This is a genomic window from Priestia flexa, assembly GCF_021441905.1.
Lineage (GTDB): Bacteria > Bacillota > Bacilli > Bacillales > Bacillaceae_H > Priestia > Priestia flexa.
In genome coordinates this window covers 1,787,545-1,842,031 of the sequence record NZ_CP090431.1, presented here as the reverse complement: position 1 = coordinate 1,842,031, position 54,487 = coordinate 1,787,545, and the positions used below count along the sequence as shown (strand labels likewise).

At 38.2% G+C, this 54,487-nt stretch carries 74 protein-coding genes and 2 pseudogenes (1 of these 76 cut by a window edge); 61 read left to right on the top strand and 15 right to left on the bottom strand.

Going from position 1 to position 54,487, the window contains the following annotated elements:
- The 5 genes from LZP85_RS09460 to LZP85_RS09440 all read left to right on the top strand — a co-directional run.
- A protein-coding gene (locus LZP85_RS09460; RefSeq protein ID WP_206782633.1) for an NAD(P)H-dependent oxidoreductase crosses the window boundary here: on the top strand, window positions 1–535 show its 3' portion. Its footprint begins 50 nt before the window's first position; the window shows 535 of its 585 coding nt (coding positions 51–585); its start codon lies beyond the left edge, outside the window; the stop codon is at window positions 533–535.
- A 109-nt stretch (window positions 536–644) separates the two neighbouring features.
- Window positions 645–1,424, top strand: coding sequence for a Cof-type HAD-IIB family hydrolase (locus tag LZP85_RS09455; RefSeq protein WP_119542838.1), 780 nt, complete (start codon window positions 645–647; stop codon window positions 1,422–1,424).
- Between the two features lie 22 nt (window positions 1,425–1,446).
- The gene (locus tag LZP85_RS09450) at window positions 1,447–1,902 is read left to right on the top strand and encodes a GNAT family N-acetyltransferase (RefSeq protein ID WP_206833599.1); all 456 of its coding nucleotides are present in this window, start codon (window positions 1,447–1,449) and stop codon (window positions 1,900–1,902) included.
- 58 nt (window positions 1,903–1,960) lie between these two features.
- Window positions 1,961–2,122: a hypothetical protein gene (locus LZP85_RS09445; RefSeq protein ID WP_206782631.1), complete on the top strand. Its 162-nt coding sequence runs from the start codon at window positions 1,961–1,963 to the stop codon at window positions 2,120–2,122.
- Between the two features lie 125 nt (window positions 2,123–2,247).
- The gene (locus tag LZP85_RS09440) at window positions 2,248–2,625 is read left to right on the top strand and encodes a hypothetical protein (RefSeq protein WP_119543919.1); all 378 of its coding nucleotides are present in this window, start codon (window positions 2,248–2,250) and stop codon (window positions 2,623–2,625) included.
- Window positions 2,626–2,815: 190 nt separating this feature from the next.
- On the opposite strand, the gene LZP85_RS09435 is transcribed toward LZP85_RS09440, so the two are convergent.
- From LZP85_RS09435 to LZP85_RS09425, 3 genes are read right to left on the bottom strand one after another with little or no spacing between them, the layout of a single operon-like run.
- The gene (locus LZP85_RS09435; RefSeq protein ID WP_119543920.1) at window positions 2,816–3,262 is read right to left on the bottom strand and encodes an ASCH domain-containing protein; all 447 of its coding nucleotides are present in this window, start codon (window positions 3,260–3,262) and stop codon (window positions 2,816–2,818) included.
- Window positions 3,263–3,271: 9 nt separating this feature from the next.
- The gene (locus tag LZP85_RS09430) at window positions 3,272–4,033 is read right to left on the bottom strand and encodes a GNAT family N-acetyltransferase (RefSeq protein ID WP_119543921.1); all 762 of its coding nucleotides are present in this window, start codon (window positions 4,031–4,033) and stop codon (window positions 3,272–3,274) included.
- Between the two features lie 48 nt (window positions 4,034–4,081).
- Window positions 4,082–4,822 carry a VOC family protein gene (locus tag LZP85_RS09425; RefSeq protein WP_119543922.1) on the bottom strand — a complete coding sequence of 247 codons (741 nt, stop codon included), beginning with the start codon at window positions 4,820–4,822 and terminating at the stop codon, window positions 4,082–4,084.
- 172 nt (window positions 4,823–4,994) lie between these two features.
- Here LZP85_RS09425 and LZP85_RS09420 point away from each other — a divergent pair, with 172 nt between their 5' ends.
- The 4 genes from LZP85_RS09420 to LZP85_RS09405 are packed head-to-tail and all read left to right on the top strand — an operon-like array spanning window position 4,995 to window position 6,909.
- Window positions 4,995–5,471 carry a GNAT family N-acetyltransferase gene (locus tag LZP85_RS09420; RefSeq protein WP_224840236.1) on the top strand — a complete coding sequence of 159 codons (477 nt, stop codon included), beginning with the start codon at window positions 4,995–4,997 and terminating at the stop codon, window positions 5,469–5,471.
- Between the two features lie 21 nt (window positions 5,472–5,492).
- On the top strand, window positions 5,493–5,912 hold the full coding sequence (locus LZP85_RS09415) for an NUDIX hydrolase (protein WP_025907998.1): 420 nt from the start codon (window positions 5,493–5,495) through the stop codon (window positions 5,910–5,912).
- Between the two features lie 15 nt (window positions 5,913–5,927).
- A complete protein-coding gene (locus LZP85_RS09410; protein WP_182840869.1) occupies window positions 5,928–6,308 on the top strand; it encodes a DUF5412 domain-containing protein in 381 nt (126 codons plus the stop codon).
- 52 nt (window positions 6,309–6,360) lie between these two features.
- Complete coding sequence (locus LZP85_RS09405) at window positions 6,361–6,909, top strand: histidine phosphatase family protein (protein WP_119543923.1); 549 nt, start codon at window positions 6,361–6,363, stop codon at window positions 6,907–6,909.
- Between the two features lie 37 nt (window positions 6,910–6,946).
- Here LZP85_RS09405 and LZP85_RS09400 read toward each other — a convergent pair whose 3' ends face one another.
- Both LZP85_RS09400 and LZP85_RS09395 read right to left on the bottom strand, forming a co-directional pair.
- On the bottom strand, window positions 6,947–7,789 hold the full coding sequence (locus LZP85_RS09400; protein WP_234562183.1) for an aldo/keto reductase: 843 nt from the start codon (window positions 7,787–7,789) through the stop codon (window positions 6,947–6,949).
- 107 nt (window positions 7,790–7,896) lie between these two features.
- Entirely contained in the window at window positions 7,897–8,316 is a 420-nt protein-coding gene (locus LZP85_RS09395) for a hypothetical protein (RefSeq protein ID WP_076513716.1), read from the bottom strand.
- Between the two features lie 224 nt (window positions 8,317–8,540).
- Here LZP85_RS09395 and LZP85_RS09390 point away from each other — a divergent pair, with 224 nt between their 5' ends.
- Complete coding sequence (locus LZP85_RS09390; RefSeq protein ID WP_206833598.1) at window positions 8,541–9,425, top strand: alpha/beta fold hydrolase; 885 nt, start codon at window positions 8,541–8,543, stop codon at window positions 9,423–9,425.
- Here the strand turns inward: LZP85_RS09390 and LZP85_RS09385 are convergent.
- A complete protein-coding gene (locus LZP85_RS09385; protein WP_234562181.1) occupies window positions 9,420–10,121 on the bottom strand; it encodes an aminoglycoside 6-adenylyltransferase in 702 nt (233 codons plus the stop codon). The genes LZP85_RS09390 and LZP85_RS09385 overlap by 6 nt on opposite strands.
- On the opposite strand from LZP85_RS09385, the gene LZP85_RS09380 reads away from it, so the two are divergent.
- Window positions 10,083–10,241, top strand: a complete 159-nt coding sequence (locus tag LZP85_RS09380; protein WP_234562179.1) for a GNAT family N-acetyltransferase — start codon at window positions 10,083–10,085, stop codon at window positions 10,239–10,241. The genes LZP85_RS09385 and LZP85_RS09380 overlap by 39 nt on opposite strands.
- Here LZP85_RS09380 and LZP85_RS09375 read toward each other — a convergent pair.
- Complete coding sequence (locus LZP85_RS09375; RefSeq protein WP_025907988.1) at window positions 10,238–10,678, bottom strand: PH domain-containing protein; 441 nt, start codon at window positions 10,676–10,678, stop codon at window positions 10,238–10,240. The genes LZP85_RS09380 and LZP85_RS09375 overlap by 4 nt on opposite strands.
- A gap of 135 nt (window positions 10,679–10,813) precedes the next feature.
- On the opposite strand from LZP85_RS09375, the gene LZP85_RS09370 reads away from it, so the two are divergent.
- The 13 genes and pseudogenes from LZP85_RS09370 (at window position 10,814) to LZP85_RS09310 (ending at window position 21,130) form a co-directional block, all read left to right on the top strand.
- Window positions 10,814–11,368 carry a GNAT family N-acetyltransferase gene (locus tag LZP85_RS09370; RefSeq protein ID WP_119543928.1) on the top strand — a complete coding sequence of 185 codons (555 nt, stop codon included), beginning with the start codon at window positions 10,814–10,816 and terminating at the stop codon, window positions 11,366–11,368.
- A 160-nt stretch (window positions 11,369–11,528) separates the two neighbouring features.
- Window positions 11,529–11,954, top strand: a complete 426-nt coding sequence (locus LZP85_RS09365) for a YwqH-like family protein (protein ID WP_119543929.1) — start codon at window positions 11,529–11,531, stop codon at window positions 11,952–11,954.
- Complete coding sequence (locus LZP85_RS09360; RefSeq protein WP_094910186.1) at window positions 11,954–12,214, top strand: DUF5344 family protein; 261 nt, start codon at window positions 11,954–11,956, stop codon at window positions 12,212–12,214. Before LZP85_RS09365 ends, LZP85_RS09360 begins: the two co-directional genes overlap by 1 nt.
- Before the next feature lie 18 nt (window positions 12,215–12,232).
- Window positions 12,233–14,440, top strand: a complete 2,208-nt coding sequence (locus tag LZP85_RS09355; protein ID WP_234562178.1) for a T7SS effector LXG polymorphic toxin — start codon at window positions 12,233–12,235, stop codon at window positions 14,438–14,440.
- A 4-nt stretch (window positions 14,441–14,444) separates the two neighbouring features.
- Window positions 14,445–14,924, top strand: a complete 480-nt coding sequence (locus tag LZP85_RS09350; RefSeq protein ID WP_061786735.1) for an immunity protein YezG family protein — start codon at window positions 14,445–14,447, stop codon at window positions 14,922–14,924.
- A 339-nt stretch (window positions 14,925–15,263) separates the two neighbouring features.
- Window positions 15,264–15,794: pseudogene (locus LZP85_RS09345) on the top strand (LXG family T7SS effector ribonuclease toxin YxiD); the annotation flags it as partial.
- Window positions 15,794–16,234 carry an SMI1/KNR4 family protein gene (locus LZP85_RS09340; RefSeq protein WP_234562176.1) on the top strand — a complete coding sequence of 147 codons (441 nt, stop codon included), beginning with the start codon at window positions 15,794–15,796 and terminating at the stop codon, window positions 16,232–16,234. The pseudogene LZP85_RS09345 and the gene LZP85_RS09340, both read left to right, overlap by 1 nt.
- Before the next feature lie 552 nt (window positions 16,235–16,786).
- On the top strand, window positions 16,787–17,452 hold the full coding sequence (locus LZP85_RS09335; protein ID WP_224840240.1) for an HNH endonuclease signature motif containing protein: 666 nt from the start codon (window positions 16,787–16,789) through the stop codon (window positions 17,450–17,452).
- Window positions 17,453–17,475: 23 nt separating this feature from the next.
- Complete coding sequence (locus LZP85_RS09330; protein WP_206782624.1) at window positions 17,476–17,946, top strand: SMI1/KNR4 family protein; 471 nt, start codon at window positions 17,476–17,478, stop codon at window positions 17,944–17,946.
- Window positions 17,947–18,089: 143 nt separating this feature from the next.
- A pseudogene (locus LZP85_RS20885) lies at window positions 18,090–18,198 on the top strand (hypothetical protein); the annotation flags it as partial.
- A 44-nt stretch (window positions 18,199–18,242) separates the two neighbouring features.
- Entirely contained in the window at window positions 18,243–18,836 is a 594-nt protein-coding gene (locus LZP85_RS09320) for an Imm64 family immunity protein (protein WP_206782623.1), read from the top strand.
- Window positions 18,837–18,918: 82 nt separating this feature from the next.
- Window positions 18,919–20,136: an RNA ligase gene (locus tag LZP85_RS09315; RefSeq protein ID WP_206782622.1), complete on the top strand. Its 1,218-nt coding sequence runs from the start codon at window positions 18,919–18,921 to the stop codon at window positions 20,134–20,136.
- Between the two features lies 1 nt (window position 20,137).
- A complete protein-coding gene (locus LZP85_RS09310) occupies window positions 20,138–21,130 on the top strand; it encodes an AAA family ATPase (RefSeq protein WP_119542725.1) in 993 nt (330 codons plus the stop codon).
- Between the two features lie 38 nt (window positions 21,131–21,168).
- On the opposite strand, the gene LZP85_RS09305 is transcribed toward LZP85_RS09310, so the two are convergent.
- Window positions 21,169–21,537, bottom strand: coding sequence for a hypothetical protein (locus tag LZP85_RS09305; protein WP_076513629.1), 369 nt, complete (start codon window positions 21,535–21,537; stop codon window positions 21,169–21,171).
- 73 nt (window positions 21,538–21,610) lie between these two features.
- Entirely contained in the window at window positions 21,611–22,495 is an 885-nt protein-coding gene (locus LZP85_RS09300) for an EamA family transporter (protein WP_119542724.1), read from the bottom strand.
- Window positions 22,496–22,763: 268 nt separating this feature from the next.
- On the opposite strand from LZP85_RS09300, the gene LZP85_RS09295 reads away from it, so the two are divergent.
- The 29 genes from LZP85_RS09295 to LZP85_RS09160 all read left to right on the top strand — a co-directional run bounded on the left by LZP85_RS09295 (window position 22,764) and on the right by LZP85_RS09160 (window position 42,606).
- Window positions 22,764–23,960, top strand: a complete 1,197-nt coding sequence (locus LZP85_RS09295; RefSeq protein ID WP_234562174.1) for a GTP-binding protein — start codon at window positions 22,764–22,766, stop codon at window positions 23,958–23,960.
- A gap of 15 nt (window positions 23,961–23,975) precedes the next feature.
- Window positions 23,976–24,509, top strand: a complete 534-nt coding sequence (gene dcd / locus LZP85_RS09290) for a dCTP deaminase (RefSeq protein ID WP_206833592.1) — start codon at window positions 23,976–23,978, stop codon at window positions 24,507–24,509.
- 64 nt (window positions 24,510–24,573) lie between these two features.
- The gene (locus LZP85_RS20760; protein ID WP_263620949.1) at window positions 24,574–24,696 is read left to right on the top strand and encodes an iron-sulfur cluster assembly scaffold protein; all 123 of its coding nucleotides are present in this window, start codon (window positions 24,574–24,576) and stop codon (window positions 24,694–24,696) included.
- Between the two features lie 73 nt (window positions 24,697–24,769).
- The gene (locus LZP85_RS09285; protein ID WP_234562172.1) at window positions 24,770–25,000 is read left to right on the top strand and encodes an iron-sulfur cluster assembly scaffold protein; all 231 of its coding nucleotides are present in this window, start codon (window positions 24,770–24,772) and stop codon (window positions 24,998–25,000) included.
- Window positions 25,001–25,066: 66 nt separating this feature from the next.
- Window positions 25,067–25,282 carry a hypothetical protein gene (locus LZP85_RS09280; RefSeq protein WP_142925399.1) on the top strand — a complete coding sequence of 72 codons (216 nt, stop codon included), beginning with the start codon at window positions 25,067–25,069 and terminating at the stop codon, window positions 25,280–25,282.
- A 411-nt stretch (window positions 25,283–25,693) separates the two neighbouring features.
- Complete coding sequence (locus LZP85_RS09275) at window positions 25,694–25,954, top strand: metal-sensitive transcriptional regulator (protein WP_025907966.1); 261 nt, start codon at window positions 25,694–25,696, stop codon at window positions 25,952–25,954.
- Window positions 25,955–26,002: 48 nt separating this feature from the next.
- Complete coding sequence (locus LZP85_RS09270) at window positions 26,003–26,230, top strand: sulfurtransferase TusA family protein (protein ID WP_025907965.1); 228 nt, start codon at window positions 26,003–26,005, stop codon at window positions 26,228–26,230.
- A 58-nt stretch (window positions 26,231–26,288) separates the two neighbouring features.
- On the top strand, window positions 26,289–26,765 hold the full coding sequence (locus tag LZP85_RS09265; RefSeq protein WP_119544056.1) for a DsrE/DsrF/DrsH-like family protein: 477 nt from the start codon (window positions 26,289–26,291) through the stop codon (window positions 26,763–26,765).
- 15 nt (window positions 26,766–26,780) lie between these two features.
- Window positions 26,781–27,068 (top strand): rhodanese-like domain-containing protein, encoded by a 288-nt coding sequence (locus LZP85_RS09260; protein WP_025907963.1) that lies wholly within the window; start codon window positions 26,781–26,783, stop codon window positions 27,066–27,068.
- Between the two features lie 39 nt (window positions 27,069–27,107).
- Window positions 27,108–27,671 carry a sulfurtransferase TusA family protein gene (locus LZP85_RS09255; protein WP_025907962.1) on the top strand — a complete coding sequence of 188 codons (564 nt, stop codon included), beginning with the start codon at window positions 27,108–27,110 and terminating at the stop codon, window positions 27,669–27,671.
- Window positions 27,672–27,725: 54 nt separating this feature from the next.
- Entirely contained in the window at window positions 27,726–28,838 is a 1,113-nt protein-coding gene (locus LZP85_RS09250) for an MBL fold metallo-hydrolase (RefSeq protein ID WP_163071166.1), read from the top strand.
- Between the two features lie 15 nt (window positions 28,839–28,853).
- Complete coding sequence (locus LZP85_RS09245; protein ID WP_182840880.1) at window positions 28,854–29,075, top strand: sulfurtransferase TusA family protein; 222 nt, start codon at window positions 28,854–28,856, stop codon at window positions 29,073–29,075.
- A 54-nt stretch (window positions 29,076–29,129) separates the two neighbouring features.
- Window positions 29,130–29,906, top strand: a complete 777-nt coding sequence (locus LZP85_RS09240) for a sulfite exporter TauE/SafE family protein (RefSeq protein WP_119544059.1) — start codon at window positions 29,130–29,132, stop codon at window positions 29,904–29,906.
- Window positions 29,907–30,270: 364 nt separating this feature from the next.
- Window positions 30,271–31,209, top strand: coding sequence for a heme o synthase (gene cyoE, locus LZP85_RS09235; RefSeq protein WP_119544063.1), 939 nt, complete (start codon window positions 30,271–30,273; stop codon window positions 31,207–31,209).
- 163 nt (window positions 31,210–31,372) lie between these two features.
- Entirely contained in the window at window positions 31,373–32,146 is a 774-nt protein-coding gene (locus tag LZP85_RS09230; RefSeq protein WP_025907957.1) for an SDR family oxidoreductase, read from the top strand.
- 31 nt (window positions 32,147–32,177) lie between these two features.
- Window positions 32,178–32,750: a TetR/AcrR family transcriptional regulator gene (locus LZP85_RS09225; RefSeq protein ID WP_025907956.1), complete on the top strand. Its 573-nt coding sequence runs from the start codon at window positions 32,178–32,180 to the stop codon at window positions 32,748–32,750.
- A 4-nt stretch (window positions 32,751–32,754) separates the two neighbouring features.
- Window positions 32,755–33,630, top strand: a complete 876-nt coding sequence (locus LZP85_RS09220; protein ID WP_234562170.1) for a 3-hydroxyacyl-CoA dehydrogenase family protein — start codon at window positions 32,755–32,757, stop codon at window positions 33,628–33,630.
- Between the two features lie 33 nt (window positions 33,631–33,663).
- On the top strand, window positions 33,664–34,065 hold the full coding sequence (locus LZP85_RS09215) for an acyl-CoA thioesterase (RefSeq protein ID WP_025907954.1): 402 nt from the start codon (window positions 33,664–33,666) through the stop codon (window positions 34,063–34,065).
- 17 nt (window positions 34,066–34,082) lie between these two features.
- Complete coding sequence (locus LZP85_RS09210) at window positions 34,083–35,843, top strand: acyl-CoA dehydrogenase family protein (protein ID WP_234562168.1); 1,761 nt, start codon at window positions 34,083–34,085, stop codon at window positions 35,841–35,843.
- A gap of 19 nt (window positions 35,844–35,862) precedes the next feature.
- The gene (locus tag LZP85_RS09205; RefSeq protein ID WP_119544089.1) at window positions 35,863–36,840 is read left to right on the top strand and encodes a quinone oxidoreductase family protein; all 978 of its coding nucleotides are present in this window, start codon (window positions 35,863–35,865) and stop codon (window positions 36,838–36,840) included.
- A 155-nt stretch (window positions 36,841–36,995) separates the two neighbouring features.
- The gene (gene trhO, locus LZP85_RS09200; RefSeq protein WP_119544090.1) at window positions 36,996–37,961 is read left to right on the top strand and encodes an oxygen-dependent tRNA uridine(34) hydroxylase TrhO; all 966 of its coding nucleotides are present in this window, start codon (window positions 36,996–36,998) and stop codon (window positions 37,959–37,961) included.
- Window positions 37,962–38,114: 153 nt separating this feature from the next.
- Window positions 38,115–38,636, top strand: coding sequence for a TcaA NTF2-like domain-containing protein (locus LZP85_RS09195; protein ID WP_142925401.1), 522 nt, complete (start codon window positions 38,115–38,117; stop codon window positions 38,634–38,636).
- 190 nt (window positions 38,637–38,826) lie between these two features.
- Entirely contained in the window at window positions 38,827–39,363 is a 537-nt protein-coding gene (locus tag LZP85_RS09190) for a helix-turn-helix domain-containing protein (RefSeq protein ID WP_182840884.1), read from the top strand.
- 1 nt (window position 39,364) lies between these two features.
- Complete coding sequence (locus LZP85_RS09185; protein ID WP_119544093.1) at window positions 39,365–40,294, top strand: alpha/beta hydrolase; 930 nt, start codon at window positions 39,365–39,367, stop codon at window positions 40,292–40,294.
- Window positions 40,287–40,487 (top strand): hypothetical protein, encoded by a 201-nt coding sequence (locus tag LZP85_RS09180; protein ID WP_119544094.1) that lies wholly within the window; start codon window positions 40,287–40,289, stop codon window positions 40,485–40,487. Before LZP85_RS09185 ends, LZP85_RS09180 begins: the two co-directional genes overlap by 8 nt.
- Window positions 40,468–40,788, top strand: coding sequence for a YbjQ family protein (locus LZP85_RS09175; RefSeq protein WP_025907946.1), 321 nt, complete (start codon window positions 40,468–40,470; stop codon window positions 40,786–40,788). The genes LZP85_RS09180 and LZP85_RS09175 overlap by 20 nt, the downstream gene beginning before the upstream one ends.
- Before the next feature lie 141 nt (window positions 40,789–40,929).
- Window positions 40,930–41,619, top strand: a complete 690-nt coding sequence (locus LZP85_RS09170) for a hypothetical protein (RefSeq protein WP_025907945.1) — start codon at window positions 40,930–40,932, stop codon at window positions 41,617–41,619.
- Window positions 41,620–41,714: 95 nt separating this feature from the next.
- A complete protein-coding gene (locus tag LZP85_RS09165) occupies window positions 41,715–42,173 on the top strand; it encodes a GNAT family N-acetyltransferase (protein ID WP_242529518.1) in 459 nt (152 codons plus the stop codon).
- Between the two features lie 235 nt (window positions 42,174–42,408).
- Window positions 42,409–42,606: a hypothetical protein gene (locus LZP85_RS09160; RefSeq protein WP_119544096.1), complete on the top strand. Its 198-nt coding sequence runs from the start codon at window positions 42,409–42,411 to the stop codon at window positions 42,604–42,606.
- Window positions 42,607–42,822: 216 nt separating this feature from the next.
- Here LZP85_RS09160 and LZP85_RS09155 read toward each other — a convergent pair whose 3' ends face one another.
- The gene (locus LZP85_RS09155; protein ID WP_226638847.1) at window positions 42,823–43,095 is read right to left on the bottom strand and encodes a hypothetical protein; all 273 of its coding nucleotides are present in this window, start codon (window positions 43,093–43,095) and stop codon (window positions 42,823–42,825) included.
- Between the two features lie 46 nt (window positions 43,096–43,141).
- A complete protein-coding gene (locus LZP85_RS09150) occupies window positions 43,142–43,690 on the bottom strand; it encodes a flavodoxin family protein (protein ID WP_206782615.1) in 549 nt (182 codons plus the stop codon).
- 118 nt (window positions 43,691–43,808) lie between these two features.
- Between LZP85_RS09150 and LZP85_RS09145 the strand changes: the two genes are divergently transcribed.
- The 4 genes from LZP85_RS09145 (at window position 43,809) to LZP85_RS09130 (ending at window position 47,232) form a co-directional block, all read left to right on the top strand.
- The gene (locus LZP85_RS09145) at window positions 43,809–44,717 is read left to right on the top strand and encodes a LysR family transcriptional regulator (RefSeq protein WP_226638845.1); all 909 of its coding nucleotides are present in this window, start codon (window positions 43,809–43,811) and stop codon (window positions 44,715–44,717) included.
- Between the two features lie 189 nt (window positions 44,718–44,906).
- Entirely contained in the window at window positions 44,907–45,467 is a 561-nt protein-coding gene (locus LZP85_RS09140) for a 3D domain-containing protein (RefSeq protein WP_025911279.1), read from the top strand.
- A gap of 195 nt (window positions 45,468–45,662) precedes the next feature.
- Entirely contained in the window at window positions 45,663–45,920 is a 258-nt protein-coding gene (locus LZP85_RS09135) for a DUF1292 domain-containing protein (protein WP_025911278.1), read from the top strand.
- A 106-nt stretch (window positions 45,921–46,026) separates the two neighbouring features.
- Window positions 46,027–47,232 (top strand): phospholipase D-like domain-containing protein, encoded by a 1,206-nt coding sequence (locus LZP85_RS09130; protein ID WP_206782613.1) that lies wholly within the window; start codon window positions 46,027–46,029, stop codon window positions 47,230–47,232.
- A gap of 14 nt (window positions 47,233–47,246) precedes the next feature.
- On the opposite strand, the gene LZP85_RS09125 is transcribed toward LZP85_RS09130, so the two are convergent.
- Window positions 47,247–47,981 carry a MurR/RpiR family transcriptional regulator gene (locus tag LZP85_RS09125; RefSeq protein WP_119542765.1) on the bottom strand — a complete coding sequence of 245 codons (735 nt, stop codon included), beginning with the start codon at window positions 47,979–47,981 and terminating at the stop codon, window positions 47,247–47,249.
- Between the two features lie 145 nt (window positions 47,982–48,126).
- Between LZP85_RS09125 and LZP85_RS09120 the strand changes: the two genes are divergently transcribed.
- Window positions 48,127–49,593 (top strand): glycoside hydrolase family 1 protein, encoded by a 1,467-nt coding sequence (locus tag LZP85_RS09120; protein WP_076513648.1) that lies wholly within the window; start codon window positions 48,127–48,129, stop codon window positions 49,591–49,593.
- Between the two features lie 39 nt (window positions 49,594–49,632).
- Here LZP85_RS09120 and LZP85_RS09115 read toward each other — a convergent pair whose 3' ends face one another.
- On the bottom strand, window positions 49,633–50,454 hold the full coding sequence (locus LZP85_RS09115; RefSeq protein WP_206782612.1) for a manganese catalase: 822 nt from the start codon (window positions 50,452–50,454) through the stop codon (window positions 49,633–49,635).
- 196 nt (window positions 50,455–50,650) lie between these two features.
- Between LZP85_RS09115 and LZP85_RS09110 the strand changes: the two genes are divergently transcribed.
- The 3 genes from LZP85_RS09110 to LZP85_RS09100 all read left to right on the top strand — a co-directional run bounded on the left by LZP85_RS09110 (window position 50,651) and on the right by LZP85_RS09100 (window position 52,298).
- Window positions 50,651–51,010: a rhodanese-like domain-containing protein gene (locus LZP85_RS09110; protein ID WP_206833588.1), complete on the top strand. Its 360-nt coding sequence runs from the start codon at window positions 50,651–50,653 to the stop codon at window positions 51,008–51,010.
- A gap of 95 nt (window positions 51,011–51,105) precedes the next feature.
- Window positions 51,106–51,486 carry a YidH family protein gene (locus LZP85_RS09105; RefSeq protein WP_234562166.1) on the top strand — a complete coding sequence of 127 codons (381 nt, stop codon included), beginning with the start codon at window positions 51,106–51,108 and terminating at the stop codon, window positions 51,484–51,486.
- 653 nt (window positions 51,487–52,139) lie between these two features.
- Complete coding sequence (locus LZP85_RS09100; RefSeq protein ID WP_156413509.1) at window positions 52,140–52,298, top strand: hypothetical protein; 159 nt, start codon at window positions 52,140–52,142, stop codon at window positions 52,296–52,298.
- A gap of 122 nt (window positions 52,299–52,420) precedes the next feature.
- On the opposite strand, the gene LZP85_RS09095 is transcribed toward LZP85_RS09100, so the two are convergent.
- Window positions 52,421–53,299 (bottom strand): SMI1/KNR4 family protein, encoded by an 879-nt coding sequence (locus LZP85_RS09095; protein WP_206833587.1) that lies wholly within the window; start codon window positions 53,297–53,299, stop codon window positions 52,421–52,423.
- Window positions 53,300–53,432: 133 nt separating this feature from the next.
- Window positions 53,433–53,987 (bottom strand): GNAT family N-acetyltransferase, encoded by a 555-nt coding sequence (locus tag LZP85_RS09090; RefSeq protein WP_224840254.1) that lies wholly within the window; start codon window positions 53,985–53,987, stop codon window positions 53,433–53,435.
- Between the last annotated feature and the right edge of the window lie 500 nt (window positions 53,988–54,487).

Sequence of the window (54,487 nt, the reverse complement as noted above, 5' to 3'; positions counted from 1 at the left end):
CTCTTTATTGGAAGCGACGGTTAAAGCTTTAGAAAAAAACAATCATGAGGTGGTTGTTCGAGATTTATATGCGCTGAAGTTTCAACCTGTATTTACAGAAGAAGATATGGAAGCAATGAAGGCAGGGAACACTCCTCAAGATATTAAAGTAGAACAAGAGTATATTACACAAGCAGACGTTATTACGTTTATCTATCCAATCTGGTGGGCAGGTCTTCCGGCTATTATTAAAGGGTATGTAGACCGTGTGTTTGCGTACGGCTTTGCATATGCTACTGGTGAAGAAGGTATTACTAAGCTACTAGCTGGAAAGAAAGGTCTTATCATTAATACCCACGGAACACCAAGCGCTGTTTATGATGAGATAGGCATGACGGCTGGATTAAAAATCACGTCAGATGTAGGGGTTTTTGATTTTACAGGAATTGAGCCTGTTGATCATTTATTATTCGGAAGTATCGGCTATTTAGATAAGGAAGGCTACAAAAAAATCTTTACTCAAATTGATGAGACGATTGATCGTCACTTCTCATAATTGTAAGCTAAGCACTAGAATCAACAGGGTTTTGGTGCTTTTTCTATTATTTGCTTTTTTTAAATGTGTATATGGATTAAAATGGAACTAAAAGAAAGGAAATGGAAATATGAGCTGCAAAATCATTTTTTTCGACGTTGATGGTACGCTAACGCATCACAAGAGGGGCGAAATACCTGAGAGTACAAAGCGTGCCATCAGTTTATTAAGAAATCTTGGCATTATTATTGTAGCAGCTACTGGACGCCCACTCTCTATGTGCGAAGAATTAAAAGAACTAGGTATTGATGTGTTTATTACTGCAAATGGTGGTTACGTGACTTATCAGAATGAAGTTATACATAAAGTGAGTATGAGCAAGTCCAACGTAAAAGAGCTAGTAGAATTCTCAGATTCCAAACAACATGCCCTATCTTTTTACACGAAAGGCTTTCACATGAACGGAGTACAGGAAGAGGGTGTTTTAGCTGCTTTATCCGAAACCTTGTCGCTTCAAACCTATCCAGACACTCATCCTTCCATTTACGAAGAAGAAATCTATTTACTTTGTCTGTTTGGAACAGACGAAGTGGTCGATCAATATAAGATGAGGTTTCCTCACTATACGTTTCGCCGCTGGCACCCATATGTGGTAAACGTATTGGAAACAGACGTATCAAAGTCGCAGGCCATTGTAAAAGTGTTAGAGTACTTTAAGATACAACCTTCGGAGGCGATGGCTTTTGGGGATGGTGACAATGATATTGATATGCTTGAAACTGTAGGTGTTGGTGTTGCCATGGAAAATGGTAGTCAACGCTTAAAGGAAATAGCTGATTTTGTGACGAAAAAATCAGATGAAGATGGCGTGGAGTTTGCCCTTAGACATTATAACCTCATTTCACAATAAGAAAGAAGAAAGGACGTGTACAATGAACCAACCAATTCGAAAGCTTACTATAAAAGATTTAAAGCCTGCAGCTAAGCTGTTTGCGCGTGTATTTAACGAGGAACCTTGGAATGAACCATGGACGCTTCAAAGCTCTTATAAGCGATTAATGGATATTAGCTTAACGCCTGGCTATCTAGGGATTGGTTATTTTGAAGAAGAAAATGGTCCGCTTCTTGGTTTTATCGTTGGAAATGAAGAGCAGTGGATAAACAATAAGTATTTTTATCTCAACGAAATTTGTGTGGATACCAATGATCAAATTAGCGGCATTGGGACGAGCTTATTAGAATTTCTAAAAGTACAGCTCAAACAGCAAGCAGTAGCACAAATCTACTTATCTACTGAAAACGGTCACCGAAAGCCAGCAGCTTTCTTTCAGAAAAATGGGTTTGAATTAAACAAAGAACGTGTTGTGATGAGTGTGGAGTTAGAATAAAGTGGTTGGGAGCGACGTGAAAAGTATCTATGCACTCTGACTTATAAGGGGAACCCACATGAAAAAATTGCTCCTCTTAATCAGCTGCTGTCCCGCTATGTTACTATTACGCTGTAATAATAACATAGCGGAGAAAGTAGTTAATAAAGAGGACGTCGAGTTTGAAATTACGCCTATTCAAAAGCAAACGCGCCCTCAAGACATGCCGGAAAACAATTAATCTAGTTACTTTAAAGAAAGTTCAAAGATCTATAGCGTAAAATATTCAAAGGAATTAATTGTAGTTGAAAGCCCTGATGGACAGAAGAATGTTTTAGAAATGGTAAAAGAATAGGACGATTTAAAATGAAGAAAAAAGTAGTTAAGATTTTACTGGTTATGAGTGTAGGAATGAACGCTTACTGGCTGGTTAAGCATTATGCTTTTGATAGGATGTATGATCCCGATGAAAAGGAACAAATCATTCTAAATGAAATGATTCAAAGAACAATTGAAAGTAAAGACTATCAAGAGATTGCTAAAACAAAAGATATTAAAGCTATAGAAAGCAGCATGGATAAAAATAAAGGTGGCAGATATCCATATTATTTTAATGTAAGCGTTCGAACAACTGAAGGTACATATTTGTTTGGCTGTAGTGATGAGCAGTGTACAGATATCGAAAAGTATGGAGAAACTTATTCGATTTATCAAGATGAAAAGCCGAGACTACCTCTAGAATAGTGCTGACAAAACCATAAGAGTATAGAAAATAAGTATTTAAGCCAATGATCTATTCACACAATTTAGAGGTTGGTTTAGAAAGTATGAGCTGTTTTTAGAAAAGATGTTACAGCTCTTTTTCGTGAAGAAATGATAGAAAAAGCTTTTAAGAATTTGGTTCTTAAAAGCTTTTTTATGTACTCTGAACATGTTAATAATTTTTCAAGCTCAGGTTTACAAAACGCTCACAAACGACCATTAAATCAGGAGAAAATGTTTTTCTATACGGCTTTAATTCGTTTGTGAAAAATTCTTCGTGAGCGCGCCACCAGAAGTCATAGTCGCCTTCACCTTCAGCTAATGCAAATTCTTCTGATACCTCGTTCATCGGCAAAACGTCTACCGATTGAATTTGAATAACGGCAACTGGCTGATTGTTTTCGTCTAGCACAATCGAATAATCTCCTTTTTTCGGTAACTCTTCGTTTTCAAGTTCATAGAAAACATAGCCAGATGTAGTAGCTGTTTTTTTACCTTCAACAACTAAGGAAGCAAGCCAGCCAGAAGACGCGCCGAACTGAAATGCTTCTTTGTACGAGACGTTAGTAAGGTTGTTTTTTTTGCAAAAATCCTGCCAAAATTGATCGATTTCATTCATCTTTTTCACCTATTTCTTCAGAATACGATAATGATGAGAGGACATTGCTTTAAATCCAAGCTTTTCATACAAATCAACTGCTGGCTTATTTTCTTTCACAACCTGAAGGTAAACATAGTCAGCTCCTTCTCTTTGAGCACATTGAACGAGCGCGCTCATCAGCTCTTTGGCAATGCCTTTTCGGCGGTGCTTAGCGTCTACAATCACGTTGCTGATGCATCCGTACCCTTGTTCAACTACCACGGATCCTAAACCCACCGTTTCTTTATTGCTTGATAAGCGCAGAAACGTCTTAGGAGCGTGAATGCTGGAAAAGATATGAGTATAGGCGTCAAAGCGATCTTTCGAAAAATCTTCTAATGTCAGAAACTCATCAATCCAAGCAGGAGTTGCTTCGCGTAAATAGTCGGCATCATACTGAATGTCCAGCTTGACATTTTGGAGCGTATCTTCACAGGCTGCCATCATCGTAAAGCATTCATCGCTTTTTTTATAACCTTTTGAACCCAGTGTTTCATCTAACTGTGCTGGTGAAAGCTGAGAGATATGAAAACATGACGCTGTGTTACGGCTTTCGTAAAAATTCTCAACCTTTTGAAGCCAGTTTAAATCAAAAGGAAGTGAGCCAACCGCGTGGACGCTATTGGCGCGCTTTGTATAACCAAACGTATAGCGCATCGTCCAATCACCGAGTTTTTCAGTTGTATGAGCTGGCCAAGCATTGGGAGCCAGTTGTTCAAGTAAGCGTAGTGTATCTGTTGTTGTTTGCATGCTGCGCCTCCTAGTCTATAAATCTTCTATAATTTTACAAGTATACACCTAATAGCAAACAGGTGGCAACCGTAAATCCTGAAGAAAACTGTGCTGAAATTCAGGTGTGTGTACTAAAGAGAATTGATAGCCGCTGTTTATAAAATTTTGCTGATTGGTTAGCGGAAGTGGAGTACCGAGCGTCACCTTTATGTTAGGAGGTAGTGCTTTCATGGCGATAGGAATCCACGGCCGCTTTTCTGAGACGACCACTGCATAAGCTGTTCCACCAATCACAAAGTTAAAGTAGTCATCATCTTCGTCTGTTTTCATGTTGAAAGTTTCTTTTAGCCAGCTTCGAAACTTTCCAACGTCTTTTACTGGAAATCCTACTTCTCTTATATATAATGCATTCAGCTTACCATAGCCCTTTAACTTATTTTCATGAATATAGTCATGTGCAATTAACTCAAGTAAGTTACCGTCACAATCGCGGAAATACACGTTTTTTCGACCGTTATGTTCATCGATAGGATTTCCTTCGTTTTGAGCTAACAAAAACACGCCAGATTTTTTTAAAAGTGTAACAGCATTAGTAAACAACTGATAAGACACCTGAATGGCAAAGTGTGCGGGCTTAATTGGTTCGTAGGATTCCTTGAAACTAAGCGTGCTATATGGAGTCAGTCTGAACTGAATAAACTCAGTTGTTTCGTTTGTCATTTCTAAATGTAGTGCTTTTTCATAAAATTGTTTGACACCTTGAATAGATACCGTAAGCAGTTCGAGATTTGCATAGTGGGTAATCATCATCATTCACTCCTTTACCATTAGTTTATGATGTAGTCCATAAAAACAGCCACGGTACAATGAATGAAAAGGAATACATCTTTAGTCGTAGAAAGGATAGATGTTATTTATTTACTTTTGTTATGTAAAAAAATAGAACAATAGTATAAAATGGGAACAGGGGTGTTGAAAAGTGGAAATTCGCCGCGTTGTTATTGATGACAGAGAAGAAGTCAGTCGATTCTTAGAAAAGCATTGGGGAAGTACAAAAATGGTTACTTCTGTTGGTGCGTATGACTGTTCCTCTCTGTGTGGGTTTATCTTATATGACGAGCACAATAACATCATTGGGTTAGTCACCTATGAAATACGAGAAAAAGAATGTGAAATAATCTCGTTAGATAGCTTGCAGGAAAACAGCGGATTCGGCACGGCCCTCATGAAAGCAGTGGAAGAGAAAGCAAAATCCGTAGGTTGCACGAAGGTAACGCTCATTACAACAAATGATAACGTAAAGGCTCTTCGGTTTTACCAAAGGCGTGGTTATCATTTAGCTTACCTATTTCCAAACGCAGTTCAAGAAGCAAGAAAACAAAAGCCAAGCATTCCTTTGGTTGGTTATGATGAAATTCCAGTTCGAGATGAACTGTTGTTAATGAAGAAGCTATAACTGAATGGAGGAGGATTTTGCATGTCAAACTGGAAAGGCGCAGCAGCGATTTGCATCAATGAAAATAACGAATTATTAATGGTGGCGCAAGAAAAGCCAAATCACCCAGAGCTATGGTCTGTTCCGTCAGGTGGGCTAGAAGGCGGTGAAACGTTTGAAGAATGCTGCGTTCGTGAAGTTTTGGAAGAGACGGGATACGAGGTTGAAATCCTAGGTCAAGTCCATGAATACGATACGGTCACATACGGTGTTGATGTGCATATTAAATATTTTGCTGTTCAGTTAGTAGGTGGAGAAAAGAAGCTCCAAGATCCTGATAACCTCATTGTTGATGTAGCATGGAAGCCTGTAGCAAAAATGGATGATTTATTTATGCTGTTTGAAGAAGAGCGAAAAATTTTACTGAGATACATTGAAGATGGAGTTTTAAAAGTGAACTAAAGCGGAGGATGGAAGTTGTTAAAGGTCATTAAAACAAAAGAGAAGCTTACGAAGTGGTTATTAATCGGGTGCTGTGGTTGTATCAGTCTTTTGGGATACGGCATATATCGGACATTTTTTGATATGAGTCGTCTTCCTGAAGGAAAATATCTTACTGAATCCACATCACCCGATGGTGCCTATACGCTAAAAGCATACCTCTCGGACGGAGGCGCAACTACCGGCTATGCTGTTCGAGGGGAGCTTGTTTTTAATAAAGGAAATAAAGAAAAGAATATTTACTGGAACTATAAAGAAAGCAGTGCGGATATTCATTGGCAAGGTAAAGATACGGTCGAGATTAACGGACACTCGCTGCACGTTCCAAATGACATTTATGATTTTAGGCGCGAATAATAAACGAACACTGTGAATTTATGTGAGATTATTAGTTTTTCAGGAGGAGAAAATGAAAACAATCTATTTACTCCGGCACTGTAAAGCTGAAGGACAAGAACATGATGCCCCTTTAACGAGAGAAGGAAAAAGAGATGCCCTATCGTTAGTAGAGTACTTAAAGCCCTTAGGTATTTCAACTATTATATCAAGTCCGTACATAAGAACGATTCATACGATTGCCCCTTTTGCAGCAGAGGTTGGCGTTTCAATTAGGCAAGATGAGCGATTAGCGGAACGTGTTCTAACAGGAAAACCCGTAGACAATTGGTTAGAGCTATTAAAGCAAACATTTCATGATGAAAATCTCCAATTCAAAGGTGGAGAGTCATCAAAAGAAGCAACTCAGCGTGTGCTAGCTGTTGTATACGAAGAGGTGGGTGATCTAAATGAAATCTCATTATTGGTTACGCACGGTAATTTAATGAGCTTGTTGTTACGACACTTTGATGCTAGTTTTGGATTTCAAGAATGGTCTAATTTATCGAATCCAGACTTATATCGAATAGATTTGTTTCCTACAAAAGGAGTTATGAAGAGGATTTGGAGTCAGAGGGAATGAAAAGAGGATAGACAATTTGTCTATCCTCTTTGTTTACTTAAAAATCAAAGTTGTCTGGATCTGGACCTACTCGGTGATTTTGGTTTAGTGCATCAATTTGTTTCATTTCGTCAGACGTTAGCTTGAAATCAAAAATATCAGCATTTTGGATAATGCGGTGCTCTTTTGTTGATTTTGGAATCGTAATAACACCGTTTTGAACATCCCAGCGCAAGATTACTTGAGCTGTAGATTTATTGTACTTAGCAGCAATCGCAGACAGCACATCGTTATCAAGCAATTCGCCCTGCATAAGCGGAGACCAAGCTTCTAGCTGAATGTTTTGCTGTTCACAATAAGTACGAAGCTCTTTTTGCGTTAAGCGCGGATGATATTCGACTTGGTTGATGACTGGCTTCACCTCAGCATCTTGTAGTAAATCTTCTAAATGATGAATTTGGAAGTTGCTTACGCCAATTGCTTTTACCTTGCCGTCTTTATAAAGCGTTTCTAACGCATGCCATGCGTCCTTATATTTTCTTTCAACTGGCCAATGAATAAGGTAAAGATCTAAATAGTCTAATCCAAGCTTTTGAAGACTAGTTTCGTAGGCTTTAAGCGTTTCTTCATACCCTAAATCACTATTCCATACTTTTGACGTTACGAATAGCTCTTCACGTGAAAGACCCGTCTCTTGTAGACCTTGTCGAATTCCTTCACCAACGCCTTCTTCGTTTTCGTAGATGGCTGCTGTGTCAATACTGAGGTAGCCGTTTTTAATCGCAACTTTTACAGCTTCAACTAACTCAGGTCCTTCTTCCACTTTAAATACGCCTAAACCAAACCCGGGCATCTTTACGCCGTTATTTAATGTTACTGTATCTTGTAAATGCGTAATCATGTTATCAACCTCCAATAGTAAGTACATGACTTATAATAAGAGAGAGTTAATAAAATGAAAAGTAAGCACTTTAAAGTGATATAGGTACTTCAAAGTGCCTATAGAGCTTATGAATAGACATGTACGTGCTCTTTAATAAAGTCTCTTAAGCTGTCAATCTCAAGCAATTCTTCTTTACAAAGCCGACCAAGATTCGTTAACTCTTCAATTTGCTTACTAGACACACGTTCGTAGTAAGCGTGCTGATGTGGCTTTTCTTGTGCAATTAGGTCATGCGACACGTAGCCTCTTGCATCCAAATATTGATGATTTGGTAACACGCAGTATGCATGAATAAGCACCACTCTTGGTGCGCTTTCATCTTTAAACTTAAAGTCTGAATTCCACATAAACTCTATAGGATAGCCAAGCTCTTGGTGTAAGGCAATCGCAAATAGGTGAGGGCGAGTAGTTATGTAGTCGAAAAGTTGAAAAGATGTATTTAGAATAGTTGTTTTTAACTGAAGTGTTGTTTCAAAGTGAGACACGCTGCATTACCTACCTTTTCTAGCAATATACCAGTATATTGTAATTTTTTCTTCCTTTTTTCTAGTTTAACTTATTTGACCAATTTAGTGTAAAATGATAACTGGAAGTATAGGGGTATTTTAACAATTTTCTCCTGATCAGAAAAGGAGAAACAGAAGAATAAACGAATATTGAATAGTATTCTTGGCTATCTTGTAAAGAACAGAAAATGGAGGTGAAGCGGTTGGAGCGAATCATTTATCATATGGAAGTAGATGGGCACCTGCTTGAGTATTCAGTTGTTGGAACAGGAACTCCGATCTTACTATTTCACGGGGGGCACTCGAACTGCCGAGAAGAGTTAGGGTATGAACGTCTTGTAAAAAGCGGGTTTTCAATCATAACACCGTCAAGACCAGGATACGGAGCTACTTCAAAAGAACTTGGCGAAACATTCGAACTAGCTTCTCGTTGCTATGCGAAGATGTTAGATCAGTTAGACATTAAAAAAGTACATATCATTGCAGTCTCAGCGGGAGGTCCGAGCGGAATTAGCTTTGCGTCAATGTATCCAAACCGTACAAATAGCTTAATTCTACAAAGTGCCGTCACAAAAGAATGGCTGTCTAAAAAAAGTCTCAATTATAAGGTAGCGAAATTTGCATTTCATCCGCTTACTGAAAAGTGGACGTGGAAGCTCGTGGCTCGTCTGTCAAACCGCAACGTACAGTTTATGTTTAAGCAGTTTGTTCCATCTTTTAGTAAACTTCCGGCAGAAGAAGTCATGAAACAAATGAAAGATTCAGACCTGGAAGCATTTCAGCGTATGAATAATCGCTATCGTTCAGGAAAAGGGTTCTTGTTGGATTTAGAGCATACGTCCAAGCAATTTCATCATTTGCTGACAGCGATTCAAAGTCCAACCCTTATTCTTCACAGCCTTAACGATCAAGCCGTCTCACTTGAGCATGCACATCATGCAAAAAAATCAATTCCAACATCAACTCTTTGTCTCCTTGATAATTGGGGACACTTGCTGTGGGTTGGAAAAGATGCAGGTGATATTCATAATCAAGTTGAAGCATTTATTAAAAAGCACGACCTTGTGAATGGGCACGTTACTTTATAATATGGGGGAGAAAATGCATGACCAAAACAATTGATTTACAAATAGTAGATAACGTAGATAACTATATACAAAATTTGTCACAGCTTTTAATGACTTGCGTGGACGGAGGGTCATCAATTGGCTTTTTGCCACCTTGGTTGACTCGCGAATAAACATTACTTGACTGGCTTGGAGCGCATGCCAAACCTTTTTATTGGTCGATACGTCATAGGTGCTTTGAAGCTCAAGAAACTCGTGTTTTTCCAGGTAGTTTGGAAGGTACTTATTGTTTTTTCCTAAACTAAACGTAAATCCACGCTCAGTACCAATTCGCCAGGACATCATGCGCAGAAGTTCTGTTCTCGCTTGAATAGTCAGATGATCTACTGCATATAAAAATTCATTGCGGCAAAGGCCTTTGACAACGTACGTACAAACCCACCAAAATTCGTTGCAACAGTCTAGAAAGTTAGCTTCGGTTGGCATTTGAAGATGATACTGTTTATCGCTTAGAAGTTGTGGTGCCCTAAATAAATCATCTTTATCTAGCAATATGGTTGAAATACCTTCATCACCACGGTTCCAGTCTTCTTTAAGTGAAAGCGGACAAAGAGTTAAATCAATTCGCGTATAGCCTTGAAACAGCATGAGAAATTTAGAAGAAAAGCCGTTGGAAAAATGTTGATCAAAGAAGCAGAAAGGTGGGCGAAGAGTCAAGGCTGCATGGCAATTGGATTAAACAGCGGCAACCGAGATGAGCGGCTGGCTGCGCATCTTTTTTATCAAAAAATGGGCTACCAGCCGAAAAGCACTGGGTTTATAAAAGAGATACGTTAAAACTTAAAGGAGCTACTGTGGCAGCGTGCTTTCAACTCTGAAAGAAAAAGATCACGCTTAGCCGGTGAGATTTTTACGCTTCCTAAAAGAGAAGATGTATAAAAGATTTCAATAGCATCCTTTGAAGCGAGAACTTTATATCCCGTAAAAACATTACGAGTTGGGGCTACCTTTGTGATTTCTTCATATGGAATACGAATCTTCAATACGCCCCCTTTAACAATAAGATAATCAGAGTGAAGTTCATACGTCGCAAAAAAACTAGACCATACCATGACGCCTCCACAAGCTAAAAATAATGCAATAGAAATAATAATATCAAGCAGAGTTGTTTCACTGTCTAAAAAAAGAGGAAGAAAAAATACTACGCCAAGGGTTGCTAAAGAAGTGGTTATTACCATACCAAAAAAGCGGTCGATATGAGATCGGAATTTCAAGAAAGCACCTCCGTTCATTTTTTGAAAACGAGTTAGTACTAGTTTATACGCTTAATGTAAGGAATTGGTTTCGCTTTTTACTAATGCGAAGTGAAAAAATAGATTTAGTATATTAGCTAAGAAAGGAAGAAACACATGAACATACCTACATTGGATACGAAGCGGCTCATTCTCCGTGAGTCAAAAGAAAGTGATGCCGTTCATATGCTAAGGTATTTATCTGACCCTGTAGTAATGAAGCATATGGGGTTAGAGCCTTTTCAAACGATTGATGATGTGAAAAGCGAGCTCAGCTGGTACAGAAATATAGTAAATGAAGGTACCGGGATGAGATGGGGTATTACATTAAAAGAAGAAGGCGTCATAATTGGAAGCTGTGGTTTTTTAGATTATGAATCTAGTCATGAAAGAGCGTCAGTTGGATACGAGCTTCATCAGGAATACTGGAGGCAAGGCATTGCAGCTGAAGCTATGAAAGCAGTCATCGAGTATGGATTTTTAAACTGGAAGCTACATCGCATCCAAGCCCTAATTGAACTAGAAAACATATCATCGCAGAAGCTTGTTGAAAAGCTTGGATTTCATCAAGAAGGATTGCTGAGAGAATATGAGCGCACGTGCGGGAAATTTGATGATTTGTATATGTACAGCTTACTAAAAAGGGAATGGAAAGAAAGAAGAGCCGACTAATGAGCGGCTTTTTTATTTATGATTCTTTATACCTATTATTTTGGCGGATTTAAGGGAACGTTGTCTTACTGTGGAAAAAAGAGAAAAATTTCCTATTTCTCTAATCAAAAGCAACTTTTAAACTATAAATATTGGAAAAAGTGGTAAAGAGGTGAACCTCATGGGATTTGAACAAATGCTTCAAAGTTTTTCAAGCACAATCTCAGGAAACGTTGCGGATGCTGAAGAGAAAATTCAGCGTTTAAAAACCGCAAAAACAGAGATTGAAAGCGAAAAGAAACGGTCATTAGTAGAAATAAAAGAAGTAAAGGAACCAGACTTAGGAGATCATTGGAAAGGTGATATATCCACAAACTTTGATGACAACAGAAAGCAAGCATACAACGAAATCAACGATATTATCACAAACGATTATGACGACTATATAAATGCGATTAACCATAAAATCACGTGGTACGAGGCTCAAAAAGGCTTTTATAGCGGTGTTAGCTACCTTGTAAACGAAGCGGAATCTCTTTTAAATAAAGGGGAAGATGCAGTCGCAGATTTAGAGAATAAAATTAGTGAGATTAGGAGAAAGCTATAATGACATCAATCAAGCTCAACTATGAAGACGTCATGCAAAAGCTTGAAGACGTCGAAACAGCCATTCAAAAATTATCGCTCCCAGGAAACTCCGATGTCGGGGATAACAATCTTTCAACCACAAATGAGTGGAAGTCACAGGAAGAAGAGCTGGGAAAGCTTTTAAAAACGTACATCACAGCCTTAGAAAAAAGCGTACAGGACACCAAAGCTAACGTGAAATTATTAAAAGAACAAGACGAAGCCATTGTGCGTTCATAATGAAAAAGGGTGAATCAAATGGGGAAAATATACGATGCAAAGGGCATTTCAACCTTTTCCAAAGAACGAGAAAAAGCGTATAAAAATCTTGAAGACCAGCTGAAGACCCTCCACAAAGCGCTAGCTGCCGTGTCTAAGCTGGATGATAGCCTTCAAGGAAAAGGTGCCGACAACATTAAGAAGTTCTATGAATACCAAGTTGATAACGCAAAGTGTTGGATTGATTTAGTCCAAATGACCAAGTCATATTTCTCAGCGCTGTACGTAAAAGCAGAAGACGCGAACCTAGCAGGAAACACGGTAGTTGACCTATCGTTTTTAGAGCATGATCTTAAACAGTCCGTAAGCCAAGCGAAAGAACTCGTTGCTCAGCAGCGAGAAGATCTTCAAACGATTTTGCATAAAGTGGACGACTTAGTCTCACTGTCTGCGTTTTCTGCCGAAGATTTTAACGATTCAATCGATAAAGCAGAAAAAAAGCGGGACGAAACGGTTGAAACAGTTGAAAAATTGGATGCAGAGTGGTTAGAAGGTTATAGGCAAATGGAATCAAATTATTTGCTGACACAAGCTGCAACCAACAGCTTACACGGAGCTACGACGCAAGGCGGGCAGGCGTATCCAGTTTTATTTGATCAAAAAGCGTATCATGCAAGCGAGTTGTATAAAGTTCAAAAAGAAGCAAGCGAGTACGCAACGAACTACGTGACGTATCATGAAGAAATGAAAAATGTTCACGAGCTGAAAAAAGAAGCGGAGCGCCAAGCGGTTGAAGAAGCTAATAAAAAGTGGTATGAAAAAACGTGGGATACGGTTTCAACCTTTACAGGAGAGGTAACAGGATATTATGATTATAAACGAGCAGCCGAAGGCGTAGATCCCGTTACGGGACGTGAGCTTTCAACATCGGAACGCGTAGCGGCAGGTGCAATGGCAGCAGCTGGATTCATTCCCGTTGTCGGCTGGGCAGGTCGCGCAGCTAAAGGCGGAAAAGCTATCTATGTTACCGCCAAAGGTGTCAACGCTGCTGATCATGCGCTTGATGCGTACAAAACGTCCAAATCGTTTAAAGCGCTCGAACAAGCAGAAAAAGGTCTCTACGGCCTAGTCGCCGCAAACGGCATGTACGAATTCACAACGGGAAAAGACATGTTCGGCAATGCGATCTCCGAAGAACAGCGCCAAAACAGCCTGTTCCAATCGCTCGGCATTGCAGGCGCAGGTGCCCTATCGACGCGCTACGCAGCCAATATGGGTCAAGCCGTGGTGACAAAAGGAACCGAAAAGCTCACGCAAATGCGCAATACGCTTCGCACAAGTGCGGTTGCCAACGTCACCAAACAAGCGTACCAAAGCGTCAAAACCGCGCCCGCATCGTGGACACAGTCATTACATAAAACGTATACGAGTATTTTAGACAGCACCATGCCAAGGCTCATGCCTGAACTAGCGTCAGCCGGTCCAGCGCTTGCGCAGCAGACGGTAAGGGAAACCTTGCAGAACGTGAAGCAGCAAGCGATGCAGATGATTACGCCCATTTACAATCCAAAAGTCAAGCGGTACCAAGACCCAGAGACAGGGAGATTTGTGGCGAATCCGAACGTGGAGCGTGTGGAGAAACCCGTTGGAGTGGAGAAGAAGGGTAAAGAGGTTGAGCGCGTTCGGAATGTTGAGAGTGTTCAGGGTGTTTCTAGGGGGACAGTTAAAGATAGTATTATAAAGGAAATAAAAGAAATTGATTTCGGAAAACATATAATAAGAGGTAAAAACGGAAAAAAACAGTTACTTCCAAATGCAAAGTATGTAACTAATGATGATTATAAATATACTACCGATGAACTTGGGCGTATAGTCCATGTTGAGGCTCCTGAACTTATATTAAAAAAGGCTGATAGAAATAAATATGCACAAGCGAATGTAGGAGATAAAGATAGATTATCAGATGATGATGGTGGTCATTTAATAGGAGCTCAATTTAATGGCCCTGCGGATATAGATAATCTTGTACCACAAAATAGTCAGATTAATAGGAGAGGTGGAGTTTGGTATAATATGGAGACAGAATGGGCAAATGCATTAAAAGAGGTGCCTCCTAAGAATGTCTCCGTTAATATTACACCAATTTATTCAAGTAACTCAATGCGACCAGATTCATTTACTATAAGATATCAAATTGAAGGAAAACGACAAGTAAGGTTAGTGATACAAAATAAATCAGGAGGTTGAGAATATGAGTTTTGAAAATGAACTAAATGAATTATATAAACAGATAGCTCAGCAAGTTAACGATTTAATTCCAATTGAATGGAGCGACTTTTATTTCAATGGAGAAGTGAAGGATAAAGAAGGGGGGGTATTCTTCTTTTTTACCCCTATTGACAGTAATGAACCAGTTTATTCTCATGATATCCCAGATATTTATCCTATAGATGAGAGTGTCCATGATGAAGAGATGCATAAATTGTTTGAACTAACAGTTAAACTGCAACAGGTTTTTATTGATAATGACCAAGAACCTTGGTTTTCAGTGACATTATTACTTAATTCATTGGGAAAACTAAATGTACATTTTGATTACTCAAATTGGCATGATAGCGAATTTGGTCCGGCAGCTAGAATTGAGTATTTTGAATATAAATATGTAAGTCAAAATAAAGAACAGCTAGATTTAGATTTAATAGAGAGAATGAAGAAATTTGAAGAAAAGTAAACAATTAAGCACTTGGTTACCTTTTAGGCAACAGGTGCTTTTGTTTTTGGTGAAGTAAGAACAACATGAATGAGACCAGTTTGAAATTCATAGCTCATGAAGGTAGTACCATCATGGAGTATTGATTTTATATTTGGATTTTGTGAGAAGTACGATAAATAGGCGAGATGACATTTTATATGGTAGGGGTAGTTATGAAATGGATTGGCTAACAAACTAACGATAATGACAAAGCTCGTGACGATAACCAATGGGTAACATAAATAGGTGCTGTTTTATTGTATGCGCTACTATGATCCGGAGACAGGGAGATTTGTCGCGAATCCGAATGTGGAGCGTGTGGAGAAACCTGTTGGAGTGGAGAAGAAGGGTAAAGAGGTTGAGCGCGTTCGGAATGTTGAGAGTGTTCAGGATGTTTCTAAGGGTACGGGTAATAAGATAGATTCTGATACAATAAAAAAATATATTAGAGATATAGAAGGACGAACCGGCAGAGAGTTACCTAAAAACCAAATAGAGAAGTTAAAGGAAGCCTTAAGAAATAAAGAATATAAAAAAATGTCACCAATAGATACAGCTAAGCATAGGGCAGAATTTGATAAAGTAAAAAATAAAGTAATTAAAGAGTGGGAAGAAAATACTGGGCAAAAGTGGCCTGTGTATAATGAAAATGTTATTTCGGAAAGAACAGGTAAAATAATTAGGAAACAAGGAGATAAGTATGATGCTCATCATATAATTGAAAATACTTTTGGTGGAGAACATGAATGGTGGAATATGCATCCTGCAAAATTCCCAAATGAGCATCAAGCTGGTATTCATGGAGCTGGTTCACCAGCAAATACACTATTTAAAGGAGGTAAAAAATAATGAGCTATGAATTTATTAAGGAAAACCAAGAAAATAGTTTTTATCAAGTGAATGAAAACGAAATAAAAGAGGTTGAGAAGGAACTCGATTTAAAATTTCCTAAAGAGTTAGTTAATTTTTATATAGAGGTTGGCTACGGATTTATTAAAGGTTCAGAGTTTAATATTAATCGTATTATGGACCCATATTCAGTAAGGGATTTTCGATTAAGAGTTAATGATTTTAAGTTTTATCCCGACATAGAAATCTATGATGAATTTGAGAATAACAAACTAATATTTTTTGAAGGCAGTGAATCAGCTTTAATGTCAATAGAATTGAATGAAAATAATAGAAGTGCAGTTTACTATTATGATATTCAAATTGCGACTTCTCTAGAAGAATTTTTAAGAAAGATAGAAGAAAATGATAAATATTATTTGGAGTTACTAGTTGATTAAAGAACGATAATAAAACATACCTTGAATGGTTTTACGCCTTTCAAGGTTTTTTTCTTTAATTTAAAATAAATTAACTGATATTTGAGTGAGACAATAAGAAAATAATTTGTTTGAGAATTGAGAGCTCATGATGGTAGTACCATCATGGAGTATCGTTTTAATACTTGGATAGTAAAAAAAGTACGATAATTGGGCGAGATGACATTTTAAACATACGCTGTATTTATTACCGGGAACAAACCAAAATCTTACGAAATTAAAGAGCCTCGTGGGTTTATAGATAGAATTAGTAATGAATTACTTTATGAAGATTTACAAATTAAAATATATATAATCACTTAGGTTCAAATCAACATTTTGCGGACAACCACCGTTTCCAACATAACCAAATAAGCGTACCATAGCATCAAAACCGCGCCCGCATCGTGGACACAGTCATTACATAAAACGTATACGAGTATTTTAGACAGCACCATGCCAAGGCTCATGCCCAAACTAGCCCCAGCCGGTCCAGCGCTTGCGCAGCAGATGGTAAGGGAAACCTTGCAGAACGTGAAGCAGCAAGCGATTACGCCCATTTACAATCCAAAAGTCAAGCGATACCAAGATCCAGAGACAGGGAGATTTATGGGGAATCTGAATGTGGAGCGTGTGGAGAAACCCGTTGGAGTGGAGAAGAAGGGTAAAGAGGTTGAGCCGGTTCAGGGTGTTGTTAAGGGTACGGGTAATGTAAACTTAAAAAACATTGATGAGTTTATTGATGGTACAAAAACTTTTGATGATGTTGTTGATGATTTTGCTCGACTATACAGTGAAAAAATTCAAACAAACAAAACTTGGTCATGGAATAAGTCATTTCATGGTGGAGAATATCTAACTGCCCGCCAGCGAAAATTGATTAAGGAAAAAGCAATTGAAGATGGCCTGATTCCCAATGTAAATGTAATTAAAGCAGATGGAATGAGGTATGGTTTTGCAGATTTCAAGAGTGCGGGACTTGTGGTAGAGACTAAAGATTTACCAGAAAGTCTCTGGTTAAAGTCTGACGAGGCACAATTTGAATGGCTAGATAACGTAATTGGAGGAAGACCAGAAGGTATGACATGGCACCATACTGAAGTACCAGGTAAAATGGAGCTAGTACCTTTTGGAATACACAATATAACTATCCATAATGATGGCAGATCTACTGGAATGTGGGCAGATGCTCCGAGATAACTAGTAAAGAAAGGAGAACAAATATGAAAATCAAACAGGACACTATAGTTAGGCCATTGCCTTCAGATGAATTAATAAAAAATCACGAAAAGTTTTGGAGACTTTTATTACCAGAGTCTTTCTTAGAATTTATAAAAGAAAATAATGGTGTAGAGGTTGAGGAAGGAACATTTGAGTGTAACAACCGTGGTTATGCGCTAGAAAGGTTTTTGTGTATATTAGATGATATTGAGAATCATCCAAAAGGAATTTATGACATAGATGTTGTCTTTTCACAAATAGGTGAAAGGTTAACTGATAACGAAGACTTATTAGGGGCAGAGGTATTGCCAATAGCTAGTGTATTTGCGGGTGACTTTGTATGCTTAGATTTTAGAACAGATAAAAATAATCCATCTGTTTGTATATGGTCTCATGAAGAATCTGGTGAGTTTGAGCCTGTTACATATAATTTAGCAGATAACTTTACTGAATTTTTAAAGATACTTGAATAGAGAGTACAAGTTGAAAATATAGGAAGTTGAATGTGATATTAATAATGGATAAATTTTAGAGTATGGAAGAAAGCACCTGATTGCCTTTTGAGCAACAGGTGCTTTTATTAAAGTTTTAGATTTTGGTCAACATAGATGAATGCAATTCGGTTTATTATTATGATATCCAAATTGCAACTTCTCCTGAAGAATTTTTAAGAAAGAATAGAAGAAAATGATAAATATTATTTGGAGTTACTGGGATGGAATTAGCCGCTTTTGGGTTACAGATTTTTAATTGTTAAGAGGTGAAGGTTTTGGGCGCAGGAGGGTATGTCAATATAGGGATTGTTTTCAGCGATAAGCACAAGCTGCTTCAAGTGTTTGATTCACTTAAAAATTATATAGTTCAAAAAGGCAGTAAATTTATCGCTGTAAAATACAGTAAAGATGTTGAGGGGAACGCTTGGATAGAAAGTGAAATTGATAATAATTTAATTGAAAGTACTTGGTTAAAAGGATACTATACTGAATTTAGAGTATCTGGTTTGTTTCTACATTCTAATCTGAAAGAAATAGATCTACTTGTTATAAAAGAAAATCATTTCTTTGGATTTTTGCTAGGAATTAGTTGGGATGAAATTCACCTTAATAAACAGGATGATATTCAACAACATATAATTGACGTCTTGGTAAATCTTTATAAAAGTACTAACTACGACTATGCGTTTGTTGGTCATGAGCTTGAGATTGAAATCGGACCTGAGAATTTTGAAAAAGGATTAAAACAGAATGATTATTATCCAGTAGGAATCGTTCCAAAGGGTACTGATGTAGAGATTTATTACGGTGTAATTGGAATAGATGGATTGTCTACACAAGAGAAGAAAAAAGAAATAACGAAAATATAACATATATTATATTAAATAGAAAAACATGTTATTATTTTCATAACGAAACAACGGAATGATTTAGGCTAAGGGAGAGAAGAACATGGCTTCTTGGAATCCAGTTTTACAGCTAGTCACAGAGATTAAAAGAAAGTACGTAGCTTCGTTTGGCTTGGATACATATGATTTTAAAACGTGGATTGCAAAGCTTGGCAAGCAGGAGTATCACGATATATTTGACTGTTTGCATATAAATCAAAAAAATGAGTTTATGCTCATTCGCTACGACTTAACGGAAGTTCAACAGCAAATGTGGGAAGATCCCAATTCAATTTACCGAGAGTGTCGCAGCGTTGTGATTGATGTAAAAAGAGAAGAGTTGGTGTTAACGCCTTTTCGCAAGTTTTTTAACTTAAATGAGGTGGAGGAAAATCAGCTAGAGAGGATTGCTGAGAAATTTCGTTCAGCACAGACTGTTGAAGTAGCCAATAAGCTGGACGGTTCAATGCAAAATGCGCGTTGGTATGACGGTCAACTTTTTGTAGCGGGAAGTATGGCGCTTGATGCGAGAGATTCATGGCGATTGGTTGAAGGCTACTCAATGCTGACGGAAAGCTATATTCGTCTGATTCAGTCTCGTCCGGATTTAACGTTCATCTTTGAGTACATTTCCAAAAAAGATGCTCATGTTGTGGTGTATGAAGAAAAAAATGAAGGCATGCATTTAATTGGAGCAAGAAGCGTAGAAACGGGTGAGCACCTCCCTTATTACAAGCTGATTGATCTAGCCAGCGCTTATGAGATTAAAGTGGTGGACCTTGAACGAAAAACGCTAGAACAACTACTTGTAGACATGAAGCAGATGAAATCAAATGAAAAAGAAGGCTGGGTTATAAACGTAGACGGTCACTATGTAAAGGTCAAATGCGATGACTATGTGAACATTCACCGATTGTTAGACCGAGTTTCGTCTGTGAACGTCATTATTGAAGCAATTGCGGACGAAACGTTTGATGATTTAGTGTCAAAGATTCCAGATAGCTACAAAGAGCGAGTAAATAACGTCGCAAACCTTATTTTTACCTATTTAAAAAAGACAAAACAACAAATTAATGAGTGCTACGCAAAAGCTCCCAAGAAGACGCAGAAAGAGTTTATGATTTGGGTAGAACAAAATGTTCCTCAGCACATTAAGCCGTACGTGCGAAGCGAGTATTTAGATGTGAAATATAACTTGCTGAAAAAAGGCAAGCTTGGCTACAAGAAAATGTCAGAGTTAGGGTACCGTGAATTCGTTTCAGAAACAAAAGAAGGTGAGTAAGATGGAAAATAAGCTCGGGGAATTAATTATGCTGGTGGGTCTTCCTGGAAGTGGGAAATCCACATTAGCTGAAGAACTAAGGGCCACTAAAAAATATGTTCACTTATCTTCTGATAACATCAGACAAGAGCTGACGGGCGATGTGAATAATCAAGACGAAAATAGAAGGATATTTGAAGTGATGAATGAGCGAGCCATGGAGCTCTTAAAAAGCGGTCAGCATGTGATATATGATGCGACAAACGTTCATCGCAAACGGAGAAAGCATTTGATTACTCAAGTGTTCAAAGCAAGTAAAAAAAAAGCGTACTATTTAAATGAACATATTGACGAAGTGAAATCACGCAATCAACAACGTTCGAGAGTGGTGAAAGAGGAATCTATTAACAGGATGTATAAAAGTGTTCATATTCCTGTTGAAAACGAAGGTTGGGACGAAGTGGTCTATGTTTCAGCTAAGGAGCGTCAACTTAATGAACATAAAGAAGCTTGTGAAAAGCTTTTTATCCAGTACTTGCCCCATGATGAGTTATTTTCAGAACTAGCGCGCTATATACCAGACTTTAACGCGATTATTGATTTACCGCAAGACTCAAAGTATCACAGTTTTTCTGTTAGTCGACATACGTATTATGTTTATCAGTATATACAAGAGCACTATTCAGGCCCTAACAAGCTGGTTCTCTTGTGGGCAGCCCTGTTTCATGATCTCGGAAAAGGGACGTGTAAGTCGTTTGTGAACTACAAAGGGGAAGAAACAAAATATGCGAGCTTTATCGGTCATGACTATGTTTCTTCCCAGCTGGCAGCTTATTGGCTGACGGTGCTTGGGTACGAAGACGAGCTCGTTAAACATGTGTCTGCACTCACTCAGTTTCATATGTATCCGATGGATATAGGCGATAAGAAGCTAAAGGAATTGAATGAGCTCCTTGGAGCGGAGCTTTTTCATCAGCTCATGATTTTGCATGAGGCAGATATACAGGCTAAATAAAAACAAGCAGCGAGGCAGAAGCCAGCTGCTTATTTCTATTAACCTTTAATCCTATCAAACGGCGTTTCTTTACCATTTATAAAGACTTTAAGCGTATGATTAGGCGAATCTAAGCTAAGTTTATAGATAAACGGCTTTTTTGTTTTGCTTTCTGATTCTGACTCATCCAGCTCAATGGTGATTACGTCATCTTTCTGTTTAAGGTCTGCTGATACTCGTTTAGATGTTTGATAAACAAGATACGTTTGATTGTCACCGTCTTGAATGAGCTGAAGATCATATGCAGCCTTTGCTTCTTTTTCAATAGACTTTGGAGCGCCTTTCACTTCACTTATGCTTACTGTAGAGCTGTTGCAAGCTGAGAGTATAATGGCAGTAAGCAACCCGAGCATCATGTTTTTTCTCAATAACGCACCTTCTTTTTACCTTTGTTTTCCAATTATTATAAGGGAAGGGTGAGTAGTTGTAAATATTTTCTGTTTATAGACGAACTTCATAGCGCTCTTTGCGCTTTAAACTTGGAAAAGCAATGCCAGCTAAAATAAGAATAACGCCCATCCATTGAATAGAAGCAACCGATTCATGTAACACAAAAGTGGACATAAACACAGCGGTTGGCAGTTCTGAAGCACTTAAAATAGCACCAAGATTTCCGCCAACTTTTGGCATGCCGATATTAAACAGAATCGGAGGAAGCAATGACCCGAATAATCCCATTAATAGCCCATACATCCATAAATGTGTAGATACGAGTTCTTCCACCATAAACGTCGGTGGCATAACAATAAAGATAAGAAGCGCAGCACCGGTTGTCATGATGGCACTTTTGCGGATCGGGTGAATCGAAATAGACGTGCGTCCGCTAAAAAAGATAAAAAATGAAAACGATACGGCAGCAAGCAGACCAAAGAGTATTCCTAGACCTGAAAAAGCAATCGTACTTTCAGCAACGCCGGATGCTAAGAGTGAGCCTACCATAATAATAGCCGCTGCCACTAGCTGCTTAGAAGTAGGTGCTTTCTTGTCAAACACGTATTGTAAAATCATGCTGATCCATGTGAACTGTAGTAAAAGAATAATGGCAAACGACGCGTTGATGTAGCTAAGCGCGTAGTTATAAAAAATCCCTGTTAGTCCCATTGGCGTCCCGCTGAGCAGTAAAACAGCCCAATTTTTTTTCCGAAGAGGACTTTTGGGCACAAAGCTAGCTAGTATCCAAAGCAGAAGTGCACCTAGTAGATACTGACTTCCTGTTAAGGCATTCACACCAAACCCCGCAGCGTATCCAAGCTTCACAAAAGTTGAGACAACACCATACGAGCACCCACCTAAAAAGACAAGGAGAGCATAAAACCATAAATTCATAAAAATCCTCCTTTAAACAATACAAAAGCCACCCATCTCCGAGGAGATGGGTGGCGAAAAATAGCAGTAAAAAATCCACCTGCTGCAGGAATTGCAGCTTTTAAGGTATGTAACTAGCTTTATTATAAAATGATATCATGCAGCTATCAATAGAAATTCGATTAAGAGGTTTATATAAATATATCTCTTGCATTCCACAAAAAAACCATAGTATAGTATAATTTAAATCGTAATTGTTACGATTTAAATTAATGAGGAGGTATTTGATATGAAAAAAATACCGGTAACAGTACTAAGTGGTTATTTAGGATCGGGGAAAACCACGTTATTAAATCACGTGCTCCAGAATCGTGATGGCCTTCGCGTAGCGGTGATAGTAAATGATATGAGTGAAGTAAATACAGACGCAGAGTTGGTGAAGCAAGGTGGAGATTTATCGAGGACAGAGGAAAAGCTCGTTGAAATGTCAAACGGATGCATTTGCTGCACGCTTCGAGAAGATCTGTTAGTTGAGGTTGAAAAGCTTGCTCAAAGAGGAAACATTGACTACATATTAATTGAATCAACAGGAATTAGTGAGCCGGTTCCAGTTGCTCAAACATTTTCGTATATAGATGAAGAGCTAGGCATTGATTTAACACAATTTTGTACATTAGACACGATGGTAACGGTTGTAGATGCCAATCGCTTTTGGCATGACTTTCAATCTGGAGATTCATTGTTAGACCGTAAAGAAGCGCTCGGTGAAGAGGATGCGCGTGAGATTGCAGATTTATTAATTGATCAAATTGAGTTTTGTGATGTATTGCTTTTAAATAAGTGTGACCTTGTTGGTGAAAAAGAGCTTGAAAAGCTCGAAGGAGTGCTTCGTACACTTCAGCCAACTGCCAAAATCATTCGCACAACTCATTCAAAAGTTGACCCTACCGAGATTTTAAATACGGGCTTATTTGATTTTGATACGGCAAGTGCATCAGCAGGATGGCTTCGTGAATTAGAAGGAGGACATCATGAGCATACGCCTGAAACAGAAGAGTACGGAATTGGTTCATTTGTATATGATATCAAGCGTCCGTTTCACTCTGAGCGCTTTGTGACATGGGTTAATAATCTGCCAAAAGAAATTGTCAGAGCAAAAGGAATCGCTTGGTGTGATACGCAAAATAACGTTGCGCTTCTAGTGTCACAAGCGGGTCCATCTGTTAGTATTGAACCCGTTTCATATTGGGTAGCGTCGCTTCCACCCCTTGAACAAGAGCAGATTATTCGCGCCAATCCGCATTTGCTAGACACGTGGGATGAAACATATGGTGATCGCCATACAAAGCTTGTTTTTATTGGAATTGATTTAAACCCTGAACAAATTATGAAGCAAATCGATGCATGTTTATTGACAGAAGAAGAAATGAAAGGGAACTGGAAGGATTTAAAGGATCCCTTTACATGGGAGCTACAGAAAGCATAAAAAGGAGAATAATGCGTGATTTTATCAGATAAAACGATTAGTGAAAAGCTGCATAGTAAGAAGCTATCCATTGAACCTCTTACAAGTGAGCAGATCCAGCCTGCATCTGTTGACTTACGCCTGGGATTTAGCTACTTAAAGGTGAAAGAGCATCAAGTTGGACTTATGTCTTTAGATGAAGAAATACAGTATGAGCATTTTGAAAATGAAGAGGTTATCATTCCACCCCATTCCTTCTTGCTGGCAACAACGCTTGAATACATTCGCCTTCCTGAGAACGTTACTGCTTTTGTAGAAGGAAGAAGTTCCATTGGACGAATGGGCTTGTTCATTCAAAATGCAGGATGGGTGGACCCAGGGTTTGAGGGTCAAATTACGCTTGAATTATACAATGCGAATCGCTTACCAATTAAGCTTGTGAGCGGTCGGCGTATTTGCCAACTTGTGCTTGCAGAGATGGATCAAACAGCTCAGCAGCCTTATAAAGGAAAGTATCAAAAACAGCGCAATGCAACCGGAAGTCGTATTTTTTTAGATGAGGAAGTTTAACATACAAGCACTTATATCAATTGATATAAGTGCTTTGTTTTATGGATGAAGGGAGAGAAACAGTATGAAGCTGGATCATCTGTACAAGCAAGTGATTATGGACCATGCCAAGAATCGGAGAAATGAACGCTTTATGGAGAACTTTACTCATAAAGTCCATTATAAAATCCAACTTGTGACGACGTGATGACAATGTATGCGATTATCGTCGAAAACCAGATTAAAGCCGTATCCTTTTTGGAGAAGGGTGCTTTATCAGTATGGCTTCGTGTTCCATGTTTACAGAAATTGCATCAGGACGAAATCTTAATGAGATGAATGAGTTAGATAAGGAAATGAAAGAACTAATTGTAGTAGGAAAAACAGTGGAAGATGAGCGTTTAGGAGAAGCTGTTAGCTTAAAAAACGTGCACCAGCTTCCTGCACGCTATAACTGTGCGCTGATGCCATGGCAAGCCTTTAAAAAGCTTATTCAAAATGAAAATAGATAGGCTTTAAATTGGTTTTTTATGTTAAAATTAACAATAACAGAAAATCCCAAAAAAGAGGGTGACACGATGAAGGATAAAAAGAAACAAAAAATAATAATGAGCTTAATCATTGCCGTTGTTGCGCTATTAGTTACATCATTCATCTTGTTTTTTAAAGGGTATTATGGGGCATCGCTAGGAGTCGGCGGCGTGTTTTTTGTGTTAGCAACAGCTTTGGGTCAGTGGTCTTCAACTAAAAACGAAGACTATGTGTATAGAAAATCAGGAGGTCCATACTTGTGATAAGGCTGTCGATGCTTATTAGATTAACTAGCGTTATAGATCTACTAGTCAAAGCCAAAAAAACAAACCAATCAAGAGGTTTGTTTTTTTATTTGAGCTCCTTAAGAACAACTTATCCTTTTTTCTTTAGCAAAAACATGATAGGGTATTAAATACTTAGAACTTTTTTAGAGAATGGTTTATTCATTTGATTAGTAACTACTCAAATATAACCTCTTTCTCATGAGGTGAATTCCTGTATCTACTTCAATACTTATATTAGAAATCCTTGATTTTCAGGCTTTGACAGAGGTTTAAATGGTAGGCACATTCATCATTTTAAAAAAATTACTAAATGTGTTGACATTTATACCTATAGGGGTATATTATATGAGTAACGAAACACAGCACTTCAAAAAAGGAGGAACGCTGATGGAATATACGACTCAAATTCAAAATCGTGTTAAGCGTATAGAAGGTCAGCTTCGCGGCGTTTTACGCATGATGGAAGAAGGAAAAGACTGCAAGGAAGTTATAACGCAGCTTTCCGCAGCACGATCAGCAATCGATCGCACAATGGGTCTTGTGGTGAGCACAAACTTAGTAGAATGTGCGCTGGAAGCAGAAAGAAACGGCGAATCTGTGGATGAAATGATTCAAGAAGCCGTTGGATTATTAGTAAAAAGCCGCTAATTTTTTTAATATAAAATATACCCCTATAGGTAAATGGAGGAATGGAAAATGAACGTAACAAAACAATTAGACGCAAAAGGTTTAGCATGTCCAATGCCAATTGTACGAACAAAGAAAGCAATGAACGAATTACAAACGGGTGAAGTACTAGAAGTTATTGCGACTGATAAAGGAGCAAAAAGTGACTTAACAGCATGGGCGAAGTCAATGGGACACACAATCGTTAAAGCAGAAGAAACAGATGACGTACTATCATTTTGGATTCAAAAAGGATAATTTTTTTAGCTAACATTATACCCATACGTGTATAAGTAAAAACAAGGAGGAATTTAACATGGAAAAGAAAAGAACAACAATTGTATTATTCAGCGGTGATTACGATAAAGCCATGGCTGCTTATATTATTGCAAACGGAGCAGCAGCTTACGATCATGAAGTAACCATCTTCCATACGTTCTGGGGATTAAACGCTCTTCGTAAGGAAGCAATGGTGCCAACTAAAAAAGGGTTTATGGAAAAAATGTTCGGTAAAATGATGCCTCGCGGCGCAGATAAAATGGGCCTTTCAAAAATGAATTTTGCAGGAATGGGACCTAAAATGATTAAAAGCGTCATGAAAAAGCACAATGCGGTGCCATTACCAGATTTAATTGACATGGCAAAAGAGCAAGATGTAAAGCTTGTAGCATGCACAATGACGATGGATTTATTAGGATTACAAAAAGAAGAGTTAGTAGATGGAATCGATTATGCTGGTGTAGCTGCTTATTTAGCAGACGCTGAAGAAGGTAACGTAAACTTATTCATTTAATGAGGAGGACTATTCATGAAAGAGATTCTAGCAAAAGATGTTGAAAAGAAATTAAATCAGTTAACGGTACTGGATGTGCGTGAAGTAGCTGAGGTAGCGGAAGGCAAAATTCCTAACGCTCTTCACATTCCGTTAGGGTTAATCGAATTTCGTATGAATGAGCTGGATAAAAACGTTGAGTACACGGTTGTGTGTCGCTCAGGTGGGCGCAGCTCTCAGGCAGTTCGCTTTTTAGAAAATCAAGGATTTAAGGTTCAGAACATGACGGGCGGTATGCTTGCATGGGAAGGGCCAACAGAATAAAAAAATTTGCAAGTTAATATACCCTAGGAGGTAATAAGGATGAAAGCCAACGTAATTTTAGATGCAAAGGGCCTAGCGTGCCCAATGCCGATTGTAAAAACAAAAAAAGCAATGAATGATGTAGAAGCAGGACAGGTGCTAGAAGTGCAGGCAACGGATAAAGGTTCAAAAGCGGACTTACAGGCGTGGGCAGAGCGTACAGGTCACCAGTATTTAGGCGTCATTGAAGAAGGCGACGTGTTAAAGCACTTTTTGCGCAAATCATCTAATGAAGAAGGAATTGAAAAGAAACATCCATACCTTGTTAGCAACGATGAACTAGAAGCAAAATTAGCAGCTAACGAATCGATTCTTGTAGTAGATGTGCGAGAAGAAGCAGAATATGGATTCCGTCATATTCCGAATGCAGTTAATATTCCACTAGGAGACCTAGAGGCGCGTATGAATGAGCTTGATAAAGGTAAAGAGGTATTTGTTGTTTGCCGTACAGGAAGCAGAAGTGATTTAGCAGCTCAAAAGCTGAGTGAAAGCGGATTTACAAGCGTAAAAAATGTTGTACCTGGTATGAGTGAATGGTCAGGAGAAACGAAATCATTAGCATAAATTTTTTTATCAAAATAAATACCCTGGGAGGTAATTTAGGTGACAGTAAATCAAATGAGTGCTGCTGAGGTAGCAAAAAAAGCAATTAACAAAGAGGCTTTATTTATCTTAGATGTTCGTAACGAAGATGCATTCCAAGATTGGAAAATTGAAAGTGAAAACTTTACGTATTTAAATATTCCGTATTTTGACTTATTGGACGGTGTAGAAGGTATTCTAAATCAACTTCCACAAGATAAAGACATATTAGTTGTCTGTGCAAAAGAAGGCTCATCGATTATGGTAGCAGAAATGCTTTCAGATGAAGGAAAAGACGTATTTTATTTAGCTGGTGGTATGCGCGCTTGGAGTGAGCATTTAGAGCCAGTTAAGTTAGGCGAATTAAAAGACGGCGGAGAGCTATATCAGTTTGTTCGTATCGGTAAAGGTTGTTTATCATACATGGTTGTGTCAAACGGTGAAGCAGCAATTATTGATTCAACACGCATGACGGATACGTATTTACAGTTTGCCGATGAGATAGGAGTGAAAATTACTCACGTATTTGATACGCACCTACACGCAGATCACATTTCAGGTGGACGCATGATTGCGGAAAAAACAGGAGCTGCTTATTGGTTGCCGCCAAAAGACGCAACAGAAGTAACTTTTGCATATGAAGCGCTTGAAGACGGTAACGACGTGACAATCGGAAATACAACGATTCACATTCACGCGCTTTATTCACCAGGTCACACAATTGGATCTACATCTTTCATCGTTGATAATCGCTACTTATTATCAGGAGATATTTTATTTATTGATTCAATTGGTCGTCCTGACTTAGCTGGTATGGCTGAAGATTGGGTAGCTGATCTTCGTGAAAGTCTATACACTCGCTATCGTAACCTATCAGATCAATTAATCGTTCTGCCGGCTCATTTTATGATTATGGATGAGCTAAATGAAGATGGAAGCATAGCAAAACCGCTTCATGAGCTATATGCAAACAATCACGGCTTAAACATTGAGGATGAAGAAGAATTCCGTAAGTTAGTAACGGAGAACCTACCTCCTCAGCCCAATGCATATCAAGAAATTCGTCAAACAAATATGGGGAAAATGACGCCAGATGAAGATAAGCAGCGTGAAATGGAAATTGGACCAAACCGCTGTGCAGTTCGATAAAGAGGAGGAGAAATAATGGGAACTTTTGTAGATGCGACAGGATTAGCATGTCCAATGCCAATCGTAAAAACAAAAAAAGCAATGAATGAGCTAAATTCAGGTGAAATTCTAGAAATTCATACAACAGATAAAGGAGCAAAAAGTGACTTAGCTGCTTGGGCAAAATCAATGGACCATGTGCTTGTTAAACACGAGGAAGAAGGATCTGTCTTCAAATTTTGGATTCAAAAAGCGTAACAAATAGAGGGGAACCACGCACGGTTCCCTTTTCTAATGAAAGGAGTCTATCACATGGATCTTTGGTTTATAACGGTTATCTTTTTAATTGGGTTTATTGGTTCGTACTTATCTGGAATGCTTGGAATTGGTGGTTCAATTATTAAGTATCCAATGCTTTTATATATTCCTCCGATACTTGGTCTTACAGCTTTTTCAGCACATGAAGTCTCAGGAATTAGCGCTGTCCAAGTGTTCTTTGCGACAATTGGGGGCGTATGGGCGTATCGAAAAGGAGGTTATTTAAACAAAAACCTTATTCTTTATATGGGAGCTAGCATTTTAATTGGAAGCTTTATTGGTGGGTTTGGTTCTCAAATGATGTCAGAAGAAGGTATTAACTTCGTATATGGAATTTTAGCGTTAGTCGCTGCTATTATGATGTTTGTTCCGAAAAAAGGCATTGATGACCTGCCACTTGATCAAGTAACGTTTAATAAATGGTTAGCTGCTGGCTTAGCTTTCATTGTGGGAGTAGGATCTGGTATTGTCGGAGCAGCGGGAGCCTTTTTATTGGTACCGATTATGCTTGTTGTTCTTAAAATTCCAACACGTATGACAATCGCCTCTTCTCTAGCCATTACGTTTATCTCATCAATTGGCGCAACGGTAGGAAAAGTAACGACTGGGCAAGTTGATTACGGTCCAGCTCTTATTATGGTTATTGCAAGCTTAATCGCCTCTCCTCTTGGAGCAAAGGCAGGGCAAAAAATCAATACAAAGGTTTTACAAATCGCTCTTGCACTATTAATTTTAGCAACGGCAATTAAAATATGGATTGATATTTTGTGAGCGTAGAAATTATTCTGCGCTTTTTTCTGTTGTGAAAATGTGAACAAAAGTCGAATTTTGTCATTAAATGCTATGAATACCTATCCGAAATGAATATTTTTATGATAAAATAAAAACATTATGTTCGTCTTGCTTCATTAGAACTGCTTTGTGACTAAGGGTTTGTTAACGATTAAAAGAATGGAAAGACCAAAATAGGTTAACACTTGTACAAAAATGTATTTTTTGTGAACTTCTTCTTAGAAGTTAGTCAAATAAATAGTGAGTTGTTATTATTTAAGAAGAGCATGGAGTAGGAGACTACTTAAAACTACTTTTTTACTGCAAAGGCGGTAAAATTGACAAAGGAATGAAACAAACAATCATGCAAAGTACTACAAAAACAAATCATCATGCTGAACAAGCATCGTTACCAAAGCAAACGTTTGTGGCGATTTTATCCCAAACCATTAAAACAGGCATTATTAAATCTAATTTAATACCTATGTTTGCCGGGTTAACCTTAGCTTTGTACACATATGACATGAGTCTGTTTGATAATATTCCTGAAATTATTTTAGCTTTTATCGGCTCTTTCCTTGTGATCGGTGCAGCTGGGGCTTTTAATAACCTCTACGATCGCGACATCGATGCCATTATGGAAAGAACAAAAAGCAGACCGACTGTAACCGGTGAAGTGAAACCAACATTTGTATTAGTACTTGCAAGCAGCATGGCCATTCTCGGAATTGGAGCTCTTGCATTAACGACACCACTCGCTGCCTTGTTAGGATTTCTAGGGCTGTTTTTTTATGTGGTTCCGTATACAATGTGGACAAAGCGCCGCACAATTTATAATACAGAAGTCGGAAGTATTTCAGGGGCAATGCCTCCGTTAATCGGATGGGCAGCTATTTATCCAGACGTGACTCATCCAGCTATTATAGGATTATTCGTTGTAACTGTTATTTGGCAAATGCCACACTTTTATGCCATTGCGATCCGTAAACATGACGAGTACAAAGCAGCTAATGTACCAATGCTTCCGGTAGTTAAAGGGTTTGAGCGTACGTACATTCAAACAAATATTTACCTCGCAATTTTAGTTGTCATTAGCTTTTTATTCGGAACGTTAAGCATAGGTTTAATGCTCGTTGCCTTGCTATTAAGCGTTGCTTGGTTTGTGCTTAGCATTACGGGGTACCGAAAAATGGATAAAGAAAAATGGGCAAAATCAATGTTTATTTTTTCACTAATTCATATGACGGTGTTATTTTCAACAATTATTATCTATTCATTAATAGGTATTTTCTTTAATATTTAAATCGAAAAGCGACTCCTTATCAAAAAGGAGTCGCTTTTTTTAAATAATAAATGTTTAAAATTTCTAAAAAATACTTGCTGTTATAAAATGATTCGGTATATGATAAATATGAAACATACCAACCGGTTAGTAAGTATAGCCAATTCTGCGAGGAGGGAAAAAGATGCATGTGAAAGAGCTCTTTGACCTAACAGGTCAGGTCGCAATCGTAACGGGAGGAGGCCGAGGCCTTGGTGAACAGTTTGCAACCGGATTAGCTGAAGCGGGCGCTCACGTTATCGTTTGCTCTCGAAAGTTGGAATCTTGTGAAAGCGTATCCGAAAAAATAAAAGAACTAGGCGTTGAATCGCTAGCAATACAGTGTGACATCACGAATCAAGAAGATGTTAAAAACGTGGTGGATACGGTCATTGCTCAGTTTGGAAAAATTGACATTGTGGTTAATAACAGCGGAGCAACATGGGGATCAAAGGTGGAAGAGATGCCTTTAGAAGCTTGGCAGAAAGTGCTTCAAACAAACGTAACAGGCACATTTTTAATGGCTCAAGAAGCTGGAAAACATATGATACATGCTAAAAAAGGAAAGATTATCAATATCGCATCGGTCGCTGGATTTGGAGGTTCACATCCAGAATATATGAATTCTATTGGCTATAACACAAGTAAGGGAGCCGTTATTACGTTTACGAAGGATTTAGCCGTAAAGTGGGGACAGCATAACATTCAAGTAAATGCAATCGCTCCAGGATTCTTCCCGACGAAAATGGCGGCTATGACGATGAGAGAAGGAAGAGATTACTTTTTAGAACAAACGCCGCTCAAGCGTTTTGGTACAGACGTTGATTTAAAGGGAGCAGCTGTTTTTCTAGCATCAAGAGCTTCCGATTACGTCACAGGTGATGTTCTAGTTGTAGACGGGGGGTTGCTCGCAACATAACTTTATTAAATTTCAAAAGGCGGCGGAGAAAATGAAAGAACGCATCATGGAAACAAGCATTTTACTATTTGCAAAGAAAGGCTTTAAAGAAACGTCCATTCAAGATATTGCAGATGAATTGAACGTGACCAAAGGAACCTTTTATTATTATTTTAAAAGCAAAGAAGAAGTGCTGCTTGATATTCACCGCTCATATATTGAGCACTTAGTTGAAAATCAAGAAACCATTTTGCGTGCCGATGAGTTGTCTTGCGGAGAAAAACTCTATGAGATGATTTTTAAATTAATTTACGATATTGAAAAAGAGGGACTGCGAGCTAAAGTGTTTTTTCGCGAAATGCGCCATTTGAGTGATAACCACCTTTTAAGCATTGTGCCAAAGCGTGATCAGTTTAAAATGAATCTTCAAGATCTAATTGAAGCTGGAATAAAAGCTGGTGAATTTAGAAGGGACTTGCCAGCAGATATCGTAACGCTTGGAATTTTAGGCATCACAAACTGGAGCTATTTTTGGTTTCAGCCAAGCGGAGAACGTTCAGCACAAGAAGTAGCAGCGATTTTTTATAACATGCTAGTAGATGGACTACAGTTGAAAGGGGAATAAAAAAATGATCATTAAGCATATAACAGTTGTAGGTGCAGGGCAAATGGGTCATCAAATTGCCATCTTAGCAGCTTTAGGAGGATATGAAACGACGATTCATGATATGAATGAACATTCACTCAATAATGCAAGAAACCAGCTTCATATGCTGTTAGATCGCTGGATTGCTAAAGGTAAATTAACCGTAAAGCAAAAGGATGAAGCGCTTGTTAAGCTATCGTATACGACCGATTTAAAAGAAGCTGTTGCTGCTACTGACTTTGTAATTGAAGCGGTTGTTGAAAAGCTTGAAGTAAAGAGAAGCGTATTTGCCGAACTTGATGAGTATGCGCCAAAGCACGCTATTTTAGCTTCCAATAGCTCAACAATCGTTAATTCATTACTAGCTTCCGCAACGACTCGACCTGATAAAGTCGTAAATATGCACTTTTTCTTCCCGCCAGTTGTCATGGACTGCGTAGAAGTTGTCATGAGTGAAGAAACAAGTCAAGAAACAGCAGCGATTACCATGAATGTATGTAAGCAAATGAATCGTACAGCAGTCTTGCTTCAAAAAGAAATCTCTGGTTTTATTGCTAATCGTATTTTAGGCGCTCTTCATAAAGAAGCGATGTTTCTTTACGAAAACGGTTATGCGGACTTCAAAGATATTGATTTAATTTGTAAAAAAGCGCTTAATCATCCGATTGGACCATTTGAATTAATGGATTTATCCGGTATTGATGTTGGCTACTACGTAATGAATCAGCGCTATGCAGAAACGGGAGATCCAAGCGATTTACCTCCCGAATTCCTAAAAGAAAAAGTAGAAAAAGGAGAGCTTGGGCGCAAGACGGGAAAAGGGTTTTATACGTATGAAAAAGAGCATATCAAAAAATAACGAGCAATCACCAAAGAAGAGGAGAGGTTAAACATGAGCGATACGAAAATTAAAGTGAGATTTTGCGAGACAGATGCACTGGGTCATATTAACAATACAAGCTATTTTATTTATTTAGAAGAAGCGCGAATTGATTTCTTTGAAAAAATGGGTGTGAAAATGGATTCAAGCAAGTGGGCTTATTTAATTGCTTCCACCAAATGTGATTTTATTGCCCAAGGGTATTTTAATCAAACACTTGTTGTTTCCACGTACGTAACGCGCATCGGTCATAAAAGCTTTACGATCGGTCACGAAATTACGGACAGTAAAACGAATAGGTTAATTGCTAGAGGAGAAGCGGTTCTTGTTCACTTCGATTTTGACTTGCAAAAGAGCGTACCGCTTCCAGATGACGTGTGTGCGTTTTTACAGAATTATTTACAAACTGTTTAAGAGAGGGAGTGGAAACAATGTTTCAAGACGTAAAACCATCGTCGTTTGGCGGTACGTTCATAGTGAAGGCTGCGTCTGATGCATGCACCCCAGAAGACTTAACAAGTGAGCAAAAGCTAATCGCGCAAACTGCTAGTCAGTTTGCCGAAAAAGACGTATATCCCTATAAACAAAAAATCGATGAACAAAACTTTGAGCTAGTGGTAAGGCTGATGAAAAAAGCAGGAGAGCTTGGCTTATTGGCTCATAGCGTGCCCGAAGCATACGGAGGACTTGGTCTTGATAAAGTAACGAAAGGAATCGTGGGCGAAGCGCTTGGGAAAACGGGTTCTTATGGCGTTGCTCACGCAAATCATACGTGCATTGCAACGCTTCCGATTACGTATTTTGGAACAAAAGCGCAAAAGAAACGCTACCTGCCAAAGCTTGCAAGCGGTGAATATATCGGTGCTTACTGCTTAACGGAGCCAGAAGCTGGGTCAGATGCGCTTTCCGCTCGAACCACAGCAGTGTTAAATAATGAAAAAACGCACTACATTCTAAATGGAACCAAGCAATACATTACAAGCGCTGCGTTTGCAGACACGTTCATTACGTATGCAAAAGTAGACGGCAAGCATTTTACAGCTTTCATTGTCGAAAAAAACTTTCAAGGTTTATCTATTGGACCCGAAGAAAAAAAGATGGGCATTAAAGGGTCGTCCACTTGCCCTGTTGTTTATGAAGATTGCTTAGTTCCTGTTGACAACGTACTAGGTGAAGTTGGCAAAGGGCACGTCATTGCATTAAACGTGTTAAATCTCGGTCGCTATAACCTCGGGTTTGCGTGTGTAGGAGGTGCAAAACATGCGCTAGAGCTTACGCTTTCTTATACGAAAGAACGAAAACAATTTCAAACGGCTATCGCTCATTTTCCTGCAACGAAAGAAAAGCTAGCTTTGATGAATGCCCGCATTTATGCTGCTGAATCATTACAATATCGAACGGGCGGCTTATTAGAAAGCGTGCTGGCAGGTGCTTACGAAAACAATGATCCGAAAGAGGCCGCAAAAAGCTTAGCACAGTTTGCGATGGAGTGCTCAGTGTGTAAAGTATATAGCTCTGAAGCATTCGACACGGTGGTGGACGAAGCGCTTCAGCTACACGGCGGTGCTGGGTTTATTCAAGATTACGAAATTGAATCAGTTTATCGCGATTCGCGTATTAATCGGATTTTTGAAGGAACAAACGAGATTAATAGACTGGTCTTACCGACGCACTTTCTGCGAAAAGTAAAAAGTGGAGAGCTTGTTTTAAATCAGGAAACACTTGAACAAGCATATGGCGCTATAAAAGAAGAAAATGACCTTCTCCCTCTTGAAAAGAAAGCTGTTCACACAGTGCGCTATCTTCTTCTATTACTTTTAAGTGAAGCATTAAAAGTAGCAAAAGAGCATATAGTCCACGAGCAGGAAGCCTTAATGAAGCTTTCAAACCTTGCTATTGGTTTATATGCAATGGAATCAGCCGTCATCCGAACGGAAAAAGCAGTCAGGAAAAATGGGAAAGAAAACGAACAGCTGAAAGTTGATCTGACAGAGCTAGTAGTGGATTTAACGATGCGCAAGGTAAGAGATGAAGCGACGCAGCTTATTAACGGTATTGCTACTGGTAAAAAGCATCAAGCCCTTCACTGTGAACTTCAGACTGTAATGAGCGATTTTCAATACGAAGGCACGTTTACTAAAACGCGAAGAGTGGCAGATTCATTGATTGAAAGCGATCGTTATACGTGTTAACTAAAAAGGAGGAGTAAAAATGAAAGCGATTCAATTCAAACAATACGGTAGTCCAGATGTACTAAGAGTGATTAATTTGGCAAGACCCGTCCCGAAAAAGAAAGACGTTTTGATTAAAGTAGAAGCGATTGGTGTTAATTACGCTGATACGGCTAGAAGAGAAGGAGCGTACGTTGTTGATACGCCGCTTCCGTTTATTCCTGGTTCTGAAGTGGCAGGAGAGGTTGTTGAGCTTGGTGAAGAAGTAGAAGGAATAAAAGTTGGAATGAAAGTCGTTACGCTGCTTGGGTCACACCGAGCAACAGGGTATGCGGAGTATACGCTTGCCGATTCTAGAGGTCTTATTCCGCTGCCGGACGGAGTTGATCTTAAGCAAGCAGCTGCCTTGCCGCTTCAAGGCTTAACAGCGTATCACATTTTAAAAACGATGGGGCGAATTGAAAAAGGAGAAACTGTTGTGGTACACGCTGCTGCAGGAGGCGTTGGTACGCTTGCTGTGCAGCTTGCGAAAAAGTTTGGTGCTAACGTAATTGCCACAGCGAGCTCAGATGAAAAGCTTGCTATTGCCAAGCGTCTAGGAGCCGATGTTCTCATTAATTATACGGAAGCAGGATGGCAAAACAAAGTGATGGAAGAAACAAAGCACGGAGCGGACGTAATTTTAGAAATGGTTGGAGGGTCCATTTTTTACGATTCTCTGCAGTGTCTTGCGCCGTTTGGCCGTCTTGTATTCTACGGAATGGCAAGCGGTCAGCCTGTAAAATTTAATCCAGGAAGGCTGATGGAGAAAAACCAGTCCGTAATGGGGTTCTTTTTACCACAAATGATGGCAAAGCCTAGTTTGTATCAGCAAAGTTTACAAGAGCTGTTAACCTATATGAAAAACGGCGAGCTTGAACTGCTGATTGGTGGAACGTATCCACTTGAAGATGCAGCGCATGTTCATCGTTTATTACAAGGAAGAAAAACGACAGGAAAACTTATTTTAGTACCATAAATTTTCGAACTAAGAACATTTGATTTTACAGATGTTCTTTTTTTTAGTATTATATATAAGGTTACAGATCGTAACGTAAATGTAAGATTTTCAATGTAAAACAACCTATATGCATTATATCTTGCAAATATGAACAGATAGGTGGAAACAAAAAAATGAGTACTAACAAACCTTATAGAGTTCTTCTCTATTACATGTATGTTCCAATTGAAAACGCAGAGGAATTTCGTGATGAGCAGTTTGCGCTATGCGAAGAGCTTGAACTAAAAGGAAGAATTTTAGTAGCTTCTGAAGGAATTAATGGAACAGTTTCAGGAACAGTAGAACAAACAAATCGCTACATGGAAGTAATGAAGCAAGACCCTCGCTTTAGCGAAATGGTCTTCAAAATAGATGAAGCCGATGAGCATGCGTTTAAAAAATTACGCGTTCGCCATCGCTCAGAGCTCGTAACATTACGTCTTGAAAACGACATAAACCCACTTGAAACAACAGGTAACTATTTAAGTCCAAAAGAGTTTTTCGAAGCAATGCAGCAGGAAGATACGGTTGTAATTGATGCGCGAAACGACTATGAGTTTGACTTAGGTCACTTCAGAGGTGCAGTACGCCCAGATATCCGTAATTTCCGCGAGCTGCCAGACTGGATTCGTGAAAACAAAGAAATGTTTGAAGATAAAAAAGTCTTAACATACTGCACGGGCGGTATCCGCTGCGAGAAGTTCTCAGGCTGGTTAAAAGAAGAAGGCTTTGAGGATGTAAGTCAGCTTCACGGCGGAATTGTAACATACGGTAAAGACCCAGAAGTGCAAGGTGAATTATGGGACGGGCAGTGCTACGTGTTTGATGAGCGTATCAGCGTTCCTGTAAACCAAAAAGAACACGTAATTGTTGGTAAAGACCACTTTGACGGACAGCCTTGTGAGCGCTACGTAAACTGCGCAAATCCAGCGTGTAACCGTAAGATTTTAGCTTCTGAAGAAAACGAGCACAAATATTTACGCAGCTGCTCTCACGAGTGTCGCGTAAATCCTCGTAACCGCTATGTAAAAGAGCACGGTTTAACGGACGAGGAATTTGCACAGAGAGTAAAAGAAGTACAAGAACTAGCAACAACATAAAAAAACAGCATTCATTTAAGGCCCAAATCTCACACGATTTGGGCTTTTTTGGTTTGAGTGAGTTACATACAAACCATTTATTTTTTTACAGGTAAAGCAGGAATGAAAGAGATATGAATGGAAAATAATGAAAAAGAAAGGAGTGTGGAAAGAATGAAGCACTTTATAGGTATCTTCACTCTAGCAGCTGTATTGACCGGATGCCAAGATCAGGCAGACGAGAAAAAGCAAGTTCCACCCACAAATCCTAAGGAAGAAGTTGAAGAAACGGTGACTACGCCGAAACCATCACAACCGATTAAGCAGCCTCCAGTTCAAGCAGTGGATGAAAATATCCACTCGTATATTAAGAAATATGCAGAGGCTTATGCAAAAGCCGTTACAGCAGGGTCAATTAAAGAAATCAGTCCGTTTTTGAAAAAAGGTAGTGTTCTATACAATACAGAGCTTGCAAAAATCAATGAGCTAAACTCAAAGAAGATCTCGTATAAACTTTTGAACGTGAAGCTAATGGGCCTTCAAAAAACGGATGATGGGTACGTCATTAAAGTAGAAGAGTCCTTTGAACAAGCGGAACCTGGGAAAGGTTCACAAACAGTGATGTTTAACAAATCGTATACTACAAGCTACAAAGATGGTAAATTGATGATTGTAGATATAAAAGAGGAAGCGTAAACCAGTTAGCACGATTAGCTAACTGGTTTCTTTTTAGAGTATATTTATAAATAAAACTATGTTCTAAATAATCATTATAAAAACAGCGGATTAACGAATTGAAATATTATCAAAAATGATAATAATGATTGATTTCTATCGTAGATGTGCTATTATTATCATATATGATAATAATGAAAGGAAGGTCTTGATGAGTTCATCAAAAGCAGACGCAATCTTACATCCAATCCGAATGCGGATTATACAGGAGCTAGCAAGCAAACCTTGTACAGTACAAGAGCTACTTCAGTGCCTTCAAGATGTTCCTCAAGCAACGTTGTATCGCCACTTAAATACGCTAAAAAAAGCGGAAGTTATTGAGGTAATTAAAGCACAAAAGATTAGGGGAACGGTTGAAAAAACGTACGCGTTAGCACAGGCTAGTGCTATTTTATCAGGAGAAGAAGTTCAACATTTATCTAAAGCAGAACACTTGCAGCATTTTATGAACTTTTACACGATGCTCGCCAAAGAGTTTGAAGCATATCTAGAGGGAGACGTTAATTTTGAGAAAGATGGATTTGGGTACCACCAGCTTCCCCTTCATTTAAGTGAGAGTGAGCAGCAGGCGTTTTTAGAAGACTATAAAAAGCTGATAGATAAATATCAGCTTAAGCCACGAGAAGATCGCCGTATGCGTACGATGGCCGTCTCATTTATTCCAGAACGTCAAAGAGGAGAGAACTAAGATGCGGGAAAAAGAACTTCAGCTTACAGCTGTTAAGGCCATGCTAACAATTCCTGATGAGAAATCAGGTAAGAAGCCGGCTGTATTAATAATTAGCGGGAGTGGTCCAGTAGATTATAACGGAAACACCAAAAAGTTTGCGAGCAACGTTTATCGTGATTTAGCAGCTGTCTTTACAGAAATGGGATATGTCACACTTCGTTATGACAAGCGAAATCTCGACGCGTTTTACAAAACGACGTTAACGGACCTCATTCAAGATGCAAAAGAAGCTTTTCACGCTTTGCAAAATCAGCCTGAAGTAGATGATAAGCAACTATTTATTGCGGGACATAGCGAAGGAGCAATGATTGCTACAATTATTGCGGAAGAACTTCATGCTACAGGCTTAATTTTGCTAGCTGGTGCAGGACAAAACCTCATCGAAGCAACTGAGTATCAGCGAGAACGAGCTTATAAAGAAATCTCGGCTCAAGGTGGGTTTAAAGGTTGGTTATTCCAAAAGCTAAAGGTTATTGAAAAAGATCGACAAAAAGCTGATAATCTTTTCAAGCGTTTTAAAGAAGCAAAAGAAGATGTTGTGCGCGTACAGCTTGTTCGCATGAATGCAGCATGGTGGAGAGAGCATATGATGGTAAATATGCATCACTATTATGAAAAATTATCGATACCCATTTTAGCTATAACGGGATCAAAGGATGTGCAGGCAGATCCTAACGCACTTCAAGTTCTAAAACCGTATCCTACAATTGAAACAGTAATCATTAAAGATATGAATCACGTATTAAAAATACAAACAGAAGAGCCTTCCATGATGAAGCTGATGAAGCAATATAAGCAGACGTTTTCACAGCCGATTGCACCAGAGCTATGTGACGTAATGGGAAGCTGGCTTACGAAACAAATACAAGGAAGGAAATCTCATGAATAAACTTATTTTAATTATATTTACTATTGCTGTTGTTGCACAGCTGACGGGGATTGTTCTTTTATTTATAAATGCCAAGCTCGCCCTTCAGGTTTTTCTCTACTATGTGGCAGCAATTATTCTATTAGTTCCTTTATTGATCATAAAAAAACGGAAAACAAAAGAGGAGGATCCAAATGATTATCGTGACTACTGATAATGTATCAAACTATCAAGTAACAGAAACAATTGGGTATGTAAAAGGAAGCACGGTGCAGTCTAAAAACATCGGTCGTGATATTTTAGCAGGCTTAAAGAATATTGTAGGAGGAGAAATTAAAGAATATACGGAAATGATGGATGATGCTCGAAAAATCGCAGTTGCGCGCATGGTTAGAGATGCTGAAGAAAAGGGAGCAAACGCCATTGTCGGCTTCCGTTTAGTCAGTTCAGCTATTGCCAGTAACGCTTCTGAAATTGTGGCGTACGGAACGGGTGTGAAGGTAGTTAACAGTTAAGAATAGCCCCCTCTTAACACGCTTATGAAAATATATCTATGCTAAAAGTTTTAATTCTATTGTAAAAATATATTTACATAGAAATATTTACAAAGTATAATGGTTCACTGTAAAAAGTTTATGTAGGGGGCAATATACGTAATGAGTAAGTTTTTTAAAGTACTAACATCAAGTTTAGTTGTAGGAGTGTTACTGGCTGGTTGTGGTAGCAACTCTGATAGTTCTAATGGTGCAGAAGAAACAAAAGAAGAGCCAAAAGCAGCGGAACAAAAACCATTAAAGAATGATGTTCCAAAACCAGAGAAAGATGAAAGTGGAAATTACATACTGAACGTTCCTGGTCAAAAGGTAAAAGATGATGGTGCTACGGCAGAACTCTTAAAAATAAAAGAAGTAAATGAAACAGTCGATATTTCACCATTAAAAGTGACAATTGAAGATATTAAAGTAATTAAATTAACAGATCTAGACGAAGAGTTTGCTGAAGGTCTAGAGTGGATGGCTGACACAAAAATTAACCCAGAGGAAACTTCTTATGTTCAGGTTAATTACACTGCAGAAAACACATCTGACAGCAATATTGAATGGTACGATATTATGAATGTTGTTACCGATAAGGGTGAACAAATCGACGGACAACTTAAAGATTTTATTTCTGATGACGGAGATTCAGATTCACAATTCATTGGTAAAGTTAAAAAAGAATATACAGATGGTTTTGTTGTGAAAAATGAAGATATCAACTCTGTTAAGCTAGTTTTTGGTTATACTGAAGACGAAGACTATAACGAAATTACACCTGAACAAACGGTTGAATACACGTTTGAATAAGAAAAACTGCCGAAGGGAATTCCTATCGGCAGTTTTTTATACTTTTATCTTAAAATGAAAGGGAGAAACAAGAAGTGAAATATGTAATTGAAAAAATGACAGTGAACGATATTCACTCTGTGCAACAAGTAGCCACAGAAAGTTGGCACCATACATATAAAGGTATTATCCCTTTGGACGTACAAAACAATTTCTTGCGAGCTGCATATAGTACAGACATGTTGAAAAAGCGGATGGAAGAGTCGGAGCTGTGGGTAGCGCTCGTAGAAACTAAAGTAGTGGGCTTTGCAAACTTTACACCAGTTAATGAAAAATGGGAAAGTGAGCTGCTAGCGATTTACTTACTGCCAGAGTATCAAAGAAAAGGAATTGGTACAGCACTTTTTGAAAAAGGAAGCCGTCATGTCAAAAAAGTGATTGTCCATGTTGAGCGGGAAAACCAAAACGGCATGTCCTTTTATCGTACACAAGGGTTTTCAGTTACAGATGAGTTTGATGAGGATTTTGATGGGCATCTCCTACAAACCGTTCAAATGACTCTTCAAATAAAGTAAAAGAATCAGTGAGTTAATACTGATTCTTTTTACGAACTCATTTTTATTAAACTATGTTCTAAATAAACAACAATATTAAAAACCTCAGTACTTAAAACCTTTTCACGATATCATAATTTATTCATAATAACTACCCTTTTCATAAAAATAAAAATGCCTTTCTTTCTTAAAACGAGGTTGCTTTTCTTTTATAGAAAGCTTACACTAGTAAAGCATATTAAAAGGATGGTGTTTTATGAAAAATAGAGATAATGTGATTCCTTTTACTCCTAAGAAAAACCCTTCGCATTATTCCCCAGCTTCCGTTAAGTTAGATAAGAAGTTAGTGGAGTTTCTCGAAATCATGGACTTTGATGATCGTAATGATTTTTTAAACGAAATGATTGATTCATTCTTTCAATATGTAAAGAATGAAGAAGACGAAGTGCAATAAACGATAGGAAAACATCTTAACCAAACAGATGTTTTTTTGTTTGGTTTTATTTGTCTCCCCGACAAATGAGTTTTACTAGTATCTTCTTAGTAAAAGGCACAGGATATACGAATATATAGATGAATACATTCATTTTCACACATAATCTTCTCAACATATTTTCTTATTCCTAAAGTAAAAAAAGTGAGCTCAATGCTCACTTTTTTTGTTTGGACATTATAATAGAAAGAACTGAACAAACCAAAGCTTATACGCAATCATCAGAGTGCTCAGCATAATAACTGAAAACGCAGCAACTTTGTTTACTTTTCCTAATAATCCTACAAGTCCTAAAATGAAGGATAAGAGTAACACGGGAACTGCCAACCAGCCGATAACGGGAATAATGCCTAGTAAAAAGCCAAGCACGCCAAAGAATAGTGACAGCGTTGCAACGCGGTTTCTCTGAGGCTGCTGAATAATGAGCTTTGTGACGTTTTCTGAAGCCATATCTTCACACCTTTTTTATCCACAGCATGGGCAGATTATAAAGCGTTTATACGTGACTTTTTAGCTTCTTATTTATTTCACTAGCAGCAAATAATGCTCTTTTATCGCTTAATATGTCCCCTGGCTTATTTCCTTCTCCAATGATATAACCTTGAAAGTTCATATTCATAAAATCAAAGATATACTGAAACTGTTGAATAAGAGGAAGTCCCTTTAGGTATGGATTGTCGCCTCCAACCGTCACAACATAAGCATGCTTGCCAGCCATTTGTTGTTTAAATTCTGGATAGTTCACATCTCTCATTGAATGTGACCAGCGATCAATAAAGTTCTTCATTACGCCAGTCATCGTATACCAATAAATCGGCGTCGAAAAAATAAGGGTATCGTGACGTAAAACCTCATCTATGATTTTATTGTAATCATCGTTTATTTCTGGGAAACCTGCTTCATCATGACGTTTATCTTCAATTGGTTGAATGATGTAATCTTTTAAATGAATTTCGGTGACTTCTATTCCTTCAATTACTTTTTTAGTCAATGTTTCAGTGTTACCACCTGGGCGATTTCCTCCATATAAAACAGCAATACTCATGGTTCATTCCTCCATAGTTGTGATTTCTATACTTCCATTTTATAATGAGTTAACTAATCACAAAAACGAATTATTACGATGATATCAATCGGTAAAAACGATTTAAGGAGAGTGAAAGATGGATAGTAAACAACTTCAAACATTTATTCTTGCAGCGGATACGCTCAACTTTACTAAAACAGCTCAGTTGTTAAACTTTGCGCAATCAAGCGTAACGGCACAAATTAAAGCATTAGAAACAGAGCTTGAAACGCCTTTATTTGATCGACTAGGAAAACGATTAGTTTTAACAGAAGCCGGGCGTAAGTTTCAGCAATATGCCAATCAGATGGTGACTCTGCAAGAGGAAGCGAAAAAGGCTATAAAAGGTGAGGAGACGTTTTTTGGCAAGCTCACTATTGGTGCACAGGAAAGTCAGTGTACGTATCGACTTCCAACCGTCTTATTAGAATTTAAAAAGCAGTATCCTCATATGGAGATTGTTTTTAAACCTGCCCATTCTGATGAGCGAGCTAGAAGGCACCTGGCTGAAGGTGTACTTGATTTTGCGTTTATTATGGATGAAGAAAAACCACATGATATGATCACCATCGAACCGTTAATTCAAGAACAGATTAAAATTGTGACAGATCCCAATCATCCAATTCAAAAACAAGAGAAATTTAGCGTGCAGGACCTTGAAAAGGAGACGTTCTTACTTACTGAAGAAGGTTGTTCCTACCGGACGCTTTTAGAAGAAGCATTCGTAAAGGCAAAAATTCACCCGATGAATAAGTTTGAGTTTGGCAGTATTGAAGCGATTAAACAATGTGTGATGATTGGAATTGGGATTGCTGTCTTGCCTGAAATGGCGGTGCGCAAGGAGCTTGAAGCAGGTAAGATGAAAGAGGTTCCTTGGCGTCCAGCTTTAGCACCTATATTTACTCGTATAGCGTGGCATAAAGATAAAGTAATGACGCCTCCTTTACAAGCCTTTATTGATCTTACACGCAATGCGTTCAAAGAAAATAAAACGGGGACTATTTGATTAAAAACGATATCATAATGTAATAAAAAAACTTTAAAATAAATTCTTAAGAGTCAATTTGACTAAGTTATATGACATAAAAGACACCATTTAGACAAGTTGTAACAAAACTAATAACCCTTTGAAATAATTCTGTAATAAAACTATAGTATTCTTTATTTACTGAATTGGAAAAAGGGGAAAATTTTGATGAAAAAACTAATTATTACGTCAAGCTTAGTTCTATTATCATTGTTTGGAACAGCGACTGCAACATCTGCGGCGTCAACTACATATAAAGTAAAAAGTGGAGATACATTATATAAAATTGCTTCTGTACATAAAGTGTCGGTAAAAGACATCCAGTCATGGAATAACTTAAAATCAGCAACAATTCGTCCGAATCAAGTGTTAAAAGTAGCCAAGCCACAAGCGGCTAAAACGTCAGCTAAGCCAGCAGCAAAAGCGCCTGCTCCTGCTGCAAAAAAAGAATTTACGGTGACAGCTACGGCTTATACAGGAAGCTGCAAAGGATGCAGTGGCATTACCGCAACGGGCATCAATTTAAAGAAAAACCCTAACTTAAAAGTCATTTCTGTTGACCCAAAAGTAATCAAACTAGGTTCTAAAGTGTGGGTAGAAGGCTACGGTACTGCAATTGCGGGTGATAAAGGTAGCGCAATTCGTGGCAACAAAATCGATGTATTTATTCCAAATCAAAAAGAAGCATTAAAATGGGGACGTAAAACGGTCAAAGTTCGCATTCTATAGTCTTTAAATCATTAGCTAAATGGTGTTCTGCTATGGTATACTAAAGTCACCATTTGCTTTATTGATTAATCTTTGTTTCTCATGGCCTACTTATTCCAAATAAGTAGGCTTTTTTGTGTTTTCTCTTTGAATGAAACAATGGATACAGGGTATACAAACAGTAAGGTCAAAATATTTTTAAAGGAGAGAATACGAATGGAAACAGTGAATACAGGTGAGATTTTTACCATTGTGGATGAAAATGAACAAGAACAGGATGTTGAAGTTTTAGGAAAGTTAACCGTAGACGGAGAAGAGTATGTTGCTGTTGCGTTTGTTGAAGAGCTATTGATTGAATCAGAAGAAGATATTGACGTCTTTTTCTTTCACATTGAACCAAACGGCGAATGGGCTAGCATTGAAGACGATGAAGAATTTGAACGCATTTCTACTTTATTTGAAAATACGCATTAAATCAACCACGGCAGTCGCCGTGGTTTTTGCTCCCTTATATTCCCGCTTATAAAACCACACTCACTTTCAAATTCTATACGTATCTACACGATATAAGAGGTAGGGCATGTTTAAGAAATTAATGGTTATTTTACTTTTGATTACCTGTTTTTTTCTGCTTTTTCAATGGGATGTAAAACAAGGATATAAAAAGTACACGAAGGCTCACCCATACACGGAAACTACAGCGTATACCGGAAAGCTAACGATGTTTCCAGAAGGAAGCAAGCTATATACATCATTATTAACAGACATGAAACAAGCGGAAAGCTATATTTACCTTCAGTTTTTTATCTTTCGAGATGATCCAATTAGCATGAAGTTCATTGAATTACTAAAAGAAAAAGCCAAACATGGCGTGGACGTCAAATTTTCGGTGGATCGCTTCGGTGGGAAAGACATTTCATCATCATTAATTAAAGAGATGGAAGAGAGTGGAATTGAGTTTGCATTTAGTCGACCTTTGCAATTTCCTCACCTTTTTTATAGTTTAAATCACCGAAATCATCGAAAGCTCGTTGCAATTGACGGCCATACGTCTTATATTGGCGGATTTAATATTGGAGAAGAGTATTTAGGCAACAACGAAAAGTTAGGATATTGGCGTGATTATCACCTTCGAATTCAAGGGAACGGTACGTATGAAATCGAAAAGCAGTTTTTAAAAGATTGGGGAGAAGATACGGGCGCTACTAAAAACCCCCATTCTTTAAACAAAACGGCGTCTTCGAACAATCAATCAGCCTATCAGCTTGTTTTCGCAACGGGAGAAACGCTCGAAAATCAAGTGTTAGAGCTTATAAAACAAGCGAAGAAAGAGCTTATCATTGCAACCCCGTATTTTATTCCAAACGATACAATAATGGATGCATTTGAAGATGCAAAAGAGCGTGGGGTGACAATTACACTAATTGTACCCGACACTACAGACGCTTGGTTTACTAAGCCACCTAGCTACCCTAAAACAGAAGAACTGTTCAATGAAGGAGCCACTGTTTATTTGTATACGAAAGGGTTTTTTCATGGGAAAGTAATGATTATAGATGACAAAGTGGCGAATGTTAGTACAGCTAACTGGGACCCGCGTAGTTTTTACTTAAATGATGAAGCGAGCTGCCTCGTCTATGATCAACGTTTTATTGAACAGGTGAAAAAAGAGCTGAAGCAGGATATGAAAGATAGCAGAAAGCTCACAAGAGAAATTATTGATGACATTCCTATCTGGGAAAAGTCATTAGTAAATACGCCTGAATGGATTTACTATTATTTTTAACAAGCTGACGCATATTACGTCAGCTTGTATACTTCTCTGGCCGTTGCTTCAAGTATGTACATGACAGGAAGCTGAGTAGTGATGTTAAGTGGAAGATTCGCGATTTCTCTACGCTCTTCCGTTGCGTAGTATGGAATGACAATATGCGATAGGTGCGCTAAGGTAGAGGATTTTGTGTTGGTAATGCTGATAATCTTGCTTCCTTCTTCCTTTAACCGCGTGACTTGATCCACCGTTTGCGGGGATTCTCCTGACACGGAGAGCGCAATGGTAATACTATTATCAAGTTGCTGAGCGTTAATGGGAAAGTAGGGGTCATTAATCGCAATTGAAAACTTTCCTAAGCTTGAAAAATAACGTGCTCCGTACTGCGCTAATATACCTGAACTTCCAAAGCCAACGAAGAGAACATGATTAGCTCTTACGACCTCATGGGCTGCTTCGGTAATAACTTCATCAAGATTTCCCTTTAATGTACGCTCCATAAATTCATACGCGAACTCTTTCATTCCTTTTACACTTTCTTCGCTTTCGCTTTCTAAATACAGCTTTAGCTTTACTTTAAATTCACTAAATCCGTCACAGCCTACTTTTCTACAAAAACGTAAAATTGTTGAGGTAGATACGTGAGTGGCAGTTGCCAAGTCTCGAATACGCATATAGATGACCTGTTCACCGTTGTTTAAAATATAATTGTAGACGTTATAATCTAAGTCATTAAACGTTGAAATAACTTCACTTGAAAACATAATTAATCTCCCTGTGTAACAGTATGTTTTTATTGTGTAACAAGTTTCATTATGAGAGACACGTGTCTAAATTGCAAAGAAACCTATTCTTTCACAGCAAAAATATATACAATTACACTACATTATAAAAGGATGGTGCTTAGATATGGCAAACGTAACATTAAAGTTCCCAGACAATTTCTTATGGGGAGGAGCAACGGCAGCGAATCAAATTGAAGGTGCATTTGATGAAGGTGGAAAAGGGTTATCTGTTGACGATGTGATTGAACGAATTAAGCCTGAAGACCGCAAGAAACTCCACCTGCCGTTCCCAACATCAAAAGAAGTTAAAGACGCATTAGCAGACGAAGAAAATCGCCATTTCCCTAAGCGATATGGCATTGACTTTTACCATCGATACAAAGAGGATATTGCGTTATTTAAAGAATTAGGTTTCAAAACGTTTCGCATTTCCATTGCGTGGACGCGTATTTTTCCAAACGGTGTGGAAGAAGAGCCTAACGAAGCTGGACTAGCTTATTACGATGACTTATTAGATGAATTAAGAAAAAATGATATTGAACCGATTGTAACGCTGTCTCATTATGAAATGCCTCTACACTTATCTCTTGAATACGGAGGCTGGAAAAATCGCGTGGTAGTTGACCATTTTACACGCTATGCTAGAACTGTATTAGAACGATATAAAGGTAAGGTGAAGTATTGGATTACGTTTAATGAAATTAACTCCATTTTAATGAGCCCTTTCATTAGCGGAGGCATGCTGCGAGACAAGGTTGAAGAAGGAAAGCTGTTAGAAGCAACGTTCCAAGCAGCACACCACCAGCTTGTAGCAAGCGCAAAAGCGGTAGAAGCATGCCATGAAATAAATCCAGAGGCTCAAATTGGCTGCATGGTACTCGGGATGATTAATTACCCAGACAGTCCGCACCCAGAAGACGTACACGCAGCGCTAACTGATCAGCGCAAGACGTTTTTCTTCACTGATGTTCAAGCGCGCGGTCATTATCCAGCATACATGAACCGTTTCTTCAAAGAACATGATATCGAGCTTGATATCCATCCGGAAGACGAACATACTTTAAAGAACAATCTTGTAGACTTTGTTTCGCTTAGTTACTATATGTCAACGGTGTCAGCAAGACCAGAAACAGCTGGTGAACAAGCGGTAGGTAATATTTTAACTAATTTAAAAAATCCGTACCTAGAAGCATCAGATTGGGGATGGCAGATTGATCCTGTTGGCTTGCGCACCCTACTCAATATGTTTTATGAGCGCTATGAAAAGCCGTTGTTTATTGTGGAGAACGGACTTGGTGCATTTGATAAAGTCGAAGAAGACGGCAGTATTCATGATGACTATCGCATCGATTACTTGAAAAAACATATTGAACAAATGAAAGAAGCTATTGCTGATGGGGTAGAGCTCATTGGCTACACGGCTTGGGGGCCAATTGACTTAGTCAGCTTTTCCACATCCGAAATGTCAAAGCGCTACGGATTCATTTATGTGGACCTTGACGACGAAGGAAACGGTACGCTAAATCGTTCGAAAAAAGATAGCTTTTATTGGTATCAGCGCGTGATTGGAAGTAATGGAGAAGAGCTTTAAGTAGGAAAGAGGCTGGGTCTTGTCCCAGCCTCTTTTAATTTAATTCGTTTTTGGCGTTCCGTGAATATAACCTGGAGCTGGCTTAAGAATAGGAGCTTGTCCAGTTGCTTTTGGTTCTTCAATATATGAAAACTCTCCTTGTCCATCAATGGAAGGACCACTTGCCCATCTACCTTCTTTACTTTCTGTTCCTTTAGAAAAATCCAAGAATTGGTGAGATACTTCTTGCTTTTCATATTCTTTATTAAAGGTAGAAGGAACAACAAATCCTTCTTTTTCTTGCAACTCTTCAATAGCTGCTGCCCATTGATTTTGGTGCATTGTGTCTCGAGCAATTAAGAAAGAAAGCATGTCTCTAACTCCTGGGTCGTCCGTCATTTCATAAAGGCGAACGACTTGAAGTCTTCCTTGTGTTTCTGCGTTAAGGTTCGCTCTAAAATCAGCCAATAAGTTTCCGCTAGAAATGGTATAGCGAGCAGTCCAAGGATACCCAGTACTATCATTAGGACTAGCTCCTAAACCATTAACAATTGCATGCTGTGGATTCATTCCACCCATAATACTTTTAATAACAGGGTCTTGAGCTGCTTGTTCTTGTTCTTCTACTGGTGCTTTATCCAATAACTGTGCAATCATCGTTGCGAGCATTTCAACGTGACCGATTTCTTCTGTGCCGATATCTAGAAGCATATCTCTATACTTTTGCTCTCCTCGACAATTCCAACCTTGAAATAAATACTGCATCATAACAGAAATTTCTCCGTATTGTCCGCCTAATACTTCTTGAAGCTTCTTTGCATAAACGGGATCTGGTTGAGTAGGTTTTGCTTTATATTGAAGTTCTTTTACGTGGAAAAACATCATATCACTCCTTAGCTGATAGGTACACTACGTTAGGGTGTTCAAACAAGTAAGGAATATACATCTTTTATAGGAAAGGAAATACCTCAAACTTAAACGTATAATGAAACATAATGAAAAATTTATTTGTTGACTATTATACCTATAGGGGTATAATGAAAAATAGATTATCTACTTACGTAAAGGAGACTGAAAAATGGATTATGTATTTTATATAGTCGTAGCACTGTTTACTTTTTTCATGGCGAAGCAATTCTTTCCCACAAAAGGAATTAGAGAAATTTCAACAGCAACCTTAAAACAAGAACTAAACGATCGCAATAAACAATATATTGATGTTCGTACACCGGGAGAGTTTCGAGGGAATAAAATTCGAGGATTTACGAATATTCCTCTTCAACAGCTTGACCAAAATACAAGCAGCTTATTAAAAGACAAAGAAGTTATTGTTATTTGTCAAAGCGGGATGAGAAGTAAAGCAGCATGCAAGCTTCTTAAAAAGAAAGGCTTCAATCACATTACAAATGTTAAAGGCGGAATGAATGCTTGGAATTAATATGAATCAGGAAATAGAAAACGATAAAATGAATTTAATAAACAAGCCCAAGAAAAACTAAAGCTACTAGGATAATCAAACGGAGGAGGGATGAGATGAGTAATCAAGATATAAAAGCTAAAGAAACAACGAAAGATTCAAAGTATATTCAGCAGCATCTCGCGAATGAACGAACGTTTCTAGCTTGGCTTCGAACGGCTATTTCAATTATTGGTGTGGGTTTTTTAGTAACAAATCTACACTTTACAATGCGAGCTACACTATCTCCGCTTAGTGATCAACTTGCAACAATCATTGGTATTTTATCTGTAGGAGTAGGAATTGTTACGATTATTGTTTCAGCTGTGGCATATGTGAGAAAGATTGAAGCCATTAACAGTCAAACATTCCGCCCAGCCGTCATCAGCATGGTACTTCTCGGTGTATTTGTCATTATTATTTCGCTTATTTTTGGCACTTATTTCTTTATCATTTAAGAGCTTTCACAGCGTAGTATGATTAACTGTTCAAGGGCAATCATCCGATCAGCTTCAGCAGTTTATATGGGGTGTTATCATTGGCTTGCCTGCGACTATCGTCATACTTGCTGGTGTCTTCATCGCATTGAAACATCACCTTCCGCTTATAGCTGCTATAGCAATAGGTATCATGTGCTGGCTAGTATGTTTAAGTTTACAAAAGGGAATTGAACTACTTATCACAGTAAGATGATATGGTTCAATCGAATCATACTGTGCATGAGAAACTTATGCTAAGATTGTAAAATACTAAATGATAATCCATTATATAGAAAAAATGGATAGTAGAAGTGGAAAAGCAAATGATTGTGAGGTGACAGCACCATAATGAAAGCTCTTTATAATAGTTTTGCAAATTTGTTTTTTCTCTTAGGTGGATGCTTTTTAATAAGCCCGCTGTTATTATATCGCTTTATTCACAGTGATTATGACCGGTATATCTGGGTTATTAATGGTCCTTATCCGTTTAGTCATTTAGGAAGCGACCCCTTTCAAATACTGGCAGGAGTTTTATTTCTTAGCATAACGGTTCTTTTTCTAGTTACGGGTTTATTATTTCGAATCAGCGCAAAAAACGTTGAGTTAGACTGACGAAAAGCGGAGGAGAAAAGATGAAAGATATTATTGCAGAATTAGAGAGAATGAAAAAAGATATTTCGGAGCGTTTCGATAGTTTAAAAACAGATATCGAGCAGGATTTAGGCGGAATTGATAAACAGATTGAGTCATTGGAAAAGTTGCAAACATCACCTAAAAAGCAAAGCGAATAACATATACATAATCAGTAAGCGAGTATTACCAAAAAGGACGATAATGTTTATCTTCCTTTTTGGTTTGTTAACACGTAGTAAAAAAGAAACAAGGGTACTAGCCTGTGAGAAGATGAAGAACGTTATTCCTCATCTTCAAAAACAATCATCACTCCAACAATCTCTTTTAATCGATTATATTTTACTTTTACCTCATACATTCCGTCACCATAACCAGATTTCGAGATTGCGCCGTTTGAAACTACCACCCCTTGCTCGTTTGAAATGTCTACATCATCTAAATAATTTACTTGATTACTATTCAATGCTGCATAGTCAAAAACTCCACCTTGAGCAGAGTCAATGCCAATTAACTTGTCACAAAGAGCCCATTTTCCAGTTGGTTTCTTTTCTCCGTAATATATCGTTAAATGTTTAACAACAGCTGCTGGCGTATAAGAAACTGCTGCTGTCCATTTTCCGTTTTTTACATTGGTAAGTATGATTTGCAATTCCGCTTCTTCATTCGGCATATAGGCTGGATCAGAAATAATTAACTTTCCACTAGTCACTGTAAAATTCCCAAGCATTTTAGGTTTATTAGTATTAATTTTAGGCACATGCCAATCGATAAAGGTAAATAAATTCAACGATTTACAGTCTAGTTTCGCTGTTTTAGCGTACCAAACATAGACTTGTTCCTGCATAAATCTTTTCCTAACACGGTAACATAATTTATCTCCACCTGCGTTTTCACCAATACAAATCATATCGTTCGGTAGGTGTTCGGGTCTTTTTAGAGCATTCTGTTGTACAATATCATACGAAAATCCTAGCTGTTCATCACTTGGAAGAGAAAACAGCACCCAATCACCAAATGTTGCTCCATTCGTTTCTATAAAAAGCTCTTTATATTCATCTGGGAATAGAGCGCCCAATTCTTTTTCTGTTCTTGTTAATTGGAGTTTTGAGACTCCAGAAACTTTTGTCCTTGAATCAATCATATCAACTACTTTTTTCATTTGCCCTCCAATAATAGCTACCAATTGATAAGTTGTTATTTTAATTTTAACAATCGTGTATTTCGATAACTGTTAGAAAAATCCTTTATGTTGTCCGTAGGGTAGGCATAATTACTTCAATAGCAACTATAATTTATAAAAGCAGATCAGTAAATTCTCGGTCTAGTATACTCATGATAATATCCGTTTCGTATACACCATTGATGAGCGCACCTTCACGCTCAACGCCTTCTTGTACAAAGCCGCATTTTTGATAGCACGCAATGGCACGCTTATTGTAAGCGAGTACGCGTAAATCAATGCGATGCAGCTTCAGTTCGTGAAAAGCGTACGTTAAAACAAGCTGCGTAATTTCAGTGCCGAGACCTTGATTCCAAACAGACGGATCAAATAAGCTAATCGCGTAGCGGGCACGGTTGTCGTGTTCATTCATCATAAGTCTGGCTTGACCAACGAAGCGACCGTTATATTCTACGCACCATTCAAGTTTGTTTTTACGAATAGCTTCGACAAATTTTAATGTACGCTCTCTTGTTTTGGGGTGAATATCTGAAGGGGTACCACCATACATTCGGACGAGCTCTGGATGCGTTTCTACTTGAAGGTAATCATCAACGTCACGGTCAATCGGTTGACGAAGCAGTACTGTGTCACCTTGGATAATAGGAGCATGATTCAATATTTTCACCTCATCTATATGGAAGATTTTTTTCAACCTGCTGTTTTAGATAGGTATATTGCTGAGGGTTTGTATCTTGAAAAGCTTCATTACGACTTGAAGGGATATGCTTTTTGAACTAGAGTGAAGGAACCATGCCCTTGTGAATACGCTAAATAGGAAAGAAATATCAATATTTAATTCATTCACACAAAACCTCCGTTGTTAATATTTTCTATATTCTACCTGATTATGTAGGATATTGCTAGATAAAGACAAAATCTAGTGAATAAAATGAACAAAATGCACATAAAAGACGTTTTACTTATTAAAATGTTTGGAAAAAGATGCTACAGTTGTAGTATGATATTATTATCAACACTCTATTTAAAAGTGATTTCGGTGTTTTAGATGCGAAATTTTTTTACTTTTTCATCACTTTTGAATAGTTTCTAATCATCATACAATTAGACTGTGATATAGTTATAGTAGTGACAAAAAAGATAGGTTCCTACATCGCATCTCGGTTT

Coding starts and splice junctions, on each gene's coding strand:
- LZP85_RS09455 (WP_119542838.1), top strand. CDS start 645: ATGAGCTGCAAAATCATTTTTTTCGACGTTGATGGTACGCTAACGCAT.
- LZP85_RS09450 (WP_206833599.1), top strand. CDS start 1,447: ATGAACCAACCAATTCGAAAGCTTACTATAAAAGATTTAAAGCCTGCA.
- LZP85_RS09445 (WP_206782631.1), top strand. CDS start 1,961: ATGAAAAAATTGCTCCTCTTAATCAGCTGCTGTCCCGCTATGTTACTA.
- LZP85_RS09440 (WP_119543919.1), top strand. CDS start 2,248: ATGAAGAAAAAAGTAGTTAAGATTTTACTGGTTATGAGTGTAGGAATG.
- LZP85_RS09435 (WP_119543920.1), bottom strand. CDS start 3,262: ATGAATGAAATCGATCAATTTTGGCAGGATTTTTGCAAAAAAAACAAC.
- LZP85_RS09430 (WP_119543921.1), bottom strand. CDS start 4,033: ATGCAAACAACAACAGATACACTACGCTTACTTGAACAACTGGCTCCC.
- LZP85_RS09425 (WP_119543922.1), bottom strand. CDS start 4,822: ATGATTACCCACTATGCAAATCTCGAACTGCTTACGGTATCTATTCAA.
- LZP85_RS09415 (WP_025907998.1), top strand. CDS start 5,493: ATGTCAAACTGGAAAGGCGCAGCAGCGATTTGCATCAATGAAAATAAC.
- LZP85_RS09405 (WP_119543923.1), top strand. CDS start 6,361: ATGAAAACAATCTATTTACTCCGGCACTGTAAAGCTGAAGGACAAGAA.
- LZP85_RS09400 (WP_234562183.1), bottom strand. CDS start 7,789: ATGATTACGCATTTACAAGATACAGTAACATTAAATAACGGCGTAAAG.
- LZP85_RS09380 (WP_234562179.1), top strand. CDS start 10,083: ATGTTGATCAAAGAAGCAGAAAGGTGGGCGAAGAGTCAAGGCTGCATG.
- LZP85_RS09370 (WP_119543928.1), top strand. CDS start 10,814: ATGAACATACCTACATTGGATACGAAGCGGCTCATTCTCCGTGAGTCA.
- LZP85_RS09365 (WP_119543929.1), top strand. CDS start 11,529: ATGGGATTTGAACAAATGCTTCAAAGTTTTTCAAGCACAATCTCAGGA.
- LZP85_RS09360 (WP_094910186.1), top strand. CDS start 11,954: ATGACATCAATCAAGCTCAACTATGAAGACGTCATGCAAAAGCTTGAA.
- LZP85_RS09355 (WP_234562178.1), top strand. CDS start 12,233: ATGGGGAAAATATACGATGCAAAGGGCATTTCAACCTTTTCCAAAGAA.
- LZP85_RS09350 (WP_061786735.1), top strand. CDS start 14,445: ATGAGTTTTGAAAATGAACTAAATGAATTATATAAACAGATAGCTCAG.
- LZP85_RS09340 (WP_234562176.1), top strand. CDS start 15,794: ATGAGCTATGAATTTATTAAGGAAAACCAAGAAAATAGTTTTTATCAA.
- LZP85_RS09330 (WP_206782624.1), top strand. CDS start 17,476: ATGAAAATCAAACAGGACACTATAGTTAGGCCATTGCCTTCAGATGAA.
- LZP85_RS09315 (WP_206782622.1), top strand. CDS start 18,919: ATGGCTTCTTGGAATCCAGTTTTACAGCTAGTCACAGAGATTAAAAGA.
- LZP85_RS09310 (WP_119542725.1), top strand. CDS start 20,138: ATGGAAAATAAGCTCGGGGAATTAATTATGCTGGTGGGTCTTCCTGGA.
- LZP85_RS09300 (WP_119542724.1), bottom strand. CDS start 22,495: ATGAATTTATGGTTTTATGCTCTCCTTGTCTTTTTAGGTGGGTGCTCG.
- LZP85_RS09295 (WP_234562174.1), top strand. CDS start 22,764: ATGAAAAAAATACCGGTAACAGTACTAAGTGGTTATTTAGGATCGGGG.
- LZP85_RS20760 (WP_263620949.1), top strand. CDS start 24,574: ATGAAGCTGGATCATCTGTACAAGCAAGTGATTATGGACCATGCCAAG.
- LZP85_RS09285 (WP_234562172.1), top strand. CDS start 24,770: ATGGCTTCGTGTTCCATGTTTACAGAAATTGCATCAGGACGAAATCTT.
- LZP85_RS09280 (WP_142925399.1), top strand. CDS start 25,067: ATGAAGGATAAAAAGAAACAAAAAATAATAATGAGCTTAATCATTGCC.
- LZP85_RS09275 (WP_025907966.1), top strand. CDS start 25,694: ATGGAATATACGACTCAAATTCAAAATCGTGTTAAGCGTATAGAAGGT.
- LZP85_RS09270 (WP_025907965.1), top strand. CDS start 26,003: ATGAACGTAACAAAACAATTAGACGCAAAAGGTTTAGCATGTCCAATG.
- LZP85_RS09265 (WP_119544056.1), top strand. CDS start 26,289: ATGGAAAAGAAAAGAACAACAATTGTATTATTCAGCGGTGATTACGAT.
- LZP85_RS09260 (WP_025907963.1), top strand. CDS start 26,781: ATGAAAGAGATTCTAGCAAAAGATGTTGAAAAGAAATTAAATCAGTTA.
- LZP85_RS09255 (WP_025907962.1), top strand. CDS start 27,108: ATGAAAGCCAACGTAATTTTAGATGCAAAGGGCCTAGCGTGCCCAATG.
- LZP85_RS09250 (WP_163071166.1), top strand. CDS start 27,726: ATGAGTGCTGCTGAGGTAGCAAAAAAAGCAATTAACAAAGAGGCTTTA.
- LZP85_RS09245 (WP_182840880.1), top strand. CDS start 28,854: ATGGGAACTTTTGTAGATGCGACAGGATTAGCATGTCCAATGCCAATC.
- LZP85_RS09240 (WP_119544059.1), top strand. CDS start 29,130: ATGGATCTTTGGTTTATAACGGTTATCTTTTTAATTGGGTTTATTGGT.
- cyoE (WP_119544063.1), top strand. CDS start 30,271: ATGCAAAGTACTACAAAAACAAATCATCATGCTGAACAAGCATCGTTA.
- LZP85_RS09230 (WP_025907957.1), top strand. CDS start 31,373: ATGCATGTGAAAGAGCTCTTTGACCTAACAGGTCAGGTCGCAATCGTA.
- LZP85_RS09225 (WP_025907956.1), top strand. CDS start 32,178: ATGAAAGAACGCATCATGGAAACAAGCATTTTACTATTTGCAAAGAAA.
- LZP85_RS09220 (WP_234562170.1), top strand. CDS start 32,755: ATGATCATTAAGCATATAACAGTTGTAGGTGCAGGGCAAATGGGTCAT.
- LZP85_RS09215 (WP_025907954.1), top strand. CDS start 33,664: ATGAGCGATACGAAAATTAAAGTGAGATTTTGCGAGACAGATGCACTG.
- LZP85_RS09210 (WP_234562168.1), top strand. CDS start 34,083: ATGTTTCAAGACGTAAAACCATCGTCGTTTGGCGGTACGTTCATAGTG.
- LZP85_RS09205 (WP_119544089.1), top strand. CDS start 35,863: ATGAAAGCGATTCAATTCAAACAATACGGTAGTCCAGATGTACTAAGA.
- trhO (WP_119544090.1), top strand. CDS start 36,996: ATGAGTACTAACAAACCTTATAGAGTTCTTCTCTATTACATGTATGTT.
- LZP85_RS09195 (WP_142925401.1), top strand. CDS start 38,115: ATGAAGCACTTTATAGGTATCTTCACTCTAGCAGCTGTATTGACCGGA.
- LZP85_RS09190 (WP_182840884.1), top strand. CDS start 38,827: ATGAGTTCATCAAAAGCAGACGCAATCTTACATCCAATCCGAATGCGG.
- LZP85_RS09185 (WP_119544093.1), top strand. CDS start 39,365: ATGCGGGAAAAAGAACTTCAGCTTACAGCTGTTAAGGCCATGCTAACA.
- LZP85_RS09180 (WP_119544094.1), top strand. CDS start 40,287: ATGAATAAACTTATTTTAATTATATTTACTATTGCTGTTGTTGCACAG.
- LZP85_RS09175 (WP_025907946.1), top strand. CDS start 40,468: ATGATTATCGTGACTACTGATAATGTATCAAACTATCAAGTAACAGAA.
- LZP85_RS09170 (WP_025907945.1), top strand. CDS start 40,930: ATGAGTAAGTTTTTTAAAGTACTAACATCAAGTTTAGTTGTAGGAGTG.
- LZP85_RS09165 (WP_242529518.1), top strand. CDS start 41,715: ATGACAGTGAACGATATTCACTCTGTGCAACAAGTAGCCACAGAAAGT.
- LZP85_RS09160 (WP_119544096.1), top strand. CDS start 42,409: ATGAAAAATAGAGATAATGTGATTCCTTTTACTCCTAAGAAAAACCCT.
- LZP85_RS09155 (WP_226638847.1), bottom strand. CDS start 43,095: ATGGCTTCAGAAAACGTCACAAAGCTCATTATTCAGCAGCCTCAGAGA.
- LZP85_RS09150 (WP_206782615.1), bottom strand. CDS start 43,690: ATGAGTATTGCTGTTTTATATGGAGGAAATCGCCCAGGTGGTAACACT.
- LZP85_RS09145 (WP_226638845.1), top strand. CDS start 43,809: ATGGATAGTAAACAACTTCAAACATTTATTCTTGCAGCGGATACGCTC.
- LZP85_RS09140 (WP_025911279.1), top strand. CDS start 44,907: ATGAAAAAACTAATTATTACGTCAAGCTTAGTTCTATTATCATTGTTT.
- LZP85_RS09135 (WP_025911278.1), top strand. CDS start 45,663: ATGGAAACAGTGAATACAGGTGAGATTTTTACCATTGTGGATGAAAAT.
- LZP85_RS09130 (WP_206782613.1), top strand. CDS start 46,027: ATGTTTAAGAAATTAATGGTTATTTTACTTTTGATTACCTGTTTTTTT.
- LZP85_RS09125 (WP_119542765.1), bottom strand. CDS start 47,981: ATGTTTTCAAGTGAAGTTATTTCAACGTTTAATGACTTAGATTATAAC.
- LZP85_RS09120 (WP_076513648.1), top strand. CDS start 48,127: ATGGCAAACGTAACATTAAAGTTCCCAGACAATTTCTTATGGGGAGGA.
- LZP85_RS09115 (WP_206782612.1), bottom strand. CDS start 50,454: ATGTTTTTCCACGTAAAAGAACTTCAATATAAAGCAAAACCTACTCAA.
- LZP85_RS09110 (WP_206833588.1), top strand. CDS start 50,651: ATGGATTATGTATTTTATATAGTCGTAGCACTGTTTACTTTTTTCATG.
- LZP85_RS09105 (WP_234562166.1), top strand. CDS start 51,106: ATGAGTAATCAAGATATAAAAGCTAAAGAAACAACGAAAGATTCAAAG.
- LZP85_RS09100 (WP_156413509.1), top strand. CDS start 52,140: ATGAAAGATATTATTGCAGAATTAGAGAGAATGAAAAAAGATATTTCG.
- LZP85_RS09095 (WP_206833587.1), bottom strand. CDS start 53,299: ATGAAAAAAGTAGTTGATATGATTGATTCAAGGACAAAAGTTTCTGGA.